This window comes from Acinetobacter sp. ANC 4178, assembly GCF_004331175.1.
Taxonomy (GTDB): domain Bacteria; phylum Pseudomonadota; class Gammaproteobacteria; order Pseudomonadales; family Moraxellaceae; genus Acinetobacter.
In genome coordinates, this window is sequence record NZ_SJOD01000003.1 from 1 (window position 1) to 57,671 (window position 57,671).

At 40.4% G+C, this 57,671-nt stretch carries 54 protein-coding genes (1 of these 54 running past the window's edge); 24 read left to right on the plus strand and 30 right to left on the minus strand.

Translation table 11 applies throughout. The annotated features are described in order from the left end of the window. The 3 genes from E0H87_RS07095 to pal all read left to right on the plus strand — a co-directional run. On the plus strand, positions 1-981 hold a 981-nt coding region (locus E0H87_RS07095; protein WP_131322955.1), incomplete at its 5' end, for a cell envelope integrity protein TolA. Between the two features lie 159 nt (positions 982-1,140). Next, complete coding sequence (gene tolB / locus E0H87_RS07100; RefSeq protein ID WP_165493953.1) at positions 1,141-2,424, plus strand: Tol-Pal system beta propeller repeat protein TolB; 1,284 nt, start codon at positions 1,141-1,143, stop codon at positions 2,422-2,424. Positions 2,425-2,456: 32 nt separating this feature from the next. Further along, entirely contained in the window at positions 2,457-3,029 is a 573-nt protein-coding gene (gene pal / locus E0H87_RS07105) for a peptidoglycan-associated lipoprotein Pal (protein WP_131322957.1), read from the plus strand. A 56-nt stretch (positions 3,030-3,085) separates the two neighbouring features. Here the strand turns inward: pal and E0H87_RS07110 are convergent, their stop codons facing one another. Continuing rightward, entirely contained in the window at positions 3,086-3,277 is a 192-nt protein-coding gene (locus E0H87_RS07110; RefSeq protein WP_131323312.1) for an NF038105 family protein, read from the minus strand. A 182-nt stretch (positions 3,278-3,459) separates the two neighbouring features. Here E0H87_RS07110 and E0H87_RS07115 point away from each other — a divergent pair, with 182 nt between their 5' ends. From E0H87_RS07115 to E0H87_RS07135, 5 genes are all read left to right on the plus strand, one after another. Then, the gene (locus E0H87_RS07115; RefSeq protein ID WP_131322958.1) at positions 3,460-4,434 is read left to right on the plus strand and encodes a class 1 fructose-bisphosphatase; all 975 of its coding nucleotides are present in this window, start codon (positions 3,460-3,462) and stop codon (positions 4,432-4,434) included. A gap of 54 nt (positions 4,435-4,488) precedes the next feature. Next, positions 4,489-5,265: a TrmH family RNA methyltransferase gene (locus tag E0H87_RS07120; protein WP_116759334.1), complete on the plus strand. Its 777-nt coding sequence runs from the start codon at positions 4,489-4,491 to the stop codon at positions 5,263-5,265. A gap of 158 nt (positions 5,266-5,423) precedes the next feature. Next, on the plus strand, positions 5,424-6,038 hold the full coding sequence (locus E0H87_RS07125) for an RNA polymerase sigma factor (protein WP_131323313.1): 615 nt from the start codon (positions 5,424-5,426) through the stop codon (positions 6,036-6,038). Continuing rightward, positions 6,035-6,355 (plus strand): hypothetical protein, encoded by a 321-nt coding sequence (locus E0H87_RS07130; RefSeq protein ID WP_131322959.1) that lies wholly within the window; start codon positions 6,035-6,037, stop codon positions 6,353-6,355. Before E0H87_RS07125 ends, E0H87_RS07130 begins: the two co-directional genes overlap by 4 nt. Continuing rightward, the gene (locus E0H87_RS07135) at positions 6,345-6,749 is read left to right on the plus strand and encodes a DUF3106 domain-containing protein (protein WP_131322960.1); all 405 of its coding nucleotides are present in this window, start codon (positions 6,345-6,347) and stop codon (positions 6,747-6,749) included. The genes E0H87_RS07130 and E0H87_RS07135 overlap by 11 nt, the downstream gene beginning before the upstream one ends. Positions 6,750-6,888: 139 nt before the next feature. Here the strand turns inward: E0H87_RS07135 and E0H87_RS07140 are convergent, their stop codons facing one another. The 4 genes from E0H87_RS07140 to cxpE form a co-directional block, all read right to left on the minus strand. After that, a complete protein-coding gene (locus tag E0H87_RS07140) occupies positions 6,889-9,300 on the minus strand; it encodes a CSLREA domain-containing protein (RefSeq protein ID WP_131322961.1) in 2,412 nt (803 codons plus the stop codon). A gap of 15 nt (positions 9,301-9,315) precedes the next feature. Continuing rightward, on the minus strand, positions 9,316-11,136 hold the full coding sequence (gene rbtA / locus E0H87_RS07145) for a rhombotarget A (RefSeq protein ID WP_131322962.1): 1,821 nt from the start codon (positions 11,134-11,136) through the stop codon (positions 9,316-9,318). A gap of 361 nt (positions 11,137-11,497) precedes the next feature. Beyond that, positions 11,498-12,202 (minus strand): DnaA regulatory inactivator Hda, encoded by a 705-nt coding sequence (gene hda / locus E0H87_RS07150; RefSeq protein WP_131322963.1) that lies wholly within the window; start codon positions 12,200-12,202, stop codon positions 11,498-11,500. Positions 12,203-12,226: 24 nt separating this feature from the next. Then, the gene (gene cxpE / locus E0H87_RS07155) at positions 12,227-13,435 is read right to left on the minus strand and encodes a chloramphenicol efflux transporter CxpE (RefSeq protein ID WP_131322964.1); all 1,209 of its coding nucleotides are present in this window, start codon (positions 13,433-13,435) and stop codon (positions 12,227-12,229) included. A gap of 134 nt (positions 13,436-13,569) precedes the next feature. Here cxpE and purM point away from each other — a divergent pair, with 134 nt between their 5' ends. Together purM and purN are read left to right on the plus strand one after the other, a co-directional pair. Beyond that, positions 13,570-14,640: a phosphoribosylformylglycinamidine cyclo-ligase gene (gene purM, locus E0H87_RS07160; protein WP_131322965.1), complete on the plus strand. Its 1,071-nt coding sequence runs from the start codon at positions 13,570-13,572 to the stop codon at positions 14,638-14,640. After that, positions 14,637-15,269: a phosphoribosylglycinamide formyltransferase gene (gene purN, locus E0H87_RS07165; RefSeq protein WP_131322966.1), complete on the plus strand. Its 633-nt coding sequence runs from the start codon at positions 14,637-14,639 to the stop codon at positions 15,267-15,269. Before purM ends, purN begins: the two co-directional genes overlap by 4 nt. Positions 15,270-15,326: 57 nt before the next feature. Here the strand turns inward: purN and E0H87_RS07170 are convergent, their stop codons facing one another. Together E0H87_RS07170 and sppA are read right to left on the minus strand one after the other, a co-directional pair. After that, entirely contained in the window at positions 15,327-16,121 is a 795-nt protein-coding gene (locus E0H87_RS07170) for an alpha/beta fold hydrolase (RefSeq protein WP_131322967.1), read from the minus strand. Then, positions 16,118-17,143, minus strand: a complete 1,026-nt coding sequence (gene sppA / locus E0H87_RS07175) for a signal peptide peptidase SppA (protein ID WP_131322968.1) — start codon at positions 17,141-17,143, stop codon at positions 16,118-16,120. The genes E0H87_RS07170 and sppA overlap by 4 nt, the downstream gene beginning before the upstream one ends. 130 nt (positions 17,144-17,273) lie before the next feature. Here sppA and E0H87_RS07180 point away from each other — a divergent pair, with 130 nt between their 5' ends. Further along, positions 17,274-18,221, plus strand: a complete 948-nt coding sequence (locus E0H87_RS07180) for a lysophospholipid acyltransferase family protein (protein WP_131322969.1) — start codon at positions 17,274-17,276, stop codon at positions 18,219-18,221. Here the strand turns inward: E0H87_RS07180 and E0H87_RS07185 are convergent. From E0H87_RS07185 to E0H87_RS07195, 3 genes are all read right to left on the minus strand, one after another. Then, a complete protein-coding gene (locus tag E0H87_RS07185) occupies positions 18,211-20,619 on the minus strand; it encodes a DNA internalization-related competence protein ComEC/Rec2 (protein ID WP_131322970.1) in 2,409 nt (802 codons plus the stop codon). The genes E0H87_RS07180 and E0H87_RS07185 overlap by 11 nt on opposite strands. Positions 20,620-20,702: 83 nt before the next feature. After that, complete coding sequence (gene lolD, locus E0H87_RS07190; protein ID WP_131322971.1) at positions 20,703-21,389, minus strand: lipoprotein-releasing ABC transporter ATP-binding protein LolD; 687 nt, start codon at positions 21,387-21,389, stop codon at positions 20,703-20,705. Continuing rightward, a complete protein-coding gene (locus tag E0H87_RS07195; RefSeq protein ID WP_131322972.1) occupies positions 21,382-22,617 on the minus strand; it encodes a lipoprotein-releasing ABC transporter permease subunit in 1,236 nt (411 codons plus the stop codon). Before E0H87_RS07195 ends, lolD begins: the two co-directional genes overlap by 8 nt. A 25-nt stretch (positions 22,618-22,642) precedes the next feature. Between E0H87_RS07195 and E0H87_RS07200 the strand changes: the two genes are divergently transcribed. Next, positions 22,643-23,212 carry a PilZ domain-containing protein gene (locus E0H87_RS07200; RefSeq protein ID WP_131322973.1) on the plus strand — a complete coding sequence of 190 codons (570 nt, stop codon included), beginning with the start codon at positions 22,643-22,645 and terminating at the stop codon, positions 23,210-23,212. A 9-nt stretch (positions 23,213-23,221) separates the two neighbouring features. Here E0H87_RS07200 and E0H87_RS07205 read toward each other — a convergent pair whose 3' ends face one another. After that, positions 23,222-24,133 carry a DMT family transporter gene (locus tag E0H87_RS07205; RefSeq protein WP_131322974.1) on the minus strand — a complete coding sequence of 304 codons (912 nt, stop codon included), beginning with the start codon at positions 24,131-24,133 and terminating at the stop codon, positions 23,222-23,224. Between the two features lie 12 nt (positions 24,134-24,145). After that, complete coding sequence (locus E0H87_RS07210) at positions 24,146-24,622, minus strand: YaiI/YqxD family protein (protein WP_171458353.1); 477 nt, start codon at positions 24,620-24,622, stop codon at positions 24,146-24,148. A 287-nt stretch (positions 24,623-24,909) separates the two neighbouring features. Here E0H87_RS07210 and E0H87_RS07215 point away from each other — a divergent pair, with 287 nt between their 5' ends. Further along, positions 24,910-25,839: a hypothetical protein gene (locus E0H87_RS07215; RefSeq protein WP_131322975.1), complete on the plus strand. Its 930-nt coding sequence runs from the start codon at positions 24,910-24,912 to the stop codon at positions 25,837-25,839. Between the two features lie 417 nt (positions 25,840-26,256). After that, entirely contained in the window at positions 26,257-26,397 is a 141-nt protein-coding gene (locus E0H87_RS16050) for a hypothetical protein (RefSeq protein WP_016165926.1), read from the plus strand. A gap of 56 nt (positions 26,398-26,453) precedes the next feature. Here E0H87_RS16050 and serC read toward each other — a convergent pair whose 3' ends face one another. Beyond that, entirely contained in the window at positions 26,454-27,533 is a 1,080-nt protein-coding gene (serC, locus tag E0H87_RS07220; protein WP_131322976.1) for a 3-phosphoserine/phosphohydroxythreonine transaminase, read from the minus strand. A 120-nt stretch (positions 27,534-27,653) separates the two neighbouring features. Further along, entirely contained in the window at positions 27,654-28,328 is a 675-nt protein-coding gene (locus E0H87_RS07225) for a hypothetical protein (protein WP_131322977.1), read from the minus strand. Positions 28,329-28,539: 211 nt separating this feature from the next. On the opposite strand from E0H87_RS07225, the gene E0H87_RS07230 reads away from it, so the two are divergent. The 5 genes from E0H87_RS07230 (at position 28,540) to gltP (ending at position 34,964) form a co-directional block, all read left to right on the plus strand. Further along, positions 28,540-30,000: a TolC family protein gene (locus E0H87_RS07230; RefSeq protein WP_227547340.1), complete on the plus strand. Its 1,461-nt coding sequence runs from the start codon at positions 28,540-28,542 to the stop codon at positions 29,998-30,000. A 66-nt stretch (positions 30,001-30,066) separates the two neighbouring features. After that, a complete protein-coding gene (locus E0H87_RS07235) occupies positions 30,067-31,182 on the plus strand; it encodes an HlyD family secretion protein (RefSeq protein WP_413773118.1) in 1,116 nt (371 codons plus the stop codon). Further along, positions 31,182-32,312, plus strand: a complete 1,131-nt coding sequence (locus E0H87_RS07240; RefSeq protein ID WP_131322980.1) for an ABC transporter permease — start codon at positions 31,182-31,184, stop codon at positions 32,310-32,312. The genes E0H87_RS07235 and E0H87_RS07240 overlap by 1 nt, the downstream gene beginning before the upstream one ends. Beyond that, positions 32,309-33,415 (plus strand): ABC transporter permease, encoded by a 1,107-nt coding sequence (locus E0H87_RS07245; protein WP_131322981.1) that lies wholly within the window; start codon positions 32,309-32,311, stop codon positions 33,413-33,415. Before E0H87_RS07240 ends, E0H87_RS07245 begins: the two co-directional genes overlap by 4 nt. A gap of 253 nt (positions 33,416-33,668) precedes the next feature. Further along, positions 33,669-34,964 carry a glutamate/aspartate:proton symporter GltP gene (gene gltP / locus E0H87_RS07250; RefSeq protein WP_131322982.1) on the plus strand — a complete coding sequence of 432 codons (1,296 nt, stop codon included), beginning with the start codon at positions 33,669-33,671 and terminating at the stop codon, positions 34,962-34,964. Positions 34,965-35,027: 63 nt separating this feature from the next. On the opposite strand, the gene E0H87_RS07255 is transcribed toward gltP, so the two are convergent. The 5 genes from E0H87_RS07255 to E0H87_RS07275 all read right to left on the minus strand — a co-directional run bounded on the left by E0H87_RS07255 (position 35,028) and on the right by E0H87_RS07275 (position 41,811). Beyond that, entirely contained in the window at positions 35,028-35,456 is a 429-nt protein-coding gene (locus tag E0H87_RS07255; protein ID WP_227547328.1) for a DUF3887 domain-containing protein, read from the minus strand. Positions 35,457-35,532: 76 nt separating this feature from the next. Then, positions 35,533-38,508: a DNA gyrase subunit A gene (gyrA, locus tag E0H87_RS07260; RefSeq protein ID WP_131322983.1), complete on the minus strand. Its 2,976-nt coding sequence runs from the start codon at positions 38,506-38,508 to the stop codon at positions 35,533-35,535. A gap of 494 nt (positions 38,509-39,002) precedes the next feature. Beyond that, positions 39,003-39,938 (minus strand): FAD-binding protein, encoded by a 936-nt coding sequence (locus E0H87_RS07265; RefSeq protein WP_131322984.1) that lies wholly within the window; start codon positions 39,936-39,938, stop codon positions 39,003-39,005. Between the two features lie 17 nt (positions 39,939-39,955). Further along, positions 39,956-40,708, minus strand: coding sequence for an electron transfer flavoprotein subunit beta/FixA family protein (locus E0H87_RS07270; RefSeq protein ID WP_131322985.1), 753 nt, complete (start codon positions 40,706-40,708; stop codon positions 39,956-39,958). 497 nt (positions 40,709-41,205) lie between these two features. Continuing rightward, entirely contained in the window at positions 41,206-41,811 is a 606-nt protein-coding gene (locus E0H87_RS07275; RefSeq protein ID WP_131322986.1) for a LysE family translocator, read from the minus strand. A 115-nt stretch (positions 41,812-41,926) separates the two neighbouring features. Between E0H87_RS07275 and E0H87_RS07280 the strand changes: the two genes are divergently transcribed. Together E0H87_RS07280 and E0H87_RS07285 are read left to right on the plus strand one after the other, a co-directional pair. Further along, on the plus strand, positions 41,927-42,421 hold the full coding sequence (locus E0H87_RS07280) for an Lrp/AsnC family transcriptional regulator (RefSeq protein ID WP_100240975.1): 495 nt from the start codon (positions 41,927-41,929) through the stop codon (positions 42,419-42,421). Between the two features lie 8 nt (positions 42,422-42,429). Further along, positions 42,430-42,990, plus strand: coding sequence for a GNAT family N-acetyltransferase (locus tag E0H87_RS07285; protein ID WP_131322987.1), 561 nt, complete (start codon positions 42,430-42,432; stop codon positions 42,988-42,990). On the opposite strand, the gene E0H87_RS07290 is transcribed toward E0H87_RS07285, so the two are convergent. The 8 genes from E0H87_RS07290 to E0H87_RS07325 form a co-directional block, all read right to left on the minus strand. Continuing rightward, the gene (locus E0H87_RS07290) at positions 42,970-43,335 is read right to left on the minus strand and encodes a hypothetical protein (protein WP_131322988.1); all 366 of its coding nucleotides are present in this window, start codon (positions 43,333-43,335) and stop codon (positions 42,970-42,972) included. The two genes, E0H87_RS07285 and E0H87_RS07290, sit on opposite strands and share 21 nt — an antisense overlap. Before the next feature lie 213 nt (positions 43,336-43,548). Further along, positions 43,549-44,472: a site-specific tyrosine recombinase/integron integrase gene (gene xerA, locus E0H87_RS07295; protein WP_131322989.1), complete on the minus strand. Its 924-nt coding sequence runs from the start codon at positions 44,470-44,472 to the stop codon at positions 43,549-43,551. A 10-nt stretch (positions 44,473-44,482) separates the two neighbouring features. Further along, positions 44,483-45,097 carry an alpha/beta fold hydrolase gene (locus tag E0H87_RS07300; protein ID WP_131322990.1) on the minus strand — a complete coding sequence of 205 codons (615 nt, stop codon included), beginning with the start codon at positions 45,095-45,097 and terminating at the stop codon, positions 44,483-44,485. 103 nt (positions 45,098-45,200) lie between these two features. Next, entirely contained in the window at positions 45,201-46,046 is an 846-nt protein-coding gene (dapF, locus tag E0H87_RS07305) for a diaminopimelate epimerase (RefSeq protein ID WP_131322991.1), read from the minus strand. A 14-nt stretch (positions 46,047-46,060) separates the two neighbouring features. Next, positions 46,061-47,305 carry a diaminopimelate decarboxylase gene (lysA, locus tag E0H87_RS07310; RefSeq protein ID WP_131322992.1) on the minus strand — a complete coding sequence of 415 codons (1,245 nt, stop codon included), beginning with the start codon at positions 47,303-47,305 and terminating at the stop codon, positions 46,061-46,063. A gap of 24 nt (positions 47,306-47,329) precedes the next feature. Then, a complete protein-coding gene (gene lptM / locus E0H87_RS07315; protein ID WP_131322993.1) occupies positions 47,330-47,554 on the minus strand; it encodes an LPS translocon maturation chaperone LptM in 225 nt (74 codons plus the stop codon). A gap of 133 nt (positions 47,555-47,687) precedes the next feature. Further along, positions 47,688-49,091, minus strand: coding sequence for an amino acid permease (locus E0H87_RS07320; RefSeq protein ID WP_131322994.1), 1,404 nt, complete (start codon positions 49,089-49,091; stop codon positions 47,688-47,690). A gap of 306 nt (positions 49,092-49,397) precedes the next feature. Next, positions 49,398-50,897 carry an alanine/glycine:cation symporter family protein gene (locus tag E0H87_RS07325; protein ID WP_131322995.1) on the minus strand — a complete coding sequence of 500 codons (1,500 nt, stop codon included), beginning with the start codon at positions 50,895-50,897 and terminating at the stop codon, positions 49,398-49,400. A 350-nt stretch (positions 50,898-51,247) separates the two neighbouring features. Here E0H87_RS07325 and radA point away from each other — a divergent pair, with 350 nt between their 5' ends. The 3 genes from radA to tehB all read left to right on the plus strand — a co-directional run bounded on the left by radA (position 51,248) and on the right by tehB (position 54,728). Continuing rightward, complete coding sequence (gene radA, locus E0H87_RS07330) at positions 51,248-52,630, plus strand: DNA repair protein RadA (protein ID WP_131322996.1); 1,383 nt, start codon at positions 51,248-51,250, stop codon at positions 52,628-52,630. Between the two features lie 124 nt (positions 52,631-52,754). Then, positions 52,755-53,729, plus strand: coding sequence for a Tim44 domain-containing protein (locus tag E0H87_RS07335; protein WP_131322997.1), 975 nt, complete (start codon positions 52,755-52,757; stop codon positions 53,727-53,729). A 135-nt stretch (positions 53,730-53,864) separates the two neighbouring features. Further along, positions 53,865-54,728 carry an SAM-dependent methyltransferase TehB gene (tehB, locus tag E0H87_RS07340; RefSeq protein WP_131322998.1) on the plus strand — a complete coding sequence of 288 codons (864 nt, stop codon included), beginning with the start codon at positions 53,865-53,867 and terminating at the stop codon, positions 54,726-54,728. A 393-nt stretch (positions 54,729-55,121) separates the two neighbouring features. On the opposite strand, the gene E0H87_RS07345 is transcribed toward tehB, so the two are convergent. The 3 genes from E0H87_RS07345 to cysN form a co-directional block, all read right to left on the minus strand. After that, on the minus strand, positions 55,122-55,304 hold the full coding sequence (locus tag E0H87_RS07345) for a hypothetical protein (RefSeq protein ID WP_131322999.1): 183 nt from the start codon (positions 55,302-55,304) through the stop codon (positions 55,122-55,124). Between the two features lie 22 nt (positions 55,305-55,326). Continuing rightward, the gene (locus tag E0H87_RS07350) at positions 55,327-56,121 is read right to left on the minus strand and encodes a hypothetical protein (RefSeq protein ID WP_131323000.1); all 795 of its coding nucleotides are present in this window, start codon (positions 56,119-56,121) and stop codon (positions 55,327-55,329) included. Positions 56,122-56,231: 110 nt separating this feature from the next. Beyond that, positions 56,232-57,671 carry the 3' portion of a sulfate adenylyltransferase subunit CysN gene (gene cysN / locus E0H87_RS07355; protein ID WP_131323001.1) on the minus strand. Its footprint extends 177 nt past the window's final position, so the window shows 1,440 of its 1,617 coding nt (coding positions 178-1,617); its start codon lies off the right edge, out of view — the gene reads right to left on this strand; its stop codon occupies positions 56,232-56,234.

Consider the following 57,671-nt stretch of genomic DNA (forward strand, 5'->3'; position numbering starts at 1 on the left):
AAAGCTCAACAAGCCGATGCTGCCACAAAAGCTAAAGCGCAAGCGGATGCTACTGCAAAAGCTAAAGCACAAGCGGATGCTGCTGCGAAAGCCAAGGCACAAGCTGATGCTGCCGCCAAAGCCAAAACTCAGGCGGATGCCGCTGCAAAAGCCAAAGCACAGGCGGATGCTACTGCAAAAGCCAAGGCACAAGCGGATGCCGCTGCAAAAGCCAAAGCACAAGCCGATGCTGCTGCAAAAGCCAAAGCTCAGGCAGATGCTGCTATAAAAGCCAAGGCACAAGCGGATGCCGCTGCAAAAGCCAAAGCACAAGCCGATGCCGCTGCAAAAGCCAAGGCACAAGCGGATGCTGCTGCGAAAGCCAAAGCGCAAGCAGATGCCGCTGCAAAAGCCAAGGCACAAGCCGATGCCGCTGCAAAAGCCAAGGCACAAGCGGATGCTGCTGCGAAAGCCAAAGCGCAAGCAGATGCCGCTGCAAAAGCCAAGGCACAAGCGGATGCCGCTGCAAAAGCCAAAGCACAAGCGGATGCCGCTGCAAAAGCCAAAGCACAAGCCGATGCTGCTGCAAAAGCCAAAGCTCAGGCAGATGCTGCTAAAGCAGCTAAAGCACAAGCCGATGCGGATGCAAAAGAACGTGCTGAAGCAGAAGCCAAAGCCTCAGCTGCGAAGAAAGCTGCGGAAGAAGCTGCCAATAAAAAAGCCGAAGCAAAACGTATTGCCTCTACAGCAAAACGAGACTTTGAAAACAAAGTGAAACGTGCTTGGAATCCACCTGCAAGCGCATCTGGTCAGAAAGCCAGTGCTCGAGTTACCTTAAGTGAGAGTGGTTCAGTTTTATCCGTTGTCGTCAATGCAAGCGACCCAGATATGAAAGCCAGTGTGGAAGCAGCGGTTCGTGCAGCAGCACCTTATCCTATGCCTTCAGACCCTGATGCACGGCGTGAAGCGCGCACATTTACCTCATCTTTTAGTGCTCAATAATCACAATCGCCATGCCAAACGCATGGCGATTAAGCATTTTCACAGTGTTATAACAGTTTAGCCATAATGTAATACTTTAAATCATGCAAATTCATGCCATTATGTTAGGCAATTTCACACAACCCACAAAGACTGACGTTTCAGAGTATACAGCGAATGATGGAAAATACGCGTAAACATCTGCTTGGTTTGGCAATCATGACGGCTCTTATGCCGCTACTGGTTCAAACCAGCCATGCACAACTTCATTTAGAAATTGCAAAGGCACCTGAGCAAGCCCCTAAAATTGCGATTATTCCATTTAGTAATGATCAAACCATTTATTCTATTGTTGAAAATGACTTGAATCGTTCAGGAAAATTCAGCAGTGCATCGCAAAACTTACCTGCAAGCGCAAGTATGAATAATCCCAATGCTGCTGCATGGCAATCTGCTGGCGTTCCTTATGTTGTCACAGGGGAAATTAAACAAAATGCTGCGGGAAGTTACGAAGTTCACTACCAACTTTATGACATTCAAAAACAACAATATCTGCTGAATGAATTATTGACCGTACCCACCTCACGCGTACGTCAAGCCGCACATATGATCAGTGATGCTATTTACCAAGCATTGACGGGCATTCAAGGGGATTTTAGTGGACGTATTGCCTATGTCCTCCGTAACCCTGCAACACCTGAGCAACGTTATACTTTACAGATTGCAGATACAGATGGTGAACAGCCTAAAACTATTCTCACCTCGCGTGATCCAATCTTATCTCCTGCGTGGACTCCTGATGCACAAAAAATTGCGTATGTGTCATTTGAAAGCAAACGTCCTGCAATTTATGTACAAGATTTAGCCACAGGTCAACGCGAAAAACTGGCGAGCTTCCGTGGCTTAAATGGTGCACCAAGTTTCTCTCCAGATGGCAAATCCATGTTATTTACTGCATCTATGCATGGTAATCCAGAAATTTATCAAATGGATTTAAATACGCGTCAGTTACAACGCATGACCAATGACAGTGCAATTGATACCGAAGCACGTTATGCACCTGATGGTAAATCCTTTATTTTCACTTCAGACCGTGGTGGATCACCACAAATTTACCGTTATAGCTTCGCAGATGGCAGTAGCAAGCGGATTACCTTCCGTGGTGCATTCAACGCACGCGGTACTTTAAGTGCTGATGGTCAAAAAGTGGCATTGGTGCATCGTCCAAGTGGCAGCAGCTACAAAGTTGCAATTCAAGACATTAATACGGGGATCACCAATATTCTGACCCCAACCAGTCTAGACGAATCCCCAAGCTTCTCACCAAATGGGCAAATGGTGGTTTATGCCACTCGTGAAGATAACCGTGGCTTGCTTTCTATTATGTCGGTCGATGGTCGTTTCCGTATGAATTTACCAAGTGAACAAGGCGAAGTTCGTGAACCCGCTTGGGCACCTAAATAATTTTTTAAAAATCAATCTTTATGGAGATGAAGATGAACGCTATTAAACTATTAGTTTTACCTGTTTTGGCTTCAGCCTTAATTATGACTGGCTGTGCTAGCCGTAAACCAGCAGCCGAAATACAAACAGGTCAAACACCAAATTCTGCGGGCACAACAGTCAGCACTGAAGGATTAAGTGAAGATGCTGCGTTAAATGCGCAGAATCTTGCAGGTGCATCTTCAAAGGGTGTTACAGCTGCAAACAAAGCATTTTTAGCGAAACGTGCGGTGCATTTTGACTACGACAGTAGTGATCTTTCAAATGAAGACTACCAAACACTTCAAGCTCACGCGCAGTTCCTTATGGCAAATGCAAATTCGAAAGTTGCATTAACTGGTCATACTGATGAACGTGGCACACGTGAATACAATATGGCATTGGGTGAGCGTCGTGCCAAAGCAGTAGAAAGCTTCTTAATCACCAATGGTGTAAGCCCGACTCAATTAGAAGCTGTTAGCTATGGTAAAGAAATGCCAATTAATGCAGGGCATGATGAAAATGCGTGGAAAGAAAACCGCCGCGTAGAAATCAACTATGAAGCTGTGCCGCCTTTATTAAAATAAGCTTGTCTACAGACATAAAAAAAGCGCTTTAAAAATTAAAGCGCTTTTTTTATGGGCTAAGCAGGTTTGTGCTCATCTTCTTCATGTTCATGCTGCATGGACTCAATCAAATCATGCTTATTGAAATCCTTATATTCAGGCTTGGCTTCATATTCTTTCCAAGCTTCTTTTACCTTTTCAGGACTAATATCATCTAAACTAATGCCTTCATTTTCTGTTGGCATCGCATCAAACTTTTGCGTTGTCATCATTCTTCTCCCACATTCTTCTTCATCCTTCCCATCAACATAGCACTATCCCTAAAAGTTGCAAGGGTAAAATCAAGCCAAATAATCGAGTTTAATTTTTCTTTTGCGGCATTCTCATCTAAACTAGCTGTCTAAATTTTTTTTGCTCAATTTGATTGGTTTTCACTCGGAGTTTTCCTGCCATGGCATACCTCACCCTTTCCCAATTCTTAGAACAACAAACTGGGAATCTTACACCTGAACTTGCAAAAGTCATTGATACTATTGCAAATACGTGTAAAACCATTGATCAAGCTTTACAAAAAGGCGCGCTTGCTGGGGTATTGGGCAGTGCTGAAAATGAAAATGTGCAAGGTGAAGAACAGAAAAAACTGGATGTGATTTCAAATGACTATTTAATTGACGCATTAAAAATTCATCCACATGTGGGTGGTTTAGCTTCGGAAGAATTAGACGACTTTACTCCTGCCCAAGAAAATGGTGAATATTTAGTGTTATTTGATCCACTTGATGGTTCAAGCAACATCGACATTAACATGTGCGTAGGTACTATTTTCTCAATCTTGCCTGCAAAAAATGCAGTGACTCAGTCAGCAGATTTCATGCAGGCAGGCACTCAGCAAGTTGCTGCGGGTTATGTGCTTTATGGTCCATCAACCATGTTGGCATTAACAGTCGGTGCGGGTACGGTATTCTTTACCTTTGACCCAGAAACTCAACAATTCTTACTCACCTCTGAAAATATTCAAGTCGCAGCAGATACCAAAGAATATGCTATTAACTCATCAAACCAACGTCACTGGGAAAACCCAGTAAAACGTTATATTGAAGAACTTCTTGCAGGTAAAACAGGCCCACGTGAGAAAGACTTCAACATGCGTTGGGTTGCATGTATGGTTGGCGACATTCACCGCATCCTTTGCCGTAGCGGTATTTTCATGTATCCATACGATCTTAAAGATCCGAAAAAAGCAGGTCGCCTGCGTTTGATGTATGAAGCAAACCCTATGAGTATGCTGATTGAACAAGCTGGCGGTGCATCTACCACAGGTCGCGTTCGTATTCTTGACATTGAACCAACTGACCTACACCAACGTGTCCCTGTGATTATTGGTTCTAAAAACGAAGTCAATTTAGTGACTGGCTACCACAACTAATTTTTTTTTAAATGCGCATAGCCATCTAACGCGTTATGCGCATGAGTCTCCTCCATGTCCATTATTTTCCTTGAATCAAAAGACAACCCAAAGATTAAACATCTCCGTGGTTTAATAGAGCAAAGTAGCTACCGTAAAAAGCAAGGTCAAACCGTGCTTGAAGGGACACACTTAGGCTTAGCTTGGGTTGAAAAAAAGAAGAAACTCAATTCCATTTTCACCACTGAAAATGCACTCGAACACCCTGATATTTGCGATATTTTAGATGAATATGAAGGTGCTGTTTTTGTCATTGCTGAAAGCCTATATCGTGACTTAAGCACATTGGGAACCACTTTGCCCTTCTTGGCAGTTGTAGACTTACCAAGTTCAAGCCAAAGTGTAGACTTTAGCTTGGATACCTTGATTTTGGAAAATATTCAAGATCCAGGCAATGTAGGCACACTACTTCGCTCTGCTGCGGCAGCTGGTATCAAGCAAGTTATTTGTACCAAAGGTTCTGCAGCACTCTGGTCACCACGTGTATTACGTGCAGGCATGGGTGCACACTTCTCACTCAACACCTACGAAAACGTTGCCATCGAAGATGTACTCGACCGCTTTGAAATTCCAGTGTATGTGACCAGCTCGCATCAAGCGGAAAGTTTATATCAAAAAGATTTAACACAAGCTTGTGTCTGGATCTTAGGTAATGAAGGCCAAGGGGTTTCTGACTTTGCTTTAGCACATGCTCAAGCACTGAGCATTCCACAGCCAGGCGGTCAAGAATCTCTCAATGTCGCTATTGCGGGTTCAATCTGCTTTTTTGAAATGGTTCGTCAACGCATCTAATACACTTTTTATTTTAAATTGTCGTGCCCAATTTCAAAAATAGATTACACTTGAAAAAATAATAACGGGTATTGTCAACCAAACCATTATTTCCAACGTTATTAAGGATATGTATTGGAAATAATGGTGATGATCCAATGACAGGGTTTTCCATCTCTATGGATTTAGCGCCGAAACAGTCTCAGCCTGAAAATTTAAGTGCTTTAAAAAGTACGGCTGAACAACGTCTAAAGAATTTTATGCAAGACGTTACTGGGCGCGCACTCGTAATGATGGAAAATGCAACGCAAGGACAACAAGGCATCGCAATGGATCTGGTCCAAGAAGCCTTTATTTCTTTGCATAAATCCTATTCTGAAAAATCAACTGAAGAATGGTATCCCCTGTTTTACACCATTTTAAATAACAAACTGCAAGATTGGCGTCGTAAAGAAGTTCGTCGCTCTCAACCTTTTTCATTTTTTAAAAAGGTGAGTCTAGATGAAGATGATCTTGAAATTCAGGATGTTATTGATGAAACAACCCCTAGCCCACTTGAGTTTCTGGATCAGGCAGTCACAATTGAAGAAATTCAAGCTGCGATTCGCCAACTACCAGTTCGTCAGCAGCAAGCGTTTATGCTTCGGGCTTGGGAAGGATTTGACACACAAACGACTGCCCAAATTATGAATTGTAGTGAAGGCAGTGTAAAAACCCATTATCATCGCGCGATTCAAGGTTTGCGGTCTGCGTTATCGCACATGAATCCATATTCGGGAGGGTCATCTGAATGAAACAAGATGATTTCTTAAAACAAGTCTCTTCCAAACTTGACGGTCTTGCTCAGCAGCATAAGGCAAAACCTGTCGTGATGAATCATGTTCTGGATCATATCCAGCAGCAAAAATCATCACGCTTTGTCTATTTCAAAATGACTGGGTTTGCTCTGGCAGCGGCAATTGCAGGAATTGTGGTTTTACCAAATTCTATCGACCTGTCTGAAAAACCACAGAATCAAGTTGTAGTAACACCAAAACTCTCTCCACAGATGGTTGAGGATTTGGAAATGTTAATGGTTTTAGGTGAGGACAAGGTTCCACATGGCAGCTAGACGGTTAGCTTTTGCTTTTTGTGCACTCGGTTTCTTGCAAACAAGTTTTGCAGGTTTTGAACGTTTTTGGATTTTTTCTAAAGATGCCAATACTCAAGTGGCTGAAACGTGGGAAACGCTTTCAGAGCAAGAACAGCGTGCATTAATCAAACGTTATCAATCCCTTAAAGAAATCCCTGATGAACAAAGCAACAGCTTACAACAACGTATGGACTGGTTTACGCAATTACCTGAACAAGAAAAACAGAAAATGCGGGAAACTTGGCAACAAATGAGTAGCCAAGAACGTAATGATTTGCGCGCACGCATGCAAAAAGCGACACCCGAAGAACGTATTACCATACGTGAAGAATATATGAATAAATACCTACATCACACCAGTGAACAGCATTAATAGCCACTTATACCAATCTCAATTGCCATATAAAAAGCCAATCTACAATATACGTAGGATTGGCTTTTTAGCTTTCTATTTAGCGTTTTAATATTAACTTCATCATGACTCAATGAAGTTCATATTCATGCTTAATTCATTACTTTTTTGTTTGACTATGACGACGATATAAACCTAAGCCCAATAAACCCAGTAAACTCCACCATCCAATTGAACCGCCACCACCGCCAGATGTGACTGTATTCTTAGCCGTGTTATTTAAATAAATTTTTGCTCGATTTGAAGCCAAACCTTCAGCATCAAATACGGTATATTCCAAAATCTGGTCGAACGGACTGTAATTATTTTTTACCTGCACCACCAAGTCGCTCGAATAACAAGTATCTCGCATTGCACTTCCAGGACATGGGCCATGCGGAACTGACGGGTCGACCATCATAGCACTAGGTAAACTATCCAAGCGAATTGCCAATTCTTGACCTGCTTCATTATGATAAAAGTCGGCTTTGTTCAATCCGGCAATACTGCCTTTGGGACCATCATCATCAAAGTCATTTTCTAGTGGATGCAACGAAATTTTCTGGCTAGATCCATATTGCAAGCGATAAGTATCCTCTTTTGCAATTGGGGCAATATTGGTAAAACTCGCGCTCAATAAGCCTGATGTCGTTTTGGTCGCATCTTTTTTCGAGGTGATGCTATAAGTACATAAAGCATTCTCACCAATGGTCGAAATACTATCATCTAGGCGATAAAACATAATTCGTTTAAGTTCTGGCACCCATTCACATTTTAACTTCGGATCTTGATCACCAATAAATTGGAAGTTACTGCCTTCACCAGAATAATGCCCCACACCCAAAATTTGGGTACTAATCGTATAGTTTTCTGTAGTTAATGCCTGAACCTGCGATTCATTATTCACCCACTGTTCATCTGGCAATGCCAATGCAAATGGATCAATATAAATCGCACGATATTTAGCATATTTTTCAGTATTGCTCTTCAAGTCTTTAAAAGCAGTCAACTCAGCTTGATATTGCGTCAAATATTTCGCATCCGTCGCTTTATCATCTATACGTGCTTGATATAAATCAATCGCTTGCTGATAGTCATCCATCATTTGCGAATAAGATAAATTCTTTAAATTAATAATATCCGCAGCAGTTAAGCGCATGAGCTCAACCGAACCAATATCACAGGTATTTTTCATACTCGGATTGAGAATTAATGTGGCATCCGTAATGCGGCTAAATCCACGTTGATCAACATCACTACATCCAACTGTATCCAGATTGACCAAATCATTTGCTGTCTGATTATTTTTAGGATAATACAGCGGTAGATATTCGGTATTGGCATTCGGTTCTGTATAGGCCGTTAGTAATGTTCCCATCGAAATATTACTGACATCAATATTGGTATTGCTTCCAGAAACATTACTTTCATAAGCAACTTTCGGTAAATTACATTGTCCTGCCACTGCCGCGAATTGAAGGGCATTATTCATTGCCACCATATTGAGTTTTGCATCGGTCACATTCCCATTATTCAATGCATAGCGACAAGATTGCCCCGAATTATAAGCCAACACATTAAATGAAATAGCTTTACTACCCAACTGATCATAAAGCAGCGTACTGGCGGCAGTATTCTCAACAATGGTATTACTGAGCAATATAAGCGTACTATTTTCACTTAAGTTTGCCTGTGCTGCATTAGAGGAGATATTTTTAATGATCGCCCCTGTACTGCTATTCGCCTGATTTTTGGCAATGGTATTGGTTTGCAGTAAAGTTGATGCTTCACCACAAAGCTCTAACATACTCTGATTATTCGCTGCACCATTCGCCACAAGACTACTGTTTTGAATGGTAATAGTCGGCTTGGTAAATAACAAATTATTCAGGCAGGTCATTGCTAGAACGCTACCCTGTACCGCTTGGTTACCTTGTATTAAACCATGATCCATCGTCAGTGCAATATTACCATCTAAGTAAATTGCACCACCTTGTGCTGCACGTGAATTCAAAATCGTAACATTGGACAAATTAATGTCTGCACCAGCATAAATCGCTCCACCCAATCCAGTACTTACCGCATTCGCCAACGTTAAGTTTTTAAATGAAACCCCATATTTGGACAAAGAACTATTCAAGATTCGTGTTTGATTTTCGCCACTGATGGTGGTTTTAATCGCGGTTGTGGCAGGATAAGTATTGGTTAATACATGCTTCTTGGAATAATCAAGCGGTTCAGCACCATAAATCTCTATCACTGATTGCGGGACCAATTCACGCTTCAGTTTATACGTGCCTTCTTTTAACTGAATCCGATCTTTTTGCCCTAAACGTGTATCACCCGCGTTACATCCACCAAAAGCTTTATTATCGGCGGCAGTTTTAATGGCTTCGCGCAAAGAACATTGATTTAGATTTTCACCATCTTCATCATCAAACGTAGTGACGTGAATAAATGTATCTTCTGCCGCCATCAATGACATTGCAGAAAGTACCATTAACGTCAGTAAACCTTTTTTATAATTTTTCACGGTCAATTCCCTTGCCTATTTCTTGTAACGACGTAATCCGATCAATGCTAATAAACCGAATAAACTGAATACCCCTGCACTCCCGCCCGAAGTTTTCACTTTGCTGCTTTCCATTTGTCCAGCTGGTGCCTGAGAGACTTGCACTTTTATCTCTAAATACGGATTTTGAGAATCATTGAATCGTGTCGTGGTGGTGACTAAGCGAATCTTGAAAATATCAGCACCATGCCAGTTTCCATTCGGCTTGTACTGAATGTTTCCTTCCTCATCTATCGTTAAAGTCCCTTTAGGCTGAGTAATTGTTGGAACGACCTGTAAACATCCATCTTGCCAAGCACCGCCCGCTGGATTCGCACCTAATAAGGCTTCACATTGATCTTTCGGCAAAAGTTCGCCATCACCCAGTAAATCGGCAACCGACATTTTCGCAACTTCACCGTAATTGATATCATCACCAATTAGCGCGATTGTTGTTGGAAACACCAGTTCAACTGCACCACGGTCACAAAGGACATTATTTGAATCACGTACTTGTCCACGTTGATCATTTGATTCACATTCAACCAGCGCCGTATCTGAACCTGTAGATTGCTTGCCCTTATTCACAATCAGTGAATCACTCAAGTTCTGATAAGACACCAATAAACGTGGCTTAAAGTAGCCTAAAAAGTCACTGGTTCCCTGATTAAATGGACAGACCAAACTTTGTCGATCTAAATTTGCACTGCTACATTTTCCTTCGAGCGTACTGCCTGCAACTAAAGCGGTTTGAGTCAAAATATCATTCGGATATTCTGCTAAACCTTGTCCACACACCGCAGAAACTAAATTATTTTGTAAAATGCTTTGATCACCAGACTCAAATTTACAATCCTGCTGATTTGTAATCGGATACGGATTCCCCACCAAAATACTGTTTGCTAGAAAAGCTTTCCCTTGAGGAGCAACAAATTGGATGCCTTGGCCATTCCCAATCATGGTCAGGTTATTTAAGCCAATGCCATCACGTAAATTCAGCAAGTAACCTTTATTCTGTAAAAAGGTAGTGTTCTTAATAAAATTGGCGACATTTAATATAGAGGTCGGTAACTGATTGGTATTGAATAATAACGATGAATAAATGCCTGCCGATGTGGCACTTGCAGTTTCATTATTTCGAATGACACTATTTAAAATTTTATAGGCAGGATGTTGGGTAAATAAAACCGCACCTTCATTCGCATAGTTTTTCTCAAACAAACTGTTCTGGATTACAACCAAACTGTCCGTCGTATTCTCTACAGTTGAATGGCCTACATTATAAATTGCCCCGCCTTGGGTGGCGTATCCCCCAGATAATGCTGCATAACTTAATTGTAGATATTCATTGTTGTAAATCAGTCCACCTTGTTGAGCACATTGAACCTGCCCACAACCTTGCAGGCTGACTTCATATAACACTACACTCAGCAGCTTCTCTTGTGAGCCATCGTCAATGCGTAAAATATTGTCTTTTGCCTGCATTTGTAATACAGCATTATTTTTACCCAGAACAGGCGTCTCATTAAAATCAACGTCATAATTGGTTTTAATGGTTACTTCACGCTGAATGTTTAAGTGTGAATTGAGTTTATACACTTTCTGTTTTTCTAATAAAATGACAGGACTTGCGTCTGCCCCACCACAGCCAAAATACCCCTCTTTAGGCATATCTTGATTGATATAGTTCACTGCCTCTCGCAATGAGCATTCTTTATCATCTTTCACAATATCTTCAGTGGTGGTGACACTAATATTTGCACTATAAGCATGCCCAGCTAGACATAACATTCCCACACCAATGCTCTGCTTGAGCATACACCTCTCCTTAATTTTTTAATTATCTTGTTTTTCTAGATTGCATTGTCTAAGCAATTTCAATGCAATCTGATTGCAGTCCTTTTGCTGTACAGCCTAAAAGATGCCAATACAAATAAAATTGACTAAATTGCCAAATTATTTGGGCATTAATGCAACTACAGCACAAGCGTGCTGCCAATTTTATGGTTTAGGATAAGATTTAAGTGGGGTTGGGCACACTGAAGCTTCATGCTCATTTGCAGCATCCTGTTCTCCTTAACTTACATTTCTATTATTTTTCTATGCTCGCAAATCCATGCGATGCGAATTCATGAGTACTTTGTCACAGCTTTTTAAATTACTCAAGCGCTTTTATCTGTTATTGATATTCATCAATCAAGGCATAAATTTGTCTTAAAGTCGCATGACTGAGTTTAGTTTTTTCGCCTTTAAGCAATTGAATTAATTGCTCTAAAGTCTGCAAAAGTATCGAAGCCTGCTGTGGGCCATGCAACAAAAGATAATCAATAATTTGCTGATCGATATTAATGCCACGACGAGCCAGCACTGAACTGACTAAAATTTGTCGATCTGCATATAAACTGCCATTTGGCACCCTTACACTGACCGCTTGAGTTAATCGGGACTGTAAATCAGGTAATTCCAATTTCAATTCAATTGGTGCAAAGCGAGAAGAAAAAACTAATTGTCCACCCACTTCATTATTATAGTTAATCAAGTGAAAGACTGCTTTTTGCCAATGTGGGACGCCGCAAATCGCTTCGATATCATCAAGCGCGACCAAATCATAGCGCTCTAAAGAGGTAATTGCTTCGGTAGGTGCATCAAGCAACTCTAATAAAGAAACCTTTATTGCTGATTTACCCACATCCAAATAAGAATCACAAATCGCAGAAAGTAAATGGCTTTTACCCGTTCCAGCACCACCATACACATAGAATCGGTTCATTAAACCTGCATGTAGTTGACGAATTGCATCAATGACGTGACCCCAACCTGGACCAGAGAAATCACTGATTCGGGCATCGAGTTGGGGTTCAATATCTAATTGCAGTTGACGCATATTCGTGATTAAGCCTTATACGCTTTATGTTTTAGGTTCAATGTTACTCGATTTCTCAGTAACGTGCTGATCTTTCGAAGTTGGCTCTTTAAGTTCAATATCAATGTCCAATTGCGAGGTTTCTATACTAATAGAATTTGTTTCGGCAAAGGAAGTCACAACTGCTTGCGTACCATACAACTGACTCTGCTCATACCATTCTCGTGCATGTTTCAGCAGCACAACAATCACCGCAGCCACAGGCAATGCAATTAACATTCCGAGGAATCCTGCCAATTGTGCACCTGCCAATACCGCAAAAACCACAGCAACAGGTGACAAGCCAATCTTATCACCCAACAAAAATGGCTGAAGAATATAGCCTTCTACGGCCTGACCAATCATAAACACCACAAGCACTAAGGCCAAATGCATCCAATCCAAGCCAAATTGGAACAGTGATGCAATCACTGCGGCAATAATCCCAACAGCAAAACCTAAATAAGGAATAATACTCGCCAAGCCAGCAACCATACCAATAATCAGTCCGACTTCTAATCCAATTAATTGCAGACCAACCGCATAAACGATGCCAAGCAACAGCATCACCAAAAACTGGCCCTTTACAAATGCGCCCAATACACTGTGGCATTCACTCACAATTTTTAAGGTAGATTCTTCATAAGGACGAGGTACAAGGCGGCGCATACTATCGAGCATACGATCCCAATCTAATAAGAAATAAAAAGCAATAATTGGAATAAGAACAACTGTCCCACCAACTTGAATAAAACTCAGTCCAGACTGGGCAATTTTCAATGCCATAGCTTGCAGACTGTCCGCACTATAGTTGGTTTGAATATAATCCATGACGACGGTAGACAATTGATGTTTATCAATTTCCATCTGAACTAAATTAAAAGTACGCGACAACCAAGGTAAAAAAGTATCATTCAGCCAATGAATCCCTGCAGGAATACTGCTTTTGGCATACATTAACTGCTGCCAAATCAAAGGCACCAAATAAGAAATTGCTAAAGTTAAAGCAACACCAATTCCAATAAATACGATGCTGATAGATAACCAGCGAGGCAATCCAATCTGATGAAATTTTTGAACCAACGGATTAAACAAATAAGCGACTAAAAAGGCGACAATAAATGGTAGTACAACTGGCTTTAATAAATACAATACCCATAAAATAAGTACGATACCCGTAAGAATAAAAATACGCCGTAAGGTTCGATCGACCATATAGACCCGCCTTTTTCGATTTAATCGTTATAAAAAGTAAAATATTTAATTAAAGATAGCATTTTAGAGCATAAATAACATAAGAGTTTCGTTTATTCAGGTTATAATCCCCGCGCAAATGCGGAGACTTCACTATGAGCAACTCAACTTCTACCCCAAACACTGGTTTAAGCTATAAAGATGCAGGTGTCGATATTGAAGCGGGCGACGCACTTGTCGATCGAATCAAATCTGTCGCTAAGCGTACAACTCGCCCTGAAGTGATGGGCGGATTAGGTGGCTTTGGCGCACTATGTAAAATTCCTAAAGGCTATGAAGAGCCTGTTCTTGTATCTGGCACAGATGGTGTAGGTACAAAATTACGTTTAGCTTTGAACTTAAACCGTCATGACACAATTGGTCAAGACTTGGTTGCAATGTGCGTAAACGATCTTTTAGTGTGTGGTGCAGAACCTTTATTCTTCCTCGACTACTATGCAACAGGTCACTTAAATGTTGATGTTGCTGCTGATGTCGTTACGGGTATTGGTAAAGGCTGTGAGCTTGCTGGCTGTGCATTAGTCGGTGGTGAAACTGCTGAAATGCCAGGCATGTATGAAGGCGAAGATTATGACCTTGCAGGTTTCTGCGTAGGTGTCGTTGAGCAAAGCAAAATCATTGATGGCTCTAAAGTAAAAGCGGGTGATATCTTAATTGGTGTTGCATCAAGCGGTGCACATTCAAATGGCTACTCTCTGCTTCGTAAAATCTTAGACGTGAAAAACGTCGATCTTACGCAAATCGTAGATGGTCGCCCACTTGCTGATACAGCAATGGAACCAACACGCATTTATGTAAAATCAATTCTTGAACTTTGCAAACAAGTTGACGTGCATGCAATGGCGCACATCACTGGTGGCGGTTTGCCGGGTAACTTACCTCGCGTACTTCCAAATGGTGCTCAAGCGATTATTAATGAATCTTCTTGGGAATGGCCAGAATTGTTCAAACTTCTTCAAAAAGAAGGTGGTGTTGAACAATTTGAAATGTACCGTACGTTTAACTGTGGCGTAGGTATGGTTATTGCTGTTGACGCAAATGATGCAGATAAAACCATTGCGCTTTTAACCGAACAAGGTGAAAAAGCATGGGCTATGGGTCACATCGTAGACAATGCTGAATCTGTTGAAGGTGCTGACGAGAAAGTCCGCGTAATCTTTGCATAATGAAAATTGCTGTCCTTGTTTCAGGAAGTGGCAGTAACTTACAAGCCCTCATAGACGCCCGTCTATCTGGGCAAATTGTAGGTGTTATTTGCAACAAGCCTGAAGCGTATGCGCTAAAACGTGCTCAGCAAGCGGGCATTCAAACTGCCGTCATTGAGCACAAGCAATATCCAACTCGTGAAATATTTGATGATGCGATGCATCAACAGTTATTAGATTGGAATGTTGATTTAGTGGTATTGGCAGGTTTCATGCGTATTTTGAGCGCCAAATTTGTCCGTGCTTGGGAAGGGAAAATGTTAAATATTCACCCTTCTCTTTTACCACATTACAAAGGTATGCATACCCACCAAAGGGTATTAAATACAGGTGATGTCTATCATGGCTGCACAGTACATTTTGTCACAGCAGAATTAGACGCAGGTCAATCGCTTGCACAAGGTGTATTGAAAGTTGGCCTTCAAGATCACGTTGAGCAACTGGCTCAACGCGTGCATGAACTTGAGCACTTAATCTATCCTCAAGTCGTCGAATGGATTTGTACAGGTGCGCTGCAATATCACAATGCCGATACAGTTCTCTATCGAAATCAACCTTTAGATGAACCAATTCAATTTTGTAAACTATAAATAAAATTTTTCCAATAAAAAATGCATCCTCGGATGCATTTTTTATTGGATTCTACTTTATTGTTGAATCAGTTTTTTTATCACTTCTACCGTGGCTTCAGGGCGTTCCAGAGGGAACATATGCCCTCCTTCAACCACACTAAATGGAATACCGACTTTTTTCTTGGCAACTTGCGGAAAGCCGTGTTTTAAAAACTCACTTTGATCCCCAACCACCAGATGCATTGGAACTTTAGGTTTCGACATGGGTAACCACCACCAAGATGGTGTATTACGAAATATTGAGACTTCAGCCGCTTTAGGAATGGTCAAGGTTACACCACCACGCTCCGTATCTTCGATTAAGGCATGATCTAGGTAAGCTTGAAAACACTCAGGATCAAATCTTTGATATAAGCTTTTCGGTCGCAACATTTCACCTGCCTGCTCACGAGACTCCCAATGATCACGGCGGCGATTACTCAGACCTGCTGGCGTCATACGATCCACCAGTTTCGGTTGAAATAGCTTCGCAGTATGGAACAGCAAAGAAGCTTTGCCCATAATCAACGGCGGATCTAACATAATCACTTGCTGAAATAATTCAGGACGCTTATATGCTGTCATCATGGTCAGGACAGAACCTAAAGAATGCCCCAATCCAATGACGGGACGCCCATGGGCTTGACGTACAATACTGTCGGTCAGTTGATCCACCAAGCGTGGCCAATGGTTAGTGATCGGATAACGTTGATCCGTCCCAATCAAAGGTACATACACAATATCGTAATCTTCCCGAAGTAGATTAAACAGCTTCTCGTAGACTTTAGATGGTACGCCATTGGCGTGTGCAAAGTGGATTAATGGCTTCATTGTAGTTTTGTCGTTTGCTCAGCTTGAACCTGTTGAGAAAGTGAAGTCGCAAAACCTTGACCGATTGAGCTTCCCATACGTCCTAGAACAGAATCCAATGGATTATATTGAACGGTATAGTCCACTGTTTTATCGATTTTCAATTCACGTTTCAAGCTATTTAGACTACCTGTACGGTCAGCAATACCTAACTTCACCGCTTGTTCACCTGTCCAGAATAGTCCAGAGAAAATTGCAGGATCTTGCGATTTCAATTTATTACCACGACCTTTTTTAACCGCTTCAATGAAGTGATCATGTACATTGTCTAATACGGCTTGCACATGTGCCTTCTGTGCTGCATCAACAGGTTGTGTCATGGATAAAATTGCTTTGTTCTCACCCGAAGTCATGGTGCGATCTTCTACCCCTAACTTTTGCATGAGACCATTCACACCATAATTCGGCATGATGACACCAATAGAACCAACCAAACTCGATGGATTGACAATAATTTCATCCGCAGCCGAGGCAATATAGTAAGCACCTGATGCACCCGTATCACCAATAATCGCATACAGTTTTTTATCTTTATGTTGTTGTTTTAAATATTGGATTTCTTGCCAAATTTCATCTGACTGAACAGGTGAACCGCCAGGTGAATTAATATTCAACACAACAGCCTGACTACTATTGTTTTCAAATGCTTTTTTCAAAGATTTGATTGTATCTTGGCTATTCACACTTTGTTTATCGGCAGCAATTGTGCCAATAATATCAACTACTGCAATATGTGAACCTGTAGTTGAACTTACATCCGTAGGAGTGGTACTACAGCTTTTACCCAAAATAACCAAGATAAAGAGAAGATAAGCAAAGGTCAGTAGCTTGAAGAAAATACTCCAACGACGCGCTCGGCGTTGCTCCTCAACTGAAGCCAATACAGCTTTCTCAAGAATTTGCCATTCTTTTCCTGACTGCTTTTCTAAATTTTGTTGTGTCGTTTGACTTTCGTTTTGTGGTTTAGGTGGCCAATCGGACATTTAAGATGATCCAATAATGAATAAAATTACTCCCATTATATACATGCGGACGCAATAAACTATTTAAACCCTGTATTTTCGCCTATAATAATTACTGTTTTATATTTCTTATACCCATAATCTTTAGGCAATGACTGATAAAACTTCAAAAACAATGACTGATCATTTACTCCAATTTGTAAGTCGACAACCTATTCAAATTTCTCGAATGATTGCCCGTTCACTCGCGGGTTTAGTGAACGTATTAAAAATATCTAAAACATCACAAACAATTCGTCTAAATCTTGAAATTGCCTTACCTGAACTCAGTAACAGCCACCGTGAACAGATTACCCAACAAGCCATTCGAAATGAACTCACTTCTTATTTCGAGTTCTTTAGTATCTGGGGATCTGAGAGTCAGAAAAATATTTCGCGTATTCATTCAATTACAGGGGAGCAATATTTACATGATGCTCTTGCTGAACAAAAAGGGGTGGTATTAATTGTTCCACATTTTGGAACATGGGAAGTCATGAATGCTTGGATTGCTCAATTCACTCAAATGACGATTCTATACAAACCTGTCAAAAATCCCTCAGCAGATAATTTTGTACGCAGTGCACGTAGCCGAGAACAAGCCCATTTGGTTCCGACCGATGAAACGGGTGTACGACAAATTTTTAAAGCATTAAAACAAGGTGGAACAACTGTTATCTTACCTGACCACACTCCGAATGTCGGTGGAGAGCTTGTCCCTCTGTTTGGTCTACCCTTAGAGTCTAGTAATTTAAGTGCAAAGCTGATTCAAAAAACCAAAGCTAAAGCGTTGTTACTTTATACAGTTCGTAATGACGCGCATGGCTTTGACATGTCTATCGAACCCATCTCTGATGAAATTTATCATGGCAGTGCTAATGATGGGACTAAAGTCATTCATCATGAAATTGAAAACCTGATTCAACGTTTTCCAGAACATTATCATTGGAGTTACAAGCGCTTTAAAGCGAATCCTGCACTACGCAATCTCTATAACTTACCTCATGAACAAGCCATGCAGCTGGTTACCGAAATTAGACAACAGCAGACTAGCGACTAAGCCAACGCTGCTGATCACGATAAAAATGTAATTGCATTGTTTGATCCTGAGTCTGAATAAATTGAATGCTGCCCTTATTGGCTGTGCTATAGAGTGGAATATTAAGCTCTTTTAATCGCTGCTGTGTGAGCTGACTCGGATGCCCATAACGGTTATTAAATCCTGCTGATGCGATGGCAACTTTAGGTTTAAGTTGCTTTAAAAAGTCATAAGCAGAACTATGCTTACTACCATGATGACCCAAAACTAGAACATCTACTTTCAGATCTGGATAGTTTTTTAGCAGTTGATACTCCGCTTCCCAACCCGCATCTCCCATAAGTAGAAAATTGGCATAGGGTCGAGCATTTTGTACCTGAATATACAGCACACAAGAACGTTCATTTTGATTATTAGCTACTTCAGTTAATTGCTGTTGCTGTGGTGATAGCACCTGAATCTTCACACCATCTAATTGCCACACTTGCCCTGAATAACAATAGTGGAATTGAGATTCAGGCATTACTTGAATCGGCTCATTACTGTAAATCGTTTGAATAGGTAAACTAGAACGTAAAGAAAAATAGGCACCGCTATGATCTTGATCTAAATGAGTCAATACCAGCTGATCTAAATCCGATATGCCTTTACTATTCAAAAAAGGGCGAATTAACTGCTGTCCTACACTAAATTTTTGCTCATCATAATGACCGCCCATATCAATCATCATCTGCTGATCATGGTTTTGTAAAAAAACTGCTTGCCCCTGCCCAACGTCTAGAACTTGCAATTCAAAAGCATCTTGCGATTCATCCAGTATAAAAATAGGTATAAAACAGACAATGCTCCAACTTTTAGGCACAACTCCCCGAGGTAGGAATAAAATAGTCAGTCCTAAAATCAGCCCAAACATCACTGTCCAGTTCATGGCAATATTTTGTACTGTTGAGCCGAATATCTGGTCACCAGTATTTAAAATTGAAAGTAAAAAAGACACACTTAGATCATTCAATTTAAATAACAAAATTCCCAAGGGCGGAATAACCCACAAACACAAGGTTGCAATAATACTCAATGGAACAACAAGAATACTTAACCACGGTAATGCCAACAGATTGCTGAAAGGAGCAATCCAGACCACCTGCTGAAAAAAGATCAACATTAATGGCAAGAGCGCTAAAAATATTTTCCATTGCGATTCAAATAAGATGCCTATATATAATTTAAGCTGTGCATAGCGTGTTCGCGTTAATTGCTCGGGTTGCTGTTGTAGGGTTTGATAAATTCTTAACAAGACTAAACAGGCGCAATAGGACAACCAAAAGGCAGCGGACAGAATACTAAATGGATCTATAAATAGTAGCATTGCAGCGCTGAGCAGCAGTACTTGCAAAGCTTGTAATTTGAATCTCAATAAAATCAGCACAGCAATAATACAACTGGTTAACAGCGTCCGTAACGCAGGGATTTCAAACCCAACAAAAGCGCTATACAGCAATACCCCCATACAAAAAGGAATCACCAATAAATAGGGTTTGGGATAACGCAAATACCAACTGGGTCTAAAACGGATAATCAACCGATGAATCCCCCCGCATAACAATGCTGCAAAGATCAAAACATGCGGGCCAGAAATAGCCAATAAATGACTTAACCCCATACCTTTAAATAAGTCCTCAACTTCGGGGCTCAATAAGCTTTGATCACCCGTTAACAAAGCCAAAAGTAAGCCTGAGTGATGTAGCGACTGTTTTTGTAATGTATTGCGCAGAGTTAATCTTTGCTGTTCAATGGCCAATAATATTTTGGCAACCGTACGCTGCTGCTGCCTGACATAGGACATCAATCCCATAGCATAAAGCTGTTGCTTGGTTAGCTTTTCTGCGCTTTGCACCTGAAATGCAGACATGATGTTCTGCTGTAAAAACCATTTTTCCTGATCAAATGCACCTGCAATCGCATAACTATGTGCGGGTAAAACTTTCCCATGCAATCGGTAATATTGCCCCAATTCGAGCGAAATATCTGAAGATGGATGGATATAAGCTAACCATTTCACAGGTTGCTTAGGATTATTCAGTACAATAATCTGTTGTTGAATATGATTGGGTTGAAGCTGATTTAATGATTTTACATGCACAATTACTTCAGCAGGTTTTGCCGTCAATTCACGTAAAGATAGACGCTGGGTTAATTCACTGTCTGCATATAAATAAGCCAAATTAAAACTAAACAGGCACAATAAACTTAGCAGTATCCATCGCATTAATTGCCGATTGAATTGCGGGAATTTAAAGAGAAAACTCTGAACAATCAGCCATGCAATTGCAAATAAGGTACACGTTTGACCTGTCAGTGCCCAAACTTTCCCCATTCCGGCAATACCAAGAATCCAAGCGATCAGTACGTAATACATCATTATTTTTCATATTGTTTTTATAAGTGCCGCACATCATAAAGCCCACCGAGGTGGGCTTCAAGTGCAACAGAAGAATTTAAATTTTATTGAGGGTCGGCCCAAAGCCCATCTTGCATATGCAAAATAGAATCTGCCGTTTGCGCCAATTGTTCATCATGGGTCACAATTAACATGGCCATGTTAAATTCTTGGCGTAAATCGCTGAGTAATTCAAAAATTTTAACCGCAGTTTTCCGATCTAAATTACCTGTAGGCTCATCCGCCATCATCAAGGCCGGTTTTGCCACCAATGCACGTGCAAGCGCGACACGTTGGCGTTCACCACCAGACAACTCGCCTGGCTTATGCGTTAAACGATGTGATAGCCCAACACGGTTTAATAAATATTCTGCCTGTTCTTTGACGTCTTTATAATTCGTCCCTTCACGTAACATCAAAGGCATTGCGACATTCTCTAAAGCCGAAAATTCTGGCAATAAATGATGAAACTGATAAACAAAACCAAGATGCTGATTACGTAAATAACCCCGCTCTGCCTCGCCCATATGGTCGAAGCGCTGACCATTGAGCCAGACTTGCCCTTCTGTAGGACGATCTAATCCCCCTAACACATGCAGCAAGGTACTTTTACCCGAACCACTTGACCCTACAATTGAAATAAACTCACCTGCATGGACTTTTAAAGATAAGCCTTTAATCACTTCAACCGTTGATTTGCCATCCGTAAAATGTTTGACCACATTTTTGGCTTCTAATACCACGTTACTCATAACGCAAAGCCTCCGCAGGTTGAATTTTGGCAGCACGCAAGGCTGGGTAAATGGTCGCCAAGAAACTTAAAATTAAAGACAGGCTGACAATAATCACCACATCTTGCCATCTTAAATAGGATGGTAAGTAGTTGATAAAATAAGCATCGAATAAATGTAAACCGAGTGTAGTATTTACCCAATCAATAAAACCACTGATTCCTGTCGCCAAAATAATACCTAAAACTGCACCCGCTACAGTACCAATGACCCCAATAACCGTACCCTGCACCATAAAAATTTTGGTAATGGTGGCAGGTGAAGCACCGAGCGTTCGCAATATCGCAATATCTGCCTTCTTATCCGTTACCACCATGACCAGTGAAGAAACAATATTAAATGCTGCAACCAAAACAATTAGGAACAACAATAGACTAACCATTGCCTTTTCCATCTGGATTGCACTGAACAAATTCCCGTGGGTATACGTCCAGTCTGAGGCGTAATAGTTGCCTGGCAATTCGCGCACAATATCATTACTCACTTGCGGGGCAACAAAAATATCATCCAGCTTTAAGCGAATCCCTTGTGCACCATCAGGTAAGCGAAGCAGCGTTGAAGCATCATTGAGTGCGATATAACCCATCATAGAGTCGACTTCTGCACCAATACTAAAAATACCGACAATCTTAAATCGCTTGAAGCGAGGTACCACACCTGCTGGTGAAGGTGTCGCTTCTGGCAAGACCAAAGTGACACTATCATTCAGACCCAAGCCCAACGCATCCGTTAACTGCTTGCCTAAAACGATACCAAACTCACCTTTTTTTAATTGATCAATATTACCTTCGACCATGTGGTCTTGAATAATCGAGACTTTTTTCTCGTATTCTGGCTCAATACCTGTCACCATAAGACCAGAAACCTGACCATGCGCAGTGATCATGCCCTGCAACTGTGTAAAGGGTGCTACACCTTTAACATGTTCATGCTGTTCAACTTTTTTTGCAAGTTCAGGCCAATCTGTTAAAATTTGTGTTGATGAAACAGTGGCTTGAGGTATCATGCCCAGTACACGGTTTTTCAATTCTCGGTCAAATCCATTCATCACAGATAAAACTGTAATGAGGACAGCCACACCTAATGTGAGACCGATCATTGAAACCAGAGCAATAAAAGAAATAAAGTGGTTGCTACGCCGTGCGCGAGTATATCTTAGCCCGATGTACAGCGAGATTGGTTTAAACATACCATCTAGTCCGAGGTAATACATTATGGAAAATTTACAGCATCAAAGCGCCTCAGCGGAACGTCGCGTTATGTCACGTATCGATGCTGCCTTGCGAATTAACTATCAGATTATTTCTGATGATGTTGCTCTTAATGATCCTTACGATCCAAATTTTGTCTTGCCCCGCTATTTTCTACTACTCGCAGAATTAGATCAATTTGATCTGGCATTAAACTACGAATTAGAACAATTAACTGAAAAAGATCAACAAATTGCTCGAATATTATCCTTATTCAATCAAAAATTAAACCTGATTACAGGGTCTTTATACGATGCAATTGTACAGTCCATGTTACCTGTGCCCGAACATGTCAATTTTTCAGAGAGCGGATTTAGTTTCCATAGCGATCGTGAGATTCAGGAAGGTACTTATATTCATGTCACCTTAAGCCATCCTGAAAACTTCTTCCATATTGCTGCAACTGCGCAAGTGGTGTATAGCCGTGATGAAGGGAAAGGAAAATACCGTACAGGGGCATATTTCATTACTCTACATCCACAAGATCGAGTCAAACTGGCTGAATGTGTCAACTTTGAACAATCTCCAGACTAGACTCATGAACTATCTGGATCGCTTTACTTTCAGAGCGAGTGCTTTGCTCGCTTTTAAATCTCGATAAAAATAGATAAACAAACCTAACAATAAAATACCCGCCCCCACAAAGACCATCAGTGACAACATTTCCTGATTGAGTATTGCCCCAATCAACATTGCTAAAATTGGCGTCATGACGGTAGTTAATGAAATGGTGGTCGGTTGTAAGTTTTGTACCAATTTAAAATAACAGAACATGGCAATCAGGGATGCCATGATCACCGTATAAAATAATGCCAACACCGATTTCAGTTGTGGCATATGAGTAGGTGCATACTGCCAAATGAAAGGAATTAAACAAGCCGCCGCAAGACTTGAAATCAGAATCGATCCCGTGGCTTGTGCAATTGGATTAATCGGCGCATTGACTTTTTTTACCCAAAACATCGATAAAGCATAAATAAATACGCTGAGCAGCATCAATAAAATACCAATCGGATGCACATGCTGCTGGCTACCCGTAAAGCAAATAATAGCTAAACCTGACACCGAAATCGTCATACCTAACCATTGCAGACGATGTAAATGTTGTTGAAAAGCAAAGCGACCTATCAGTCCTGCCATAATCGGAGCTAAACCGAACATCAAAGCAATCATCCCTGAGGATAAATACTGGGTCGCCATATAAGTAAAGATTTGCGAACCAATAAAACTCGCTGCGCCTGCCAGATAACTTTGCAAACTGATTCGGTCAAATGGCAAATGCACTTTGAGGATATAAACAAGACCCAAAGCCAACGGTAATGCAATAAAAAAGCGCAACACCAAAGCCCACATTAAATGGATGTCAGAAACACTCCATACTATGGCTAAAGGCGTCGTTGCCCAGATGAATACCAATAATGCATAGGTAGACGCCAAATTGGCTTTGGATGGCATAGTCAATTCCACTTAAACGCTGGTTTTGCGCTTTTGCTTTTGAATGGTTTGATCAAGACTGCTCGAAAATTCGCGTTTATCCCGTTCTGAAATTGGCGGTGGTCCACCCGTTTGTACGCCAGCCCCGCGTAAGGTGTCCATAAAATCACGTAAATGTAAGCGTGCTTTGACATTCGCTGTCGTATAAATTTCACCACGAGGATGAATCGCAATTCCGCCGTTCTCAATCACCTGAGCTGCCAAAGGAATATCTTGGGTTATCACAATGTCATTGGCTTGCATACGCGACACAATTTCTTGATCAGCTGCATCGGCACCACTCATCACTTGTATGGAATTAATACGTACCGAAGGCGTAATCCCCACGTTTTGATTGGCTACAAAAGTCACTTCCAACTGATAGCGATCTGAAGCACGTAAAATGACTTCACGTAAAATTTTTGGTAATGCATCAGCATCAACCCAAAGTTTAAAAGGCAGCACAGGCATCTACGATGTTAAAAAAAAAGTCTGCTCAGTGTAGCAAAAAGCCAAGCATTACTCTGCTGTTCATTTTAAATATACTTGAAAAGTATAATATTATTAAAAAAGCAAATAAAAACAATCTGTTCATTTAAAAGCAAGATTATGACAAATATACAACAGGCTTTACTTGCTCAGTCCAGATTCATCACTTAGTTTGTATTTTTACCCTTATTTTCATCCAGATAGACTTGAAATCTCCAAATCACCCTCGATTAATAGATTAAAGCCACTGAACATTCAAAATTGTGCTTATGAAAAATCAAAACAGACCAGAAATGATCAGCATCGAAGATCAAAACTTCGGCAGCCATGTAGAACATTGGAATCTGCTGACAGAAAATCCAACCACTGAAGTTCCCAAATGGTTAGGTCTGGCACTTGATGCACCCATTATGCCGATGGGGCTTTGTCGTGAAGAATGTGATATGGATACATCTGTATGGCTTATTCAAGGTCCTAGCAAAGAAAAAGTCCAACTGTGCCAAGTCATTGCGGTTGAAAACAACAAACCTAAAGCAGTTAAAACCGCTTTTCCGAGTTTTGAAAGCCCATACAAAGTCAAAGCCTCAATTGAGCGTATTATTACTTGTAAATCCAATACACAAGCCGTACTGCGTTTAAATTTAGGTGATAACAGCATTGTCTATGCCTTTGATAGCCTCTATAGCGTCAATCATGATCAATACCAAAAAGATCAAACGTACTTAGTCCAATTAAATGCATGGGCCTATGAATTAGAAGCAGTTTCTGAGCATGAGCAACTGGTTGTAGATGATCCAGCTTCGATTAAGCACCATCGTGCCTTGAACGATATTCTTGCAGCCAATGACGGCATTGCACCTGCCAATCTACAAGAACAAATCAATGCTTGGGAACCTAAGTGTGAGGATGACAAAGCACCTGTCACAGTAGATTTCTCCAAAATGGTTGCTTATTTGTATGGCGAAAAAATGGGGCAAGAAGATGAAGCTTGGTTCCAAGGTAATATTGTTGGCAAAACCAGCCTAGAATTTATGGGACAAGAATATACGCTCTATGATGTAACGCTTATTCATGATGAAAATCAAGAAGCCACACTCATTCGTATTGCGACCAAAGATGATCAATATAAACATTTTAATATTGGTCAATACATTCGTGGCAATATTTGGGTTCAAGTAAGTATTCACTCAAAAAACTAGTTTTTTCATCAAGATAGCGTTAAAAAACGGAATACAGAGATCGTCATGGATCAATAATTTGTATTCCGTTTTTTCGTATTTATTCGAATCAAAAGTATAGCCGCATTTTTTTGTTTATATTTTATCCACATTTTTTATTTTAAGATTCTTTTTTAAATTCAAATAATATAGAGTTATCCACAATTTTAAATTTATTTAAGGCTGTATTCCTCTTAAAATAAAAAACAAATAAAAACATTTAGTTATAATAATACTGAGTAAAAGTTAGATTTATTGAATATAGAGAAGTTATTTAAATTAAAATATGCACGATTTTCGAATTAATGCAAATTAGTACTTTATTTAATCAATTTTTTATGTCTATAATATGAACAAGCAATAGGATTTAACGATAATATAGATCGGAACGAAATATCTATGAAAATCGTACAAGAAGAAAATTTACAGCGCGTTGAAACTCAACTTGAACAACGCTACCCTCTTGATGTGATGTCATGCATTTTTTTTATTTTTGGCATGATGTCATCGGCTTATATTCTGCACCAGTTTATTCTTTAATTTGATGCTTAAAATAAAAAACCCATCTTATTCAGATGGGTTTTTGCATATTAGGATTAACCGTTACGTTTTGCAAAGTCATCCATAAAGTTAACCAATGCCTGTACCCCTTCTAAAGGAACAGCATTATAAATACTTGCACGCATGCCTCCCACAGAACGGTGGCCTGCCAAATTCAACAAGTGGTTTTCTTCAGCTTCTTTCAAGAATAACTTTTCCAAGTCAGGATTTGCCAAAGTAAATGGTACATTCATGATTGAACGGTTTGCTTCTACAATTGGATTTGCATAGAAGTCGCTAGAATCAATATAACCGTAAAGCAATTGGGCTTTTTGTAGATTCACTTGATGCATGGCATCTACACCACCATTTTCAAGTAACCATTCAAACACCAAACCAGACAAATACCATGCATACGTTGATGGCGTATTCACCATAGAATCATTTTTAGCTTGAGCCGAATATTTTAGCAAGCTTGGGATTTCAGGTTTTGCCTGATCCAATAAATCTTCACGAATAATGACCAGAGTTAAACCTGCTGGACCAATATTCTTTTGTGCGCCAGCATAAATCAGACCGAATTTAGACACATCTAAAGGTGCAGACAATATGCTTGATGACAAATCAGAGACCAATGGTTTATCTGTTTCTGGAATACCCGCAAACTGTAAACCACCAATCGTTTCATTGTCCGCATAATGCACATAAGCAACATCCGCTGATAAATTCCATTGACTTTGTGGTGTAATTGCCAGTTTACCGTCAATTTTTGTTCCAGCTTCTACAACATTAATATCGCCATAACGTTGAGCTTCTTGCAAGGCTTTTTCAGACCAAATACCCGTATGGATATAGTCGGCTTTATTATTTTTACCTAACAGGTTTAAAGGAATTGCAGAAAACTGTAATGATGCTCCACCCTGCAAAAACAAAACTTTGTAATTTTCTGGAATGTTCATGAGCTTACGTAAGTCAGCTTCTGCTTTTTCTGCAACCGCAACATAATCTTTGCTACGGTGGCTCATTTCCATAATGGACAATCCCTTGCCATGCCAATCCAACATCTCTTGTTGAGCTTTTTCTAAAACGGCAGTAGGTAATGCAGCAGGACCAGCACAGAAATTGTACGCGCGCATGATTTTTCCTTTCAGAGGTGAAACACAATAAAATGATGGCATTTAATCATATCTTGCTCAGGCTTGCAGTAAATTATCCTGAAAATATTTCAATGCTGTCGGGTATTTAAAGTCAAAACATCAATAAAGATCAGTTCTTTTTTTAGGTTGAATGGCTTTAATTAAAGACTCTCCTGCCACTAAGTAACTGACTATACGCACAATTAATGCTGGAATAACCACAAGCACATGAATCAGTATCGCGAATATTAAATATCCACCAAACTCCACATAACGCCATACCTGAATTTTTTTATTTTTTTGCTCCGTTAGATGTCGTGCTTTTAAATCTTTTAAAAATGTATTGCCATGTGCATCAATCCAGTTACGTGTGGACGGCGTATACAAATTTTGACAGGTGGTTCCGCGCTGAAATGCCAACCACATTCGTTGTGGTTTTAAGAAAAATCCCGTCGAAAGTGCAATTAAATTCATGATGCCAAGTATGGGATGATTCAACATAGAACCCGTTCCTAACTCCCAAGCGCTGACCTCGCCCTCACCAATTCTACCGACGCTGTAACCTGTTAAAATATGGTGTAAGTCATGATATTTTAGATATTTATGTCTGAGTGCAATATTCGGAAGTGGCACGAGCAAGCAGCCATTATAAACATGAACAGTACAAGGTTCTTGTTCAGCTTGAATCGGGGCAAAACCATTGTTTTGATAAAATAAATCTAAGGCTTGATGAATACTGATCTGGTCTGATTGTATTGAAGCAAGCGCTTGCATATTGAAAACATATTCAGCCATAACTATTTTTATCTAGGTTATTTTTTAAAAATTTAAATTTATCGTATTATATATTGACAGAAAAATGAGTCTAGCATCGGCGACACTCAAAATGTAAACGCGCTCGTTTACACCAATAAAATAAAGATCTGTATAATTCATTACAACGACAATGCGAGTTTGATTAATGCCACAGTGCTTTCAATTAAAACCAAGAAAATTAATGCCGACCATGAATCCCGTTTTCTCTGGTTTTATTTGCTTATGCACGAGCGTGTTATTTCATACTCCAAGTTATGCAAAATCAATTAGCTATATTGAGGCTGAACAAAACATACTGACTCAATCCTATAGCACTCGAGCTGCGCAAGCTCTACAACAATCTGCTCAACTGCAAGCCGAAGCAGTGAAAGGGCTTGGACTGCCGCGTATTGATTTAAATGTGCGTGCTTATGCCTTTCATAATGAAGTAGATGTGCCGCTAAATTCCTTAAAAAACAATCTGGATAATACGCTTACTCAGGGTGTGAATAATCAAATTGATCAATGGCAAAATAATAGTGGCATACCCACTGGAGTTACAGACACGCTAAAAGATGGTGTTGGGCAAGTCATTGACCGTGGTGTTGGGTTAATTCCCAATGAGACGACTGTAAATTTAGATGACCAAGTTGTACGCCCGACCGTTTCTGTTTTTATGCCTTTATATACTGGCGGACTGACCTCAAGTGCCAAACAAATGGCACAAATTCAGTCCGAACGCAGTGTCATCAATAATAAACAGCAACAAGACCTTCAGCGTTTCGAAATTATTCAAGCCTATTTTAACTCGCAGTTACAGACACAATTATTCGCGGCAAGTCGCTTTAATGCTCAAGCGATGCAAACGCATTATCAAAATGCGCTGAAATTAGAACAGCAAGGCTTTATTAGTAAAGGGCAACGCATGCAATTTGAAGTTGCTAAAAACAATGCTGAACGTTTAGCACAAAATGCCCGAGCCAACCTACAAGCCAGCTTGTTTCAGTTGAATAATCTCCTGCAAAGCAGTGAAATCACAGAATTAAGCACGCCTCTTTTTGTCAATACAACCCAAAATCATTCGATTAATCAATTATTAGCCAGTTACCCTGAACAATCCTCTCTGGTTCAAAAACTGCAAAAGGATACCGAACTTGCTGGAGTAAAAGTAAAAGCGGAATCGGCAGCCAAAAAGCCGACTGTATTTGCCTTCGGTGAATACAGCTTAGATGAACATCAAAACTGGATTGTTGGTATTGCCGCTCAGTACAATTTATTTTCTGGCATCGACAAACAGAAAAATATACAAGCTGCTGAATTACAAAGATACGCTTTACAGTTAACCACTCAGCGCACCAAGCAAGAGATCGAAAATATAATTTATAAATCGTATAGCGAGCTTGAAACTGCACAACAAAGTCATGTTTTACTGCAACAAAACATGCAAGCCGCTCAAGAGAATTTACGCATTCAAACGCTTTCATTTAAAGAAGATATGGGCACAGCCACACAAGTCATTGATGCTCAAAATGCCATGACCGCTCTTAAATCTGAAATGGCACTGAATGCGTATAAATATGTCATGTCATTAGCCACTTTATTACAAAACCATGGTTCCATCGCTGAGTTTCAAAGCTATGTAAATCAAAAAAATACACAATTTATTCGTTAACTTTAATGGGGAAACCACATGCATCAAGATCAATCAACACCTGATCAAGAACCGAATGCTTCCTCATTGGAAGAAGAAAATGCAGGTAAATCTGAAACTGATGTATCAGAGCAACTGACCGAAAATAACACTGGGACAGAAAATTCAGCAGAACACCTAAATGATGTCTCTGAAAAAGAGACTGATCCAACATCTAAAACTAAGCTTATTAAAAGTATTGGTATTGTCCTTGTCATCTTACTGCTTGGATTGATTGCATTTGGTTTGTGGAAAAGCTACCAACCCAAAATGGTTGAAATACAAGGAAGAGTTGAAGCGGAAACCCTTCATATCAGTACCAAAATACCGAGCCGCATTGAAGAACTCTATGTCCATGATGGTGAAAAAGTTCAAAAAAATCAGCCCCTCGTACGTTTGTATAGCCCTGAGATTGATGCTAAAAAGCAGCAGGCACTGGCTACTTTGCAATCTGCACTGGCACTGCAATCGACAGCTGATCGAGGCTCACAACAAGAGAATATTGATACCCTATTTGCCAACTGGCAAGCGATGAAAGCTCAACAAAACTTGGCTCAAACCACCTATCAACGTGGGGCCAAACTCTTTCAGGAGGGTGTTATTTCTCGTCAACGTCGTGATGAAATGCAAGCTGCTGCGCAATCAGCTGCTCAGTTGACTGAAGCTGCCTACCAACAATATGCTCGAGCAAAACGTGGAAGTACAACCGAACAAAAATCCACAGCCGATGCTCAAGTCGAAATCGCCAAAGCTGCTGTGGCAGAAGCCAATGCGCTAGATGCTGAAACAAAATTATTTTCACCTGTAAATGGTACGATTTCCAAAACTTACGGCAAAGTCTCAGAATTAGTCGCGATTGGCGTGCCTGTCATGAGTATTATTTTAGACGATGAGCTCTGGGTGAGTTTAAATGTTCGTGAAGATCAGTATGCTCAGGTCTATCAAGCCAAAACATTGCAAGGATTTATTCCCGCTTTAAATAAAACTGCACAATTTAAAATTGAAAACATTGATGCAGAGGGTGAGTTTGCCACCATTAAAACCACACGACAAACTGGAGGCTACGACATCCGTAGTTTTAAGCTCCATTTAACGCCAAGTACGCCCATCCCAGATCTTAAAGTTGGTATGAGTGTACTGTTTAAAGTCAAAGAGCCATCCTGATGTGGGCTGGTCTCTGGCGTGAACTTCGCTATTTAATCACACACAAATGGGACTTGTGTTTAGTTACTCTCGCCCCGCTAGGTGTTATTGTTCTATTTAGTTGTATGTTTGCGCAGGGAAAGCCTGAACATTTACCCATTGCGATTATTGATCAAGATCAAAGTAATCTAAGTCGTAATATCGAAAAATATTTATCCAGTAATCAAAGCTTGGCTATTTATACCGTAACGCCCGATTCCAATGAGGCCGAACGCCTGCTGAATGAAACAAAAATTTGGGGCTACGTACTCATTCCAGAAGGTGCTGAACAACGACTGGTTCAAGCCAAGGATGCTGAAATTGCTCTTGCGTTTAATCAAAGCTACTTCAGTGTGGGAAATTCTATTTCTTCTGCGATGCTCAGCAGTACTGTGCAAGCCATGGCAAATTACATGGGACAAAATTATTTAGAAAATAATATTCCTTACTTAGACATCCCTACCCCTAATGTCAAAATCTCGCCACTCTATAATCCAAGCCTCAGTTACGAATTTTATTTAGAACCTTTTGTCATTCCTGCTGTTCTACATTTATTACTCTGTTGTTGTGTGGCATTTTCCGTAGGTCAAGAATTTCAATTTGGGTCTGCAAAAAACTGGCTCAGATCTTCAACAATATGGACAGCGTTACTCAGTAAAATTCTTGTTTATGTTTTTATTTTCAGTATTTGGACATGGCTATGGATGTTCTGGCTTATAGAAATTCGAGGGTGGTTTGTGGCTGGTCAACTCTGGCTACTACTTTTAGCTCAGTTTTTATTTTATTTTGCCTATGCCTTAATTAGTACAACTGTAGTATTAGCTACTCATAATTTAGCCAAAACTTTTGGCTTTATTGCTGTATATGGCGGTTCATCCTTAAGTTTTGCAGGTGTGACACTCCCCTTAAATAATGCTCCTGCATTTACCAAATTTTGGGCAAATATTATTCCCTATACCCCTTATGCCAAGCTACAAACCGAACAATGGGTGGTTGGTAGTCCGATACAACTTTCATTCATTCCTTTAGCAATTCTAGGTTTTTATTGCCTCTTCTATTGGACAACTTCTCTCCTGTTATTAAAAAAACGTCGTGTAGAGGTGCAGGAATGAAACAAACATTAAAGTCATTTCTTTTCTACTTTGTAAAAACATTCAAAGATATTACAAAGAATAGTTCCATTCTTACCACGATGGTGCTTTCTATCTTCTTTTATAGTTTTTTCTACCCCACCGCATATAAAGCACAACATGCTCAAGCCTTACCCATCATTATTGTGGATGAAGAGCAAAGCACTTTAACTGCCAGTATCATTAATGCAGCAAGTAACAGTCCAAATATTCAGGTTCGTGCTGTAACAGGAAATTTTGCCGAAGCAGAGATGTGGGTAAAGCAGCAACGTGCCGATGGTATTTTGCTATTACCAAATAATTTGTCTAATAGTATTCATCGCGGTGAAGTCGGAGGTGTAGGGTTATATTTAAGTGCTGCCTATTTCTTAAGAACCAAACAAATTGGTTTGGGATTGGCAACAGCCATTGAAAATACCCTCGCTGAACGCGCAGAAAAGTTTGGACAGATTTCACATTTTTCACCCGTCCTTTCAGTTCATCAAATTCCACTATTTAATACCCTTTCAGGCTATGGCAGTTATATTTTTCCAGCGATTGCCCCATTAATTATCCATCAAACCATTGTCTTGGGCTTGTGTATGCTGGTTGCAGGTTATCGCAACTCAAATTGGCGGAGCAAAACAACTGAGTTTTGGGGCTTATATGCTGCTGCGCTAAGCATAGGTTGTTTGGGCTGCTTTTATTTATTTGGTTTTACCTTTTGGTTATATGACTATCCGCGTGGCGGAAATTTTTGGGGAATGCTAATTGCTGTCCCAATTTTTATAAGCAGTGTGATTGGACTAAGTCTGGTCTTGGCTTCTTATCTAGATCTTCCTGAACGTGCAGGTCATCTCATTGTTTTCACCTCCATTCCGCTATTTTTACTTTCGGGTACGGCATGGCCACATGCAGCTATGCCACAATGGATGCAATACTTAGGCTCAGTTCTACCCTCCACTCAAGGCATTCAAATGTTTATTCAATTGAATCAGATGGGTGTGCCTACGCAAATGGTGATACCTAAGCTCATTTATTTGAGCGTTTTTGCAGCTGTCTGTTTAAGCTGGGCATATTATCGCTTATCTAACACACGCAACTAATCGTTTATTCACCACTTTTATCCTACAAACTAATGGTATATTTAAATACAATCGTATTATTGAATAAAACGGTATAAATAATCATCAATCAATAATAATAAGTTAAAAAAAGATCGCTCATTCTTCATAATAACTTCACAATAGCCACCTTCCATCTGCCAGCATTCTTCTTTTTTTCATGCCATCGTATTTTGATGCAGCATAAGAGTTCTTGCAGATATTTTTTGCCCCTAATTTTTTTTCTGAGCTGAGTATGAAAAAAATTAAGATAAGCCTTGCATGGCAAATTGTAATTGCACTCATTTTAGGTGTCCTTTTAGGCTCTTTTCTGCATTATTCTCCTGAATATCGTGATGCCTTTGTAACTAATTTATTGAGTCCATTAGGCTCAATATTTATTAGCCTCATCAAAATGATTGTAATCCCACTTGTGGTTTCAATGCTGATTCTAGGCATTGCAAATACAAGTCATGGCACCAATGTCGGCCGACTTGGTTTCAAAACTATTCTATATTTTGAAATTATTACAACTATTGCCATCATTGTTGGCTTGGTTGCTGCAAATGTATTCCAGCCAGGTGCTGGTATTGATATGTCGACGCTAACTCAAGTCGATATCTCAAAATATCAAGAAACTAGTCACGAAGTTAGCCAACATTCACATGGTTTAGTACAAACCATTTTGTCGCTAATTCCACCCAACATCTTTGCTGCATTAACTAGCGGTCAAATGCTACCGATTATTTTCTTCTCGGTATTGTTTGGTATTGGTTTAGGTTCTTTGTCTAAAGAAACTAAACAACCGCTGATTCAGGTATTGCATGGTGTTTCTGAGACAATGTTCAAAGTTACACACATGATCATGAAGTTTGCGCCTTTAGGTGTATTCGGCTTAATCGCTGCGACAGTTGCAAACTTTGGTTTTAGCTCATTACTTCCATTGGTCAAACTTGCAGTATTGGTGTATGCCGCTATTTTCTTCTTCACTTTTATTGTATTAGGGTTTGTTGCCAAAATTTGCGGATTCAGCATTTGGACCATTATCAAAATCTTAAAAGATGAATTGATTTTAGCTTACTCAACTGCCAGTTCAGAAACCGTTCTTCCACGTATTATGGAAAAAATGGAAGCTTATGGTGCACCAAAAACAATTACCAGTTTTGTCATTCCAATTGGCTACTCATTCAATTTGGATGGCTCAACACTGTATCAAAGTATCGCCGCGATTTTCATTGCTCAGCTCTATGGCATTGACTTAAGCTTGGGTCAGCAAATCATTTTAGTGCTTACTTTAATGATTACCTCTAAAGGTATTGCAGGTGTACCTGGTGTTTCTTTCGTGGTGCTATTGGCGACTTTAGGCAGTGTGGGGATTCCACTTGAAGGTCTAGCATTTATTGCGGGTATCGACCGTATTTTAGATATGGCGCGTACTGCATTGAATGTGGTGGGTAATGCATTGGCTGTTCTCGTAATCAGTAAATGGGAAGGTCAATTCGATACTGAAAAGCAAAAAAACTACAATGTACAACTGAATGATACTTTGTAATTTTAATTGCATATAAAAAAGGACGCTACGGCGTCCTTTTTTATTTCATGTAACTTGTGCCCATTAAATTTTCTCACCAAATATAGACACACTAATATCTCGAATTTTGCTACTGCCATTTGGTTTATCAAAACTGACATCATATTGCACTAAGTTTTTATCATAACCGTATTCATAGGTGACAGTATATTTACTTGGCTGATTGGCTTCATTGTGCAATTTCTTTGACACGATTTTCTTGGTTTTATAATGCTCTTGAGGTAAACCACGTGCAAATTTTTGCATGCCTTTTTGATTACCTTGATAGCGTGCTTGCAACTCTGGTTCAAAATGCGTCATCAATTGGTCAAAATTCTGCGCACGTAAATTATCATAGGCTTCTTGAGCAACTTGTGCTTGCTCAGCACTTGGGTCAGGAATTTTCTCTTGTCCCAGCTCACATCCACTGAACACCATTACCGATGCTAAAATCGCATATTTCATTTTCATCATCATTCTTTCCCATTATTTATGCAACAAATCATATAGAAAAAGGACGCCGTAGCGTCCTTTTTCTTTAGATCATGACTTATTCTTCTTCAGATTCATTCAAATCTGATTCGTTTTCAGTTTCATCTACAATCATTTCTTCATCTACTAACTTTTCATTAGCTACTACTGATTCTATAGTTTCAATTTCATCTTCTTCTACAGCATCAATCGCTTCTACACCCACCAATGTTTCATCTTCACCTAAACGGATCAGACGAACACCTTGTGCATTACGACCTGTTTGAGCCACTTCCGAAGCGCGTGTACGAACCAAAGTACCACCGTCTGAAATCAGCATCAGTTCTTTGGTTTCATCAATCGAAACAGCACCAACCAATTCACCATTACGCTCAGAGGTCTTAATGGCAATCACACCTTTCCCGCCACGTTTCTTGGTTGGGAAGTCATCAACTGGTGTACGTTTACCATAACCATTAGCAGAAGCACATAACACTTCACCGGTTTCAGGAACAACCACTAAAGACACGATACGACTAATGAAGCTTGCATCTGCTGCATCATCTTCATCCGATTCGACTTCTTCAACTTCTTCAGCTTGAGCCGAACCAATCGTGACACGCATACCGCGTACACCTTTGGCAGAACGACCCATCGCGCGCACATCAGTTTCAGCAAAACGAATCGCCTTACCTTCATTCGAGAACAACATAATTTGCTGTTCGCCATCAGTAATCGCAACACCAATCAAGGTATCTTCTTCATTCAACTCAATGGCACGTAAACCATTTGAACGTACATTACTGAATTGTTCCAGCTCTACACGTTTCACAGTGCCTGAAGCTGTTGCCATAAATACAAAGAAGTTTTTGCGTAACTTTTCAGTCAGTTCTGCAAATTCAGCAACAATTTCATCATCAAGATCTGTTGCTGAAAGTTCTACACCCAACTCTTTTAATTGTTTACGCAATGCATCTGATAATTCATCCGCATCTTCAGCCAATCCATCAAAGGATGCTTTTAAAGCGTCATAATGCGCTTCAATGATACTGTTTTCACGTAGTTTCACCACATGAGCACGAACAAAAGCTTTAAAGTCGGCTAAACGATCTTTAAATTTCTTCGGCGCATCAATTACAGGTAAAATTGCGGTGATCGTTTCATCTGCTTCTAACGGAAGTAAGTTCACCATTGGGCGACCTTTTGCACCACGAGAAGCTTGTGGCACTTCAAACACTTTCAAACGATACACTTTACCAACGTTAGTAAAGCATAAAACCGTCGCATGGTTTGAGGTGACAATCAAATGCTGAATGTAATCATCTTCCTTCATTGAAGTCGCAGATTTACCACGTCCACCACGGCGTTGCGCAGCATAGTCAGACAACGGTTGAGTTTTCGCATAACCTGTTTTCGAAACAGTTAATACCACTTGCTCTTCTGGAATTAAATCTTCACGAGAGAAGTCAATACGCGATTCAACAATTGCTGTGCGACGTGCATCGCCATATTGCTGAAGAATCAAAGCCAACTCTTCTTTAATCACAGCCATCAATAAATTAAAATCGTTCAAAATTGCAGTAAGTTCAGCAATTTGCCCCAAAATTTCCGTATATTCAGCGTGAAGTTTGTCTTGTTCTAAACCTGTTAAGCGATGCAGACGTAATTCTAGAATTGCGCCAACTTGGGTAGGAGACAGACGATAGACATCACCATCTAAACCAAATGGACGGTTTAGATCTTCACCTTCAATCACTTCTGGACGAACAGAAACTGAACCTGCTTTTTCTAGGAGTGAAACCACGCCACCCGCAGACCATTCACCCGCTTGTAAACGCTCACGTGCTTCGGCAGGGTTAGCAGAAGTCTTGATGGTTTCAATGATGGCATCGATATTCGCCAATGCAACCGTTAAACCTTCCAAGATATGACCACGTTCACGCGCTTTACGTAATTCGAACATGGTACGGCGAGTTACGACTTCTTGACGATGGCGAATAAATGCCGCAATGATATCTTTAAGATTCATTAATTTTGGCTGTCCGTTGTCCAGACACACCATGTTAATGCTGAAAGAGTTTTCGAGTTGCGTATTCAAGAATAAGTTGTTCACCACAACTTCAGCATTTTCACCACGTTTTAAATCAATGGCGATACGCATCCCGTCTTTATCAGATTCGTCGCGTAGTTCTGAAATACCTTCGAGTTTCTTCTCTTTTACTAACTCAGCAATACGCTCAATGGTTTTTGCTTTGTTGACTTGATATGGAATTTCAGTGAAAACAATGGTCGTACGACCAGTTTTTTGATCTTCTTCAAAGTGGTATTTACCACGGATATGCAAACGACCCTTACCTGTACGGTAAGCATCGACAATACCCGATTTACCATAAATAATGCCGCCAGTCGGGAAATCTGGACCCGAAATATGCTGCATTAAGCCTTCAATACTGATATTTGGGTTTTCAGCATAAGCCAAACATGCATTGACGACTTCAGTCATGTTATGCGGCGCCATATTGGTCGCCATACCCACTGCAATACCAGTCGTACCGTTAATTAACAAATTCGGAATACGTGTCGGCATCACTTGCGGGATACGTTCTGAACCGTCGTAGTTGTCTTCCCAATCTACGGTATCTTTTTCGAGATCCGCCAGAATTTCATGGGTGAGCTTTTGCATACGAACTTCGGTATAACGCATTGCTGCTGCACTATCACCATCGACAGAACCGAAGTTACCTTGACCATCTACAAGCATATAACGCAAACTGAAATCTTGCGCCATACGAACAATAGTTTCATAAACAGCAGAATCACCGTGAGGGTGATATTTACCGATCACGTCACCGACAACACGGGCAGACTTTTTGTATGCTTTGTTGTAGTCATTACCCAATTCGTGCATTGCAAAAAGCACACGACGATGAACAGGTTTTAGACCATCTCGTACATCAGGTAAAGCGCGTGATACAATCACGCTCATTGCATAATCCAAATACGAGTGCTTGAGTTCATCCTCAATGGCAATCGGTCTAATTTCCGATACGCTCATGCATACTCCTTGTTATACAAGCAGGAATTCTGCCCGCATTTATATCTTAAATCTTGCAAAAATTTAACTCAGGGAATTGAGCTAAAAAACTAAAATACAGCCGTAAATTTTAGCATATTTTATCCCTTTTAGGTGCGTATTTAGACGAGTTAATTTCGTTTGTTTTCCTTTGTTTATCGTCTTTTTTTTATACGTTTTTTTGACCTAAATTAAGTTGAAAAATAAGCTATTTTGTAATCTCGCTATTCATATTACAGACAATATTTTAAATTCTTGTTTTATTTGTATTATTCGTAAATTGATTAAATTTTCATAACGATGCGAATCACTTTCGCGCTCTACAGCTTTTCTATACCCAATTTTGCGTTGTGAGTTAATTTATATTGAAGCCCAATGGGGTGAGTAATAAGCATAAAAAACGCCCCCGAGCAGAACAATTTAAGTAGGACTTAAATTGCTTGCACAAGAGCGTTTTTAGAACAGGCGTTCAGAAATTAGATTTTAGATACTAATTCAGGAACAACTGTGTTCAAATCACCAACTAACCAGTAGTCAGCAACTGCATTGATTGGCGCTTCTTCGTCTTTGTTGATCGCAACGATCACTTTAGAGTCTTTCATACCTGCCAAGTGCTGAATCGCACCAGAGATACCTACAGCGATGTAAAGGTCAGGTGCAACAATTTTACCTGTTTGACCTACTTGCATGTCGTTTGGAACGAAACCAGCATCGACTGCAGCACGTGAAGCACCTTGAGCAGCACCAAGCTTGTCAGCTAATGGGTCAAGTACTTTATGGTAGTTCTCACCAGAACCAACACCACGACCACCAGAAACAACGATACGCGCAGCCGTTAATTCAGGTCGTTCAGATTTTACAATCTCTTCAGAAACGAACTTAGAGATACCAGCATCTTTTGCTTCGCTTACAGCTTCAACCGCAGCAGCACCGCCTTCAGCAGCTACAGGATCAAATGCTGTACCACGTACTGTACCCACGATGATTGCTTCGTCAGATTGAACAGTTGCAATCGCGTTACCTGCATAGATTGGACGCTTGAACGTGTTAGCAGATTCAACAGCAATGATGTCTGTAATCATACTTACGTCAAGAAGTGCAGCAACACGTGGAAGAATGTTCTTAGCTGTTGTTGTAGAGGCAGCCAATACGTGTTTGAAACCACCTTTCGCTACGTCAGCAACTAAAGCTGCAACGTTTTCAGCCAATTGGTTTGCATAAGCAGCGTTGTCAGCAAGTAATACTTTGCTTACGCCTGCAACTTTTGCAGCAGCATCAGCAACTGCTTGCGCGCCAGAACCTGCTACCAATACAGTGATATCACCACCGATTTTTTGTGCCGCAGCAACAACGTTTAAAGTTGCACCGTTAAGTGTCTTGTTGTCGTGCTCAGCGATAACTAAAATACTCATGATTTTATCCTTCTGTATTAGATCACTTTCGCTTCGTTTTTCAATTTTTCAACAAGTTCATCCACAGATTTCACTTGTACGCCTGCTTTACGGTCAGCAGGTGGTTCAACTTTAACTGTTTTAAGCTTAGTTGCAGTAGAAACACCAAAATCAGCAGGTGACTTAGTATCAAGCGGTTTTTTACGCGCTTTCATGATGTTTGGAAGTGCAGCATAACGCGGCTCATTCAAACGTAAGTCAGTAGTGATGATTGCTGGAAGTGATAATTCAACAGTTTGTAAACCACCGTCAACTTCACGAGTCACTTGTACTTTGTCGCCATCTACTTTCACTTCAGATGCGAATGTACCTTGACCTGCACCTAAAAGTGCACCAAGCATTTGACCAACTTGGTTAGAGTCGTCATCAATTGCTTGTTTACCCAGAAGGATTAACTGTGGTTGTTCAGCTTCAACAACACCTTTAAGGATTTTAGCAACTTCTAACGCACCAAGTTGGCTGTCATCAGCTTCAACTAAGATACCGCGGTCAGCGCCAAGTGCCATTGCAGAACGGATTTGTTCTTGAGCTTCTTTAGGACCAATAGAAACAACAACGATTTCTGAAACAGTTCCTTTTTCTTTTAAGCGAACCGCTTCTTCCACTGCGATTTCACAGAATGGGTTAATTGACATCTTAACGTTAGTAAGGTCTACCCCACTATTGTCCGGTTTAACGCGAACTTTAACGTTGGCATCAACCACACGTTTTACAGCAACAAGAGCCTTCATGTAATCCTCGGCTGTTTTAGCAAATGTAAATGTTGAGAAAAGTTATATTAACTCTTCACTTAAAATTTTTTAGGTGTCCTATCTTGCAATTGTATGGCATTTCGGTCAAGTCACAATTACTGAATCCACTGTAAAAATGCGTAAAAATGGCTGAACGTCGCGTTCAAAGTTTTATTTGCATGAATTTTAATTCTAAAATAGCGGTTTTAGTGTACTAATTTTAAATATTGATTTTTATTATTTTTTTACTTTATTTACTACATAATTTTTTCTGATCAATCACTTCAATATTCAGCTGTAATAAGCAGTTGCTATACGATGCAATACTTTTAAACACCCTCAGTGACTTGTCAGTTTTGACAGAAACCAATTCAGTTTATCCATTTTAGCGTTGTACAAACATAATCATTAAATTTAGACATCCTATGAAAAGGTACTCCTCAATTTACCCTAAGTATAAAAAACACACCCTTTTACAAGCATGCTTAATACGACCATCAATTCGCGATTAACCAAGTTGCAGCCACCATCAATAACCCACCTGACCCTGCATCAACCCATTTTTGTTTTTGAGCATCTAATTGTGTATTTGCAGTAACTTTAGCAATAACAATACTTAATCCACTATATACCACCAAGCATAAGCCTATAAAAATAGATGATAAAATTAGACCTTGTGTGACAGTATTTTCTGCATTGCGCATAAACTGCGGCAAAATTGCAAAGTAAATCAGCATCCCTTTTGGATTTAACAATGAAGTTAAAAAGCCTTTAGCAATTGGACTGCCCGCAGATGCCTTGGGCACATGCAAAGATTTACTGTTAAAAACAGAGCGAAATAAACTAAAAGCAAGATATAAAAGATAAGCGATCCCTAACCAGCGGATTGTTTCGAACAACATCGGGAAAGAAACCAATATTGCCGCGATACCCAAGGCAACCAAGACCGAATGCACCATATACCCCATGCAAATACCGAGGGTTGCCATAATCCCAGCCTTTACCCCTTTCGACATGACTTGTGAAAAGATAAATAGCATGTCGGGGCCTGGAGTAAAAACTAGAGGCAAAACGGTCAGTGCAAACAGTAAATATACAGACATATCCTTTTTCCCTTTCGAATAGGCTGAAAGTGAAAATTAGTATCTGCGAATTTATACAAAATAGGATTGCAAATATTCTATAATTAGATTTAATTTTCGAATTTAATTCTATTTTATGAAATCATCTTCCAAGAATATTTTAATCAAACTTGATCGTATTGATAAAAGTATCATTCGTGCTTTGCAGCAAAATGGTCGTATTCAAAATAATGATTTGGCTAAAGAAGTTGGGCTGTCACCTTCATCTTGTTTAAGACGGGTCAAACTACTGGAAGAAGCTGGGGTAATCCAAAATTACACCACCGTAGTTGATCCACAAAAGATTGGTTTCCAACTGATTTTGTTTTCACGTATTTGGTTGGTGGGACAAGATGCTGAAACCATTGATCGTTTTATTGAAGCCATGAAAGAACTGCCTCAAGTTATGGAGTGTTATATTATTTTGGGTGAATGTGATGCCATGCTGAAAGTTGTCGTCCCTGATTTAGAAAGCTATCGAAAATTTCAGTCCACACATTTAACCAAAAAAAATGGCATTACCAGTGTCAAAACCGATTTGCCTAGCCAAATTATTAAGCAAAGTTTTCAACTACCGCTTGAAGATTTATAAGAGACACAATGCAAAAATTTCTAGAAAGCCCACGTTTAATTTTACGTCCGTGGCAAGAGGCAGATCGTTTGCCATTTTATCAGCTCAATGCAGATCCTGCCGTCATGCGTTATTTTCCTAAATGCCTGACTCGGGCTGAAAGTGATCTGCTTATTGATAAATGCCAAGCTTCAATTGAACAGCGTGGCTGGGGATTTTGGGCGGTCGAATTAAAATCTGAACACCGCTTGATTGGCATGACAGGATTGCATGATCAACCTGATCAATTTAGTTTTTCACCTTGTACCGAAATTGGCTGGCGGTTGAACAAAGATTATTGGGGTCAAGGCTATGCGACTGAAGCAGCTCAACTTGCATTGAATTTTGCCTTTAAAACGCTCAATCTCAATGAAGTAGTTGCTTTTACCGCATCAATTAACCATCCCTCTCAAGCTGTGATGAAAAGGTTAGGTATGCAATATCAACAAGAGTTTTTACATCCTGCACTGACTGCTGAGAGTATTTTGCAAAAGCATGTGCTGTATTTCATTCATCACCATGAATTTAGCTCAAACGTGCGCATTGCCTAAAAAATCTCGATGCACATGACTCAGTTCAATCAATTCATAAAGTGACAAATCAAAAATTTCCCAAACCGATTGAAAGTCATCGGTTGTATCCATAATTGGAATAGAGCTAGATACATTCCACGTTGTGCCATCCCAGATATAGCACTTGCGGGTCTCCTGTTGTATGGCTTGTACCATACCAGAGGTATTAATCCCTTCAATCACTGAATTTTCAGGCAAAAGTGGTTGTACTTCAGGTAAGCAGTATTCAATAAAATGTTTAATCTGGCGCAAACCATATCCTGCAAAAATATCCTTTTGCACTGAATTTAATTGATCATATTTTTCTTGTATGTTGGAAATCATGGCTTGCTCTCCTCTTTCATTCAAAGTTCAAAATTCGCAATCGGTATGTTTATGTTCAATACCGCATGCCATGCGACACTTATACTGCATCTTTTGATTTTTTATTATTCTACAATAGTACAAATATGCTCCTTTTCATTTTGCTTATGTAATAAGCAAAGCAAATTTTGTACCAGAGTAAAATCATTCAGGCCTATATCTACACTGGAATTGTTACTGTTTTTTGAATTGAGCACGTGGATGTGCTTGATCATAGACATTGGCAAGCCGATCAAAATCAACATGGGTATAAATTTGTGTGGTACTTAAATTACTGTGCCCCAACATTTCCTGCACCGCTCTTAAATCACCGCTATTTGACAGCATATGACTCGCAAAACAATGTCTTAATAAATGTGGATGCAAATCGACACTCACTCCCGCACGTTGTGCCTGAAATTTGACACGATTTTCAATTTGTCTGGCGCCCAGTGGATTGCCTTTACGACTAATGAATACATGAGCATCGGGGACAAAATCACCATGCCACAATGGATACACCTTTAGCCAATCCATTAATGCATCTCTGGCTTTGGAACCAAAGGGAACTACACGGGTTTTGTTACCTTTACCCGTAATCCGTAATAGAAGCCGATTAAAATCAATGTCTTTAATTTTAAGGCTTTGGACTTCTGCCAAACGTAATCCACTGGAATACAATAATTCCAAAATGGCTTTGTCGCGCAGCCATAACTCCTGATCAGATTCTTTTTCAGGTTGGGTCTGATCTAAAATTTGCTGAATGGTTTCAATATCCACCATACCTGGCAAGGGTCGCGGTTGTCGCTTTAATTGAAAATCATCGGATGGATTAAACGTCAGATAATTGCCTTCTTTTGCCCACTTCATAAACTGACGAATCGCAGACAATAATCGCTGTAAACTACTAGAGCTCAATTGCTGTTGCTCGACTTTGACGGCCAAATATTCACGCAAATCTGCCGTTTCGATATCTTGTAGCAACAGTTTTTTCTGATCACAAAACTGTAAAAAATCGCCAACATCACGCTCATACGCGAGTAAAGTTAATTTAGACTGATTTTGTATTTCTCGTGCTTTCAGCCACATGGCGAGTAATTGTTGGGATTCTACAGACATCATCCCCACCCTAAACCTGAAAATTAAAATGAGTTAAATACTGCTGAATATATGCTGCAACTTCTTCTGCATGCTGTTCTGCGAAAGCATGATCACCACCATGAATAATATGCAGTTCAGCTTGCGGGAATTTTTGCTGCAAAGTCTGCCCAACGGCGATTGGGCTAATCGGATCTTGATCTCCCCACAATAACAATACTGGTGTTCTGATCTTTTCAAGTTGCGGTGATAAATCGATTTGAATATCCACAAACCAGTCTGGATAGTTGAGATACTGTTGTTGATAAGCGGTTCGCCAATCTTGTACCTGAAATGGCGTTAAATCGATTCCACCTGAAGTTGCCAGAAGAACAAGGCCCTTGACTAAATCAGGGCGTGCTATTGCAGCCTGCACAGCAAAAATACCGCCCATAGACTGTGCAATCAAAATAGATTCCGACTGAATCTGTTGCTGAACATAATTTGACAAACTGGCAAAATCATACACAGTCTCTTGGCTTGGTTCCTCACCAAAACTCGGATAAGCAATGACCTGTTTCGACTCCACGAGAGATAAATTCTTAATTAAAGGATGCCAAAAAGTGGTACTTCCCGATGCGCCCGGCAGAAAAATTAAATTTGGCATGTCTATACGTTATCTCTATTTATATTTGGCTTCAGCATAGCCGATTTTAATCCATAAAAAAGCACCATCATAAAGACAGTGCTTTTTTCAAATCAATGTGGGTTTAGCCTTGGAAATAACGTAGGTCAATACGTCCTTCATAAACGTTAGATGTCGGACCTGTCATCCAGACCACATCGCCATCACGCCATTCAATTTGTAATTTTCCGCCCGCCAACTCAATTTCAACCTGATTCGCCAATAAACCACGACGAATACCAGAAACAGCAGCAGCACATGCCCCTGTACCACAGGCTAAAGTTTCACCAACACCACGTTCAAATACACGTAAACGGGCATGTTGTTCGTCAATAATCTGCATGAAGCCTGCGTTCACACGTGCAGGGAAACGCGCATGTGACTCGACTTGGGGGCCTATTGTTGCGACATCAGCCGTAATCACATCAGACACAATGGTCACCGCATGGGGATTCCCCATGTTCACCACATCAATTTGAATCTGCTGTTGATTTGCCAACTCTAGATCATACAAATTTTCTGGTTCGTCTGCTAAAAATGGAATTTCCTGCGGTAGAAATTTTGGATAACCCATATTGACGCGCACCCAACCATTCGACCCCAATTCAGGCTCTACAATGCCTGCTTTGGTTTGTACTTTAATTTTGGTTTTGGTGGTGAGTTGTCGTTCATGTACAAAACGGGCAAAACAACGCACGCCATTTCCACATTGTTCAACTTCTGAACCATCAGCATTAAAAATACGATATTTAAAATCCGCTTCTGGTACATCAGGTGGTTCAACAATCAGTAACTGATCAAAACCAATGCCAAAATGGCGGTCTGCAAGACGTTGGATCGTCAGTGCATCTAAATACGCGCGCTGACTAATTAAATCCACAACCATGAAGTCATTGCCTAGACCATGCATTTTAGTAAATTCTAAAAACATTTTTAGTGACTCCTTTAAGGCAATAAACGCTCTTTTTCCCAAAGCGATTCAATGGTTTCACGCTCACGAATCAGATGTGAGTTCGCGCCATCGACCATGACTTCAGCCGCTCGTCCACGCGTATTGTAATTTGAACTCATCACAAAACCGTATGCACCCGCACCTAAGACAGCAAGCGTATCGTTTTCGCGGAGGGCTAAATCACGTTCTTTACCCAAGAAATCGCCTGTTTCACAAATTGCACCCACCACATCCCATTGCAAAGTTTCGACATCATCACGTGGAGTAACAGCTTGGATATCCATCCATGCTTCATACAAAGCTGGACGAATCAAATCGTTCATCGCTGCATCAATAATGGCAAAGTTACGATGATTGGTCGGTTTCAATAAATCCACTTTGGTCAGTAACACGCCTGCATTGGCAGAAATGCTACGCCCCGGTTCCATATACACTTTTAAACCTAACTTTTCTAAAGCAGGTTTCAAGGCATTGGCATATTCTTCAACCGTTGGTGGAACTTCATCTTTATAGGTCACACCCAAACCACCACCAATATCGATATGCTTCAACTGAATACCTAACTCTTTCAGTTGCTCAATCATAAGCATGACACGATCAAGTGCATCGACAAATGGTTTAGTTTCAGTCAACTGTGAACCAATATGACAGTCAATGCCGATAATTTCTAAATTCGGTAAACTTGCAGCATATTGATAGGTTTCAAATACTGTATCCGAAGGAATACCGAATTTATTTTCTTTTAATCCAGTTGAAATATAAGGATGCGTTTTTGCATCGACATCTGGATTCACACGTAAGGAAATTGGCGCTTTTTGACCTAAAGCCGCTGCCACTTTCTGAATGCGATCTAATTCGGCATGAGACTCAACGTTAAAACATGCAATCCCGACTTCCAGTGCCTTTTGAATATCTGCTTCAGTTTTACCTAAACCTGAAAAGACAACTTTAGATGCATCACCGCCTGCTGCCAATACACGAGCAAGCTCACCGCCAGTCACGATATCGAAACCGCAGCCTAACTTTGCCAAGACATTGAGTACCGCAATATTTGAGTTAGACTTTACCGCAAAACAAATTTGATGGTCGATAAAATCAAACGCACGATCCATATCTAAATAATGTTTTTCAAAAGTCGCTTTTGAATACACATACAGTGGCGTGCCGAATTGCTGCGCAAGCTGTTCTAGGGAACACTGCTCTGCGTGCAATACCCCATTAATGCGGGTAAAACTCATGGAAGATGTCCTTTCAATGACAAGTTAAGGAGTAGAAGATTTTGATTCTGTAGTTGCCTGTTGTTCAGCGGATTGATCCGTTGGAACTTGCTCTTTTTTGTGAGCAGACTCTACATTTGGATATAACAAATATTTTGCACGTTTGTCATAATTTGAATCGCTTGGTAATTGTAATGCACCCGATTGACCACAACCGACTAATGAAGAACCCAACACCAATACACTTATGCAGCAAATGACGTGACGCATCTGACCACCTATCTCAAATTTTCACAAAGTATAACCTGATCAACGCATTGACCAAAGCATTAAACGCTAGAGATTATCGCCAGACATAAAAAAACGCCAGTTCTAAACTGACGTTTTTCTGTATAGGTCACGATTATTTATGTTTAGGCTTATAAAAACAGAAATAACCGATCGCCAGAAGGATGAGCCAAATTGGGCTAACCATCAAAGCTTTCATGGTATCGGGTTCTAACGACAACACATAAATCATGCCAATGAAGAACACTATCACCACCCAACATGTCAAAGGACCACCAGGCAATTTAAAGGTCGATTTAGCATGTAATTCTGGACGTGTTTTGTAGTAAACCAAATAGCTCCACAAAATAATCAACCACACCAAAATAAACAGAATCGTGGATAAAGTCGTTGCTAAAGTAAAGGCTTCAACGGTATTTGGTACAAAATACTGTAAGGCTGCTCCACCCAACAAACAAATTGCAGAGAAATATAAAGCATTTGCAGGAACTGCTCGCTTATTCAAATGACCAAACGCTTGTGGCCCTTGTTTCTCACGCGATAAACCGAACAGCATACGACTGGTCGAGAATACCCCACTGTTCATAGATGACATTACTGACGACAGCACCACTAAATTCATAATAATCGCCGCGGCTGCAATACCTGCCTGACTAAATAAATTCACGAATGGGCTAACTTCTGGATTGATTCTGTTCCACGGTGTCACCGACATCACAATCACCAATGCCAATACGTAGAAAAAGATAATACGAATTGGAATTGAGTTCACTGCTTTAGGCAAGTTACGCTCAGGATCTTTGGTTTCTGCTGCTGTCGTCCCGACCAACTCGACCCCTACAAAGGCAAAAATCGCAATTTGGAACCCTGCCAAGAAACCACTCATTCCCGTAGGGAACATCCCGCCATTCGCCCACAAGTGCGTGAATGATGCCACTTCACCCGTAGTGGAAGTAAAGCCTGTAAAAATCATCCACAAACCAACGGCAATGAGGACCACAATGGCAATAATTTTGACCAAAGCAAACCAGAATTCAAGCTCACCAAACAGCTTCACCGTCATCAGGTTCAAACCCATAATGAAGACGATGGCAGCAACACTGATCATGGCACCTTCAACGGGGCTAAATGGTAGTCCATTGTTGAAGAATTGCAGATAATAAATAATGGCAGATAAGTCCGCGATACCAATGGTGATCCAACATAACCAGTAAGTCCAACCAACAAAATAACCCGCCCAAGGACCAATCAAGTCTGTCGAGAAGTCAATAAATGACTTATATTTGAGGTTAGATAATAGTAGTTCCCCTAATGCACGCATTACGAAGAACACCATTAAACCGATGATCATATAAATAAATAAAATTGATGGGCCTGCCAAACTAATGGTTTTGCCCGACCCCATGAATAACCCCGTACCAATTGCACCACCAATCGCAATTAGCTGTAGATGTCGATTCGACAAACTACGATGGAGTTCACCTTGTGCAGCTGACTCATTCGTGTTTTGATTTAACATCGCTATAAAAACTCTCTATTAATCCTTTAAGATTTTTTAACCTAATTAATCCAAATTACACATTTGCACTATGTTTAAGCACGCCTTCGCCATGTAAGTCTTTGGGTCAATCTAAGCTAAACAACTAAATCTGTATTGTTCAGCATTCAAGCCTTATACAATTGGCGCCGATAATACGCACTACATCAATGCAATACAATGCACCTTTTGGACACATCAGTTCATATAAATCTTATACCATTCAATAAAAAAAACAGCCGCAGCGACTGCTTTTTAAGTTCTACTTCACATCAATATTCAATTCTTTTATTGATTATTCTGTTGTTTCTTTAAACGCTCTTCCCAATAAGTTGCATTACGGATACCCAGTTTCACAGGATCGAAGGTGTATTCTGTTACCCCTGCTTTTTGTTGCTGCTCATAATCTTTCAATGCTTTGATGGTTGGTTTCCATACAAAGTAGGTCACAATAATACCGATAATATTAATCCACGCCATTAAGCCCACGCCAATATCACCAATTCCCCAGATATAACCCGTTGCACTAATTACTCCGTAAGCCACTGAAATCATGATAAAACATTTGGTAATGAACAATAGTGATGGTGCTTTCGTGATATAACTGAGATAGGTAATGTTGGTTTCCGCAATATAGTAATACGCAACAATTGTGGTAAACGCGAAGAAAAACACCGCCAAGGCAACAAAGATTTGACCAAAACCACCAAAGACTGTACTGACTGCCATTTGAGTAAATGCTGGCGAACCAATTTCGACTGTCCCTGCAACGTTTTGAACAATAAATTGCCCTGCTTCTAAAGTGCCTTGAACGTTATACATGCCTGTAATTAAAATCATGAAGGCTGTTGCAGAACAAACAAACAACGTATCGACATAAATTGAGAAAGCTTGTACAAAACCTTGTTGCGCTGGATGTTGTACTTCTGCTGCTGCTGCTGCATGCGGGCCAGTACCCTGACCAGCCTCATTCGAATACACACCACGTTTAACACCCCAACCAATGGCAGCACCTAGTCCTGCCATTGGACTAAATGCATCGTCAAAAATAAGTTGCAGCACACGTGGCAATTCGTGAATATTGATTACAACAATCACGATGGCCATTAAAATATAGCCTAGCGCCATAAAAGGAACAACAAACTCAGCAAAACGTGCAATACGCTTAATACCACCAAAAATAATGATGGCCAACAAAGATAAAATCACAACTAAAGCGACTAATTTGAATGAACCTACATTCCCAAAGACGATGGAACCTTCACCTGTAATTTGTGTAAAGGCATTCCCCACCGCATTGGCTTGAATTCCTGGTAGGAACAAACCACAAGCAACAATTGCGGCAATCGCAAATACCACACCCAACCAACGTTGCCCTAAACCTTTATCAAAATAAAAAGCCGGTCCACCACGGTACTGACCTTGGTATTCCACCTTATAAATTTGACCCAAGGTAGATTCTACGTAAGCTGTACTTGCCCCCAAGAAAGCCACAAGCCACATCCAAAATACTGCACCCGGACCACCAAAACCAATTGCTGCGGCAACCCCAGCAATGTTACCCACACCAACACGTCCTGAAAGTGAAACTGCTAGCGCTTGAAATGAGGAAATTCCTTGTTCTGAAGAACCGCCGTGTATTAATAATCTTGCCATCTCTTTCATTTGGCGAACTTGAACAAAGCGCGTCAAAATAGAGAAAAATAAACCTGCCCCCAAACACAAATAGATAAGAGCTTTGCTCCAAATAATGCTATTAACCCAATCAACAATTTCTGCTGCACTCATAGACATCAACCTTTTTTATATAATTTGAAAATGTTGCAACTGCTTTATTTTCATTTGTCTGAGCATGAGCAATATCTATGCCATCAAAACGCTGTGTCATGACAAGAAACAACCAAATGCTCAAACTCCTTCCATGGAAAAAGTGAACTGAACAAATCACTTGACTCAAAACACACTGTTTCTTACTTGTAAAAGTCTTATATCATGTTATTTTTCTGAGCAATTCCCTTTAACCCGTAATTACGATCAACAGCGATACTTCTTATTCCTTAAGAATTGCATTCACTGCATTTAATTGTTTTCGTAACTATTACTTTTATCTAATTTACAGATTATTTTCAATTTTATTTATGGCAAAAATTAAAACTGTATATCGCTGCGAACAATGCGGCGCAGACCATTCAAAATGGGCTGGACAATGTATTGAATGTGGCGAATGGAATAGTCTGGTTGAAGTCCGTGTTGAACCTGTGGTGGCGCATCGCGCCCAACCCAAAATGGGCGGAGGCTACGCAGGACAGGCAGCCAATATCACGACTTTAAATCAAGTCTCAGTTTCACATGAAACTCGCCTTGCTACAGGGATTGGTGAATTTGACCGCGTACTCGGTGGAGGGTTGGTCACTGGTTCTGTGGTATTGATTGGCGGCGATCCTGGTATTGGTAAATCAACCATTCTCTTACAAACCGCAACTTACATGGCGGCTGCTAAAAGTTCTGCGCTTTATGTTACAGGCGAAGAATCACTATCGCAGGTTGCACTGCGTGCACAGCGTCTAGATTTGCCCACCGACCAATTAAAAGTCATGGCAGAAACCTGTGTAGAACGTATTTGTGAAGTTTTAGCACAAGAACGTCCTGCCGTTGCCATTCTCGATTCTATTCAAACCCTTTACACAGAAACCTTACAATCTGCCCCGGGTGGAGTCTCGCAAATTCGAGAATCGGCTGCATTACTCACGCGTTTTGCTAAAAATAGCGGCACTGCACTTTTTCTTGTCGGTCATGTGACTAAAGAAGGCGCCTTGGCAGGTCCACGCGTGCTTGAACACATGGTCGACTGCGTGCTGTATTTTGAAGGTCAATCAGACTCACGTTATCGTATGATTCGTGCAGTAAAAAACCGCTTTGGTGCAGTGAATGAATTGGGCGTGTTCGGCATGACCGATAAAGGTTTACGTGAAGTCGCCAATCCTTCAGCAATTTTCTTAAGTCGCTACGATGAAGCGATTCCCGGTTCGATCGTGATGATCAGCCGTGAAGGTACACGTCCGCTATTGGTTGAAGTACAAGCGTTGGTCGATGATGCACATGGACAACCACGCCGCGTTGCCTTGGGCTTGGAACAAAACCGCTTGAACATGTTGCTCGCAGTCATGCACCGTCACGGTGGTGTGCAAACTTCTGGACAAGATGTCTACGTTAATGTGGTCGGTGGTTTGAAAATTACCGAAACGGGTTCGGACTTAGCCGTTTTACTCGCTTGTGCTTCTAGTTTAAGAGGTAAAGCATTGCCTCAACAATTGGCTGTCTTTGGTGAAGTTGGATTATCTGGTGAAATCCGCCCCGTACCGAATGGTCAAGAACGCTTGAAAGAAGCCATTAAACACGGCTTTAAACACATTATCGTGCCACGTGGCAATGCTCCCCAGAAAACCATTTCAGGTGTGCAGATTATTGCGGTAGCTCGACTCCATGAAGCATTAACCGAAGCGATGAATCTATCCGAATAGCTTAACGCCAACGTTAAAATTTAACTGTGCAAAATTAAACAAAAAAATTGCTTTTTCTTATTGAAAAAATTAACAAATGCCTGCATAAATACAGGGCTATTTAACATTTTTATAGGAAAATTGAATGGAAGTTCGACAGCGTAGTTTAGTTGCAGGTATTTTAGCGGCGACGTTATTGGTAGCACCTTTGGCTGAGGCGAAGCGTGCGGGTGGTGGTAAAAGTCATGGCATGAGCCGTTCTGCAACACCAACCCAGTCTTATCAGCAACCCCGTCAAGCGACTCCTGCACAACAACCTGTTGCCCCTGCGACTGCACCACAAAAATCTGGTCCAGGCGTAGGTAGTATGGTTGCTGCGGGTGTTGCAGGTGCTGCTATTGGTGCAGTTGCTGCAAATGCACTTGCAGATGATCATCCAGCAAGCCAAGCCGCTGCACCAGCAGAAGAAAAAGGTGGAATTCCAAGCTGGATTTGGATTTTACTTGCTGCAGCTGCTGCCTTCTTCATTTTCCGCAAGATGGGCGCAAAAAAAAAATTAACATCCGCTAACCCGTATGCACCAAATAATGGCGGTCAAGCTGCATCGCCATTTGGTCAAGCACCTGCTGCACCACGCGCATCTACTGACAACACCAATATTTTTGGTCAATCTGTAGCTGGCGGTGCGGCAACTCAAGCACCTGTCAATACTGCACCATTTGGTTCAGCCTATACCAACAGTGGTAATCAACTCCCTGATGGTACAGAACCTGCGGCATTCTTACGTATTGCACGCCAACGCTTTAATCATATCCAATCGATGAATACAGCCAGCAATATTGAAGAAATCCGTCGATACCTCACGCCAGATTTATATCAATCAATGTATAACGACATTATGGCCAACCGCGATCAAGATGTTGCAGAGTTCTCAAACCTAAATGCAATGGTGACAGATGCTGCAACTGAAAATGGTCAATATGTGGTGAGCGTGCGCTTTACAGGTACAGTGAGTGAAGATTTAAACAGTTTGCCGCAACCTTTTGCAGAAATCTGGCATTTTGCTAAACCTGCGGGTTCAACCCAAGACTGGTTAGTTGCGGGTATTCAACAAGCTTAATCATTGAAACATTTTAAAACAGCGACTTCGGTCGCTGTTTTTATTTTGAATCAGAACAAGTGACTGTCAAATTAAGAACATAATTTAAAAAAACACGTTTAGCGGAGATCAAGCTCCAAACATAAGGATACCGACATGCCATCACTGCTTTGCTATAAAACCCTTCCCATTTGGAAGCATGACACCATACCACAAGCGTTTCAGCAGGCTCACAATACCAAACAAGGCACATGGGCAAAACTCAATATTTTAAAAGGCGAATTAGACTTTGCCATGCTGAATGAACAAGGTAAAATTCTGTCTGAGCATCATTTCAGCTCAACCCAACAACCGCCATTCATCGAGCCCCAAGCTTGGCATCGTATTGTGGCATTCAGTCCTGATATTGAATGCCAACTCAGTTTCTATTGTCCAGCAGATCAATTGTTCACTCAAAAATATCAACTTACACCAACCCATTCCGAAATTTTGGCAGCCCATTCATATCTTCAAGGTGGCAAAGCACTTGATGTGGGCTGTGGTTCAGGACGTAATGCCCTTTTTTTAAATCAGCACGGCTTTGAAGTCGATGCATGGGATGTAAATACACAAAGCCTACAACGTCTAGAGCAAATTATTCAGGCTGAACAGATTCCCAATATTCACACCCAACTTCGGGATTTAAACGAAAATCAGCAGATTCAAAATCAATATGATTTTATCTATTGCACCGTAGTCATGATGTTTCTAAAAGCCCATAGCATTCCACCGCTCATCGCACAAATGCAGCAAGCGACCAAGTCTGGCGGTTATAACTTGATTGTATGTGCAATGGACAGTGAAGATTATCCAGTGCAACCTGACTTCCCTTTTAGCTTTAAAGTCGGTGAACTAAAAGCATATTATGAAAGTTGGACCATCCTTAAATACAATGAAAATGTTGGTGAACTCCACCGCACCGATGAACAAGGGCAACGCATTAAACAGCGCTTTGCCACGCTTTTTGCACAGAAAGTTTAGTTTAGAATAAAGCTACAAGTCATAAAAAAAACCGCTAGATTGATCTGCCCCCAATACGTTGGACGGATTAATTAAGCAGCTTCAAAATGAGGCTACTTCGATGTCTAAGATACTGGGAGCAGTCCATTTTTGTGACATAATTGCTTTCACTATTCGTTACTTTGCAAGTTTATTGAGCTTATTTGAACATAGATAGAAAAAGGAATGAAGTCAGGACGGACTTATGTATTAAGTGTTGACAACATACAGGGAAGAAAATCCTCTCACCTATAATCGAAAAAAATTTAGTTGATGATATGCCCAAGAATAAGTCTTAGTTATTTTTTAATATTCTTAAATTTTATTTAGACATTAAAAAACCACCTATTGGTGGTTTTTTAGAATTGTCACTGATTAGGCAACTTCATCCATTTTTTGCTTAACTTTACCTAACGATAAAAAGCTAGTTACTTTTTCATCTTCGCTTTCAAATACTTGAAATGCAATCTTCGCAATTAATTCAGCACAGAGATGAATATCAAACTCTTCATTTTGTTTAGAAGAGTTAAAATTAATTATAGTTTTATCAATACTCATTTTGAGACCTTTTAGATTAGAATTACTTACGTGCAAAAGTCAAAAAACGACCTTCTGTCTTAAAAGTTATGTTCAGTTTATCAACTAACTCTTCAGCTGTTAAACCATTACCAATTTTTTTAAGCTGCTCAAGTGTATACTGATCTTCAGCATAAACTTTAGCACGACCACCTACAGTTGAAGTATTTGCTAACAAAATAGCAACGCTATTACCTAAAGCCTTAGCATGATAGCTATGATAATCAGCTTTATTCAAAAGCACAATATCCGATCGATGACTGATTGACATAAGCTTAACTAAAGGAGTAGAACCGTTTAAATTATATACCACTTCTACTAAAGTTAAAATCTCGCCATCTTTATTTTGTAAGCCAAAGTACGTTTGCTTATTTACACGGTGCGTGTAATCTCCGACTAATTCTTCATCCAAAATACGAGAAAAATCACTTTTTAGGATGGAAATTTGATCCTCATCCAATTCCATATTAATCGCGGATTGAATCCATTGATTTTCCACATCACTAATTGTCTTTAAGTTCAACTGAACTTTCTCAATAGGATGAGCTATTTTCTTAAGTTTGGTGTTTGGGTCAGCTCTTATCACCATTTCAAAATCAAGAGCATTTAATTTTTGATTTTGCTCCAACTTTAATGAACTACGGTTTAGCTCCAATATCCACGCTGATAATGTTTTAGAATAGCGATATAATACTTTGCCAATAGTTTTGTAAAAATAGTTAGTTGAGTAGTTATAAAATTCATAACTAGACTTAATTTCAGCTACTTGTTCATCCGTGTAATACTTTAAAAGTGCCATAACCCCTCTTTTCTTCAATGTTTTAAGTAAAATAAACAGTTTGAAATATTTTTTCAACAATATAAATAAAACCCGCCATAAAGACGGGTTTCTTTTAAATCAGCCCAGTCTTATAAACGAACCAATTCGACAATCTTCTCTGCAAGTTCTTCGACCGCATCTTGAGCAAATGTAACATCTGTACCGTCTACAAGATCAGTCACAACAACCACACCCGTTTCACACAACAACGCGACTTGCTCAGCGGTTAAGCCTGCTTTCGCAATTGCAACCACACCTTGTTGAATCAACAAGCTTTCTAACACTTGTGCTTGCTCAAGTGCTTTTGCTGTTACAGTCACAACTGCTGGTTTTTGACCTAAACGTGCAGCACGGTCTTCCGCAGAAACAGGGTTTACATGTGCAGACCACTCAACAGATTCTTCCACCATACCCGCACCAATCGTTACGTTATTCAAACGATCAATGAAGATAAACGAACCTGTATAACGGCTGTCTTGATAACGGTCAAACACCACTGGCGCATCAAATTCAACAGTCACATTAGCAATCGCATTGAGATCAAGATGATCCACTTGCATTTGCTCAAGTGTGTTCACGTTCGTACGGAAGTTAATGGCAGTCACTTTCGCAGGAACAGTTTGCGTACCCACTTTTAAGTTATACAACTTGCCAATCACAAGCGGCTGATCCGCCATCCACACCACAGTCGCTTTTACCGAACGAGAAATTGCAGGAATACCCTGATCCGCACGGACCAACATATTGCCGCGTGATACATCAATCTCATCGTTTAGCGTTAATGTCACCGCTTGACCTGCAAATGCATGTTCAAGGTTGCCATCAAAAGTTACGATTTCTTTAACTGTTGAAGACTTACCTGATGGTAAAGCAACAACTTTATCGCCCACGTTAATTTCACCCAGAGCAATCGTTCCCGCAAAACCACGGAAGTCGAGGTTTGGACGGTTTACATATTGCACAGGGAAACGGAAATCACGTTTCGCGGTATCACGGTTAATTTGTACCGACTCCAACGTACCCATTAAGGTTTCGCCCTTGTACCACGGGGTGTGTTCCGAAACATTCACCACGTTATCGCCATTCAATGCAGAAATAGGCGTAAAGATGATGTTGCTTGGCTTACGGTCACCCAATTGGCTGACGAAGTTGCCATATTCCGCTTGAATTTCATTGAAACGGGTTTCAGAGAATTCAACCAAGTCCATTTTGTTGATCGCAACAATAATGTTCTTAATACCCAACAAGCTTGCAATATACGTGTGACGACGTGTTTGCGTTTGTACGCCATAACGCGCATCAATCAAAATGATCGCAAGGTCACAAGTAGACGCACCTGTAGCCATGTTACGCGTGTATTGCTCATGTCCCGGGGTATCGGCAATGATAAACTTACGTTTTTCAGTCGAGAAATAACGATAAGCAACGTCAATGGTAATGCCTTGCTCACGTTCTGCTTGCAAACCATCTACAAGCAATGCCAAGTCAGGGGCATCGCCCGTCGTACCGACTTTTTTAGAGTCTCGCGT

Excerpts from the sequence above, each read along its gene's own strand:
- E0H87_RS07275 (WP_131322986.1), bottom strand. The coding sequence starts at position 41,811 with ATGTCTGTATATTTACTGTTTGCACTGACCGTTTTGCCTCTAGTTTTT.
- E0H87_RS16050 (WP_016165926.1), top strand. The coding sequence starts at position 26,257 with ATGAAAATCGTACAAGAAGAAAATTTACAGCGCGTTGAAACTCAACTT.
- serC (WP_131322976.1), bottom strand. The coding sequence starts at position 27,533 with ATGCGCGCGTACAATTTCTGTGCTGGTCCTGCTGCATTACCTACTGCC.
- E0H87_RS07240 (WP_131322980.1), top strand. The coding sequence starts at position 31,182 with ATGTGGGCTGGTCTCTGGCGTGAACTTCGCTATTTAATCACACACAAA.
- E0H87_RS07170 (WP_131322967.1), bottom strand. The coding sequence starts at position 16,121 with ATGAAGCCATTAATCCACTTTGCACACGCCAATGGCGTACCATCTAAA.
- E0H87_RS07115 (WP_131322958.1), top strand. The coding sequence starts at position 3,460 with ATGGCATACCTCACCCTTTCCCAATTCTTAGAACAACAAACTGGGAAT.
- E0H87_RS07280 (WP_100240975.1), top strand. The coding sequence starts at position 41,927 with ATGAAATCATCTTCCAAGAATATTTTAATCAAACTTGATCGTATTGAT.
- gltP (WP_131322982.1), top strand. The coding sequence starts at position 33,669 with ATGAAAAAAATTAAGATAAGCCTTGCATGGCAAATTGTAATTGCACTC.
- E0H87_RS07215 (WP_131322975.1), top strand. The coding sequence starts at position 24,910 with ATGAAAAATCAAAACAGACCAGAAATGATCAGCATCGAAGATCAAAAC.
- E0H87_RS07130 (WP_131322959.1), top strand. The coding sequence starts at position 6,035 with ATGAAACAAGATGATTTCTTAAAACAAGTCTCTTCCAAACTTGACGGT.
- sppA (WP_131322968.1), bottom strand. The coding sequence starts at position 17,143 with ATGTCCGATTGGCCACCTAAACCACAAAACGAAAGTCAAACGACACAA.
- E0H87_RS07230 (WP_227547340.1), top strand. The coding sequence starts at position 28,540 with ATGAATCCCGTTTTCTCTGGTTTTATTTGCTTATGCACGAGCGTGTTA.
- E0H87_RS07135 (WP_131322960.1), top strand. The coding sequence starts at position 6,345 with ATGGCAGCTAGACGGTTAGCTTTTGCTTTTTGTGCACTCGGTTTCTTG.
- E0H87_RS07290 (WP_131322988.1), bottom strand. The coding sequence starts at position 43,335 with ATGATTTCCAACATACAAGAAAAATATGATCAATTAAATTCAGTGCAA.
- lptM (WP_131322993.1), bottom strand. The coding sequence starts at position 47,554 with ATGCGTCACGTCATTTGCTGCATAAGTGTATTGGTGTTGGGTTCTTCA.
- gyrA (WP_131322983.1), bottom strand. The coding sequence starts at position 38,508 with ATGAGCGTATCGGAAATTAGACCGATTGCCATTGAGGATGAACTCAAG.
- dapF (WP_131322991.1), bottom strand. The coding sequence starts at position 46,046 with ATGTTTTTAGAATTTACTAAAATGCATGGTCTAGGCAATGACTTCATG.
- radA (WP_131322996.1), top strand. The coding sequence starts at position 51,248 with ATGGCAAAAATTAAAACTGTATATCGCTGCGAACAATGCGGCGCAGAC.
- E0H87_RS07195 (WP_131322972.1), bottom strand. The coding sequence starts at position 22,617 with ATGTTTAAACCAATCTCGCTGTACATCGGGCTAAGATATACTCGCGCA.
- E0H87_RS07180 (WP_131322969.1), top strand. The coding sequence starts at position 17,274 with ATGACTGATAAAACTTCAAAAACAATGACTGATCATTTACTCCAATTT.
- xerA (WP_131322989.1), bottom strand. The coding sequence starts at position 44,472 with ATGTCTGTAGAATCCCAACAATTACTCGCCATGTGGCTGAAAGCACGA.
- E0H87_RS07320 (WP_131322994.1), bottom strand. The coding sequence starts at position 49,091 with ATGTTAAATCAAAACACGAATGAGTCAGCTGCACAAGGTGAACTCCAT.
- E0H87_RS07210 (WP_171458353.1), bottom strand. The coding sequence starts at position 24,622 with ATGCCTGTGCTGCCTTTTAAACTTTGGGTTGATGCTGATGCATTACCA.
- tolB (WP_165493953.1), top strand. The coding sequence starts at position 1,141 with ATGGAAAATACGCGTAAACATCTGCTTGGTTTGGCAATCATGACGGCT.
- E0H87_RS07270 (WP_131322985.1), bottom strand. The coding sequence starts at position 40,708 with ATGAAGGCTCTTGTTGCTGTAAAACGTGTGGTTGATGCCAACGTTAAA.
- E0H87_RS07335 (WP_131322997.1), top strand. The coding sequence starts at position 52,755 with ATGGAAGTTCGACAGCGTAGTTTAGTTGCAGGTATTTTAGCGGCGACG.
- E0H87_RS07255 (WP_227547328.1), bottom strand. The coding sequence starts at position 35,456 with ATGATGAAAATGAAATATGCGATTTTAGCATCGGTAATGGTGTTCAGT.
- E0H87_RS07325 (WP_131322995.1), bottom strand. The coding sequence starts at position 50,897 with ATGAGTGCAGCAGAAATTGTTGATTGGGTTAATAGCATTATTTGGAGC.
- E0H87_RS07120 (WP_116759334.1), top strand. The coding sequence starts at position 4,489 with ATGTCCATTATTTTCCTTGAATCAAAAGACAACCCAAAGATTAAACAT.
- E0H87_RS07125 (WP_131323313.1), top strand. The coding sequence starts at position 5,424 with ATGGATTTAGCGCCGAAACAGTCTCAGCCTGAAAATTTAAGTGCTTTA.
- rbtA (WP_131322962.1), bottom strand. The coding sequence starts at position 11,136 with ATGCTCAAGCAGAGCATTGGTGTGGGAATGTTATGTCTAGCTGGGCAT.
- E0H87_RS07300 (WP_131322990.1), bottom strand. The coding sequence starts at position 45,097 with ATGCCAAATTTAATTTTTCTGCCGGGCGCATCGGGAAGTACCACTTTT.
- cxpE (WP_131322964.1), bottom strand. The coding sequence starts at position 13,435 with ATGGTCGATCGAACCTTACGGCGTATTTTTATTCTTACGGGTATCGTA.
- E0H87_RS07185 (WP_131322970.1), bottom strand. The coding sequence starts at position 20,619 with ATGATGTATTACGTACTGATCGCTTGGATTCTTGGTATTGCCGGAATG.
- E0H87_RS07225 (WP_131322977.1), bottom strand. The coding sequence starts at position 28,328 with ATGGCTGAATATGTTTTCAATATGCAAGCGCTTGCTTCAATACAATCA.
- E0H87_RS07285 (WP_131322987.1), top strand. The coding sequence starts at position 42,430 with ATGCAAAAATTTCTAGAAAGCCCACGTTTAATTTTACGTCCGTGGCAA.
- E0H87_RS07200 (WP_131322973.1), top strand. The coding sequence starts at position 22,643 with ATGGAAAATTTACAGCATCAAAGCGCCTCAGCGGAACGTCGCGTTATG.
- purM (WP_131322965.1), top strand. The coding sequence starts at position 13,570 with ATGAGCAACTCAACTTCTACCCCAAACACTGGTTTAAGCTATAAAGAT.
- lysA (WP_131322992.1), bottom strand. The coding sequence starts at position 47,305 with ATGAGTTTTACCCGCATTAATGGGGTATTGCACGCAGAGCAGTGTTCC.
- tehB (WP_131322998.1), top strand. The coding sequence starts at position 53,865 with ATGCCATCACTGCTTTGCTATAAAACCCTTCCCATTTGGAAGCATGAC.
- pal (WP_131322957.1), top strand. The coding sequence starts at position 2,457 with ATGAACGCTATTAAACTATTAGTTTTACCTGTTTTGGCTTCAGCCTTA.
- E0H87_RS07265 (WP_131322984.1), bottom strand. The coding sequence starts at position 39,938 with ATGAGTATTTTAGTTATCGCTGAGCACGACAACAAGACACTTAACGGT.
- E0H87_RS07110 (WP_131323312.1), bottom strand. The coding sequence starts at position 3,277 with ATGACAACGCAAAAGTTTGATGCGATGCCAACAGAAAATGAAGGCATT.
- hda (WP_131322963.1), bottom strand. The coding sequence starts at position 12,202 with ATGCGTCAACTGCAATTAGATATTGAACCCCAACTCGATGCCCGAATC.
- E0H87_RS07350 (WP_131323000.1), bottom strand. The coding sequence starts at position 56,121 with ATGGCACTTTTAAAGTATTACACGGATGAACAAGTAGCTGAAATTAAG.
- E0H87_RS07345 (WP_131322999.1), bottom strand. The coding sequence starts at position 55,304 with ATGAGTATTGATAAAACTATAATTAATTTTAACTCTTCTAAACAAAAT.
- lolD (WP_131322971.1), bottom strand. The coding sequence starts at position 21,389 with ATGAGTAACGTGGTATTAGAAGCCAAAAATGTGGTCAAACATTTTACG.
- E0H87_RS07205 (WP_131322974.1), bottom strand. The coding sequence starts at position 24,133 with ATGCCATCCAAAGCCAATTTGGCGTCTACCTATGCATTATTGGTATTC.
- E0H87_RS07245 (WP_131322981.1), top strand. The coding sequence starts at position 32,309 with ATGAAACAAACATTAAAGTCATTTCTTTTCTACTTTGTAAAAACATTC.